Source organism: Enterobacter sp. BIDMC 26 (assembly GCF_000534435.1).
GTDB lineage: Bacteria > Pseudomonadota > Gammaproteobacteria > Enterobacterales > Enterobacteriaceae > Enterobacter > Enterobacter ludwigii.
In genome coordinates, this window is the sequence record NZ_KI973182.1 from 401,636 (window position 1) to 458,892 (window position 57,257).

Genomic DNA, 57,257 nt, shown 5'->3' on the forward strand with positions numbered 1-57,257 from the left:
AAGCGCTGAACAAACGTGACGCGTATGATGTTCTGATTGTCGGCTCCGGCCCGGCGGGCGCGGCGGCGGCGGTTTACTCCGCCCGTAAAGGCATTCGTACCGGCCTGATGGGCGAACGCTTCGGTGGCCAGGTGCTCGACACCGTGGATATCGAAAACTACATCTCTGTGCCGAAGACCGAAGGCCAGAAACTGGCTGGCGCACTGAAGGCGCACGTCAGCGATTATGAAGTGGATGTGATCGACAGCCAGAGCGCCAGCAAGCTGGTTCCGGCCGCGGTTGAAGGGGGATTACACCAGATTGAAACCGCCTCCGGCGCGGTGCTGAAAGCGCGCAGCATTATCATTGCCACCGGCGCCAAATGGCGCAACATGAACGTCCCGGGTGAAGAGCAGTATCGCACCAAAGGCGTCACCTACTGCCCGCACTGCGACGGTCCGCTGTTTAAAGGTAAACGCGTGGCGGTGATCGGCGGCGGTAACTCCGGTGTGGAAGCGGCGATTGACCTGGCGGGTATCGTTGAACACGTCACCCTGCTGGAGTTCGCCCCAGAAATGAAAGCGGACCAGGTGCTGCAGGACAAAGTGCGTAGCCTGAAAAACGTCGATATCGTGCTGAATGCGCAGACCACGGAAGTGAAAGGTGACGGCAGCAAAGTAACCGGTCTGGAATACCGCGACCGCGTGAGCGGTGACGTGCATAGCGTGGCGCTGGCGGGGATCTTCGTACAGATTGGTCTGTTGCCAAATACCACCTGGCTGGACGGCGCGATTGAGCGCAACCGGATGGGCGAAATTATTATCGATGCGAAATGCGAAACCAGCGTGAAAGGGGTGTTCGCGGCAGGGGACTGCACCACGGTTCCGTACAAACAGATCATCATTGCCACCGGTGAAGGGGCGAAAGCGTCTCTGAGCTCGTTCGATTATCTGATTCGCACCAAAACGGCATAAAAAGAAAGCAAGACTACACCTGCAACAGCAAGAGGCCACCGAAAGGTGGCCTCTTTTTTTTACCTGACGACCATCACCGGAATGTGGGTGTGACGGATCACGCTCGACGCGTTAGAGCCCAGCAGGTGGGTGGTAATGGAAGGATTACGGGAACCGATCACCACGACGTCTGCTTTCAGTTCATTGGCCAGTTCATTAACGGCATCCCGCACGCTGCCGAACCTGACGTGAGTTTTGATACGTGAAGGGTCGATGCTGAAATGCCCGACCATGGTTTGTAGACGATTTTCAGCTTCGTGCTGAAGATGCTCTTCGAAGCGACGTACATCGGCGGCAAAGCGGTGCAGACTCAGGCTGGCGGAACCCGGTAACACGTGTAACAGATGGATGATCCCGTCCTGCTGCGCCAGGAACTCCGCGTGGCGTACGGCCTTGTCGCTCAGCTCCATCTCGAAAACATCAACCGGCATAATGATTGTCTGATACATACCCGTTTCTCCTTGTTTATAAACGCTGAATTCATTCAACCACAAAATATGAATGGTTTCTGTAAGCGCGGCGCCACTTTTTGATCTCGCCAGGAAAAATCTCAAAAGATCCGTCATCACGGGCAAGTCTTCTGGGGTAGCTACCCTTTATACACTGTCCTAGATCCTTTCGGAGGTTGCATGAAAGCACTCACGTATCACGGCCCGCATCATGTTCGCGTCGAGAATGTCCCCGATCCCATCATTGAACAGCCAGACGATATTATTCTGCGGGTCACGGCTACGGCGATTTGCGGGTCCGATCTGCATCTCTATCGCGGCAAAATCCCGAAGGTGCAACACGGCGATATTTTTGGTCATGAATTTATGGGGGAAATCGTTGAGTGTGGCAGGGAGGTGAAGAATTTACAGAAGGGCGATCGCGTGGTTATCCCGTTTGTGATTGCCTGCGGTGACTGTTTCTTCTGCCGTCTGCAGCAGTACGCGGCCTGCGAGACGACCAACGCCGGGCAGGGCGCCGCGCTGAACAAAAAGCAGATTCCCGCGCCAGCCGCGCTGTTTGGCTATAGCCATCTCTACGGCGGCGTGCCGGGAGGCCAGGCGGAATATGTTCGCGTACCGAAGGGGAACGTTGGGCCGTTCAAGGTGCCGCCGCTGTTGTCCGATGACAAAGCGCTGTTCCTGTCAGATATTTTACCCACCGCCTGGCAGGCGGCAAAAAATGCGCAGATCGAAAAAGGATCGAGCGTGGCCGTTTTCGGCGCCGGGCCGGTGGGGTTGCTGACCATTGCCTGCGCGCGACTGCTCGGGGCGGAACAGATCTTCGTCATTGACCACCACCCGTATCGCCTGCAATTCGCTCAGGCGCGCTACGGCGCAATCCCTGTCAACTTTGATGATGACAACGATGCCGCCGAAAAAATCATTGAGCAAACTGCCGGCCAGCGTGGTGTCGATGCGGTGATTGATGCCGTCGGGTTCGAAGCCAAAGGCAGCACCACGGAAACAATCCTCAGAAACCTTAAAATTGAAGGCAGCAGCGGCAAAGCGCTGCGTCAGTGTATCGCGGCTGTCCGGCGCGGCGGCGTTGTCAGCGTCCCTGGCGTTTACGCCGGGTTTATTCACGGCTTCCTGTTTGGCGATGCCTTCGATAAAGGGCTGAGTTTCAGGATGGGGCAGACACACGTCCACGCCTGGCTGGGCGAGTTGCTGCCACTTATCGAAAAAGGGCTGCTTACGCCGGAGGAGATTGTGACCCACTATCTGCCGCTGGCGGATGCGGAACGCGCCTACAAGATTTTCGAAAAACGGGAGGAGGAGTGCCGCAAGGTCATTCTGGTGCCGGGGGCGGAAACGCCTGACGCGGCGGCACAGCAGGTGAAAGGCCTGGTCAATGCTTTCCCGGGTGGGGTGGTGTGAGATTATCGCTTACCGATGACGCTCAAGATAAAGCACCGCCATGACGATGATCGCCAGAATAATGAGAAAAATAAGTGTGATAACCACTATCTCACTCATGACCGTCCCCGCGGCACCCAAACAGATTAAGCGTGGGTTAAGGGGTTTTCGGGCGATATAGGATAATCGGGTGAATTTGCGGAAAGAGGATGCGGGTGCATCCTCTGTGCAACGCGGGAGCGTTTGTTCAGATGGGGTTAACGCAGGTAGTCGCCCGCGGCTTCTGGCTGGTAGAGCAGCTCCAGCACTTCCAGATGCGCCGCGGCACCGCCTGGCAACGCCCAGTTGATGGTGTCTCCCGTACGCAGACCAAGAAGCGCGGCACCCACAGGGGCAAGGACCGAAAGCTGTGCACTGCTGTCGGTCATCTGCGCCGGGTAGACCAGCGTTCGGGTCAGCTCTTCACCGGTGGCCAGGTTACGGAATTTAACCCGGCTGTTCATGGTGACCACGTCGTGCGGCATGGATTCAGGCGTGCACATCTGTGCCCGGTCAAGCTCTTCATTCAGGGCGTCAGCCACCGGAAGCGAAGCGAATTCTGCTTTTTCCAGCAGTCTGTCAATACGTTCTGCGTCAAGCTCATTGATAATGATGGTGGGTCTGGACATTTTTTACTCCATGTCGTTAATGCTGCGTGTAACGCAGAAACCAATCCAAAAGAAAACCCTCGCCGTCTGGCAGCGAGGGTTTAACTCTTCTGATGATACTGGCTGAGCGCACAACTTTGAAGTGATACAGGTCACATTCATGGGTCATATGAATTTTCGGTGAAAAACGTGCTCCCTTGCCAATTTGCATTATTCTTTTTAAGCGCCCCCTGCGGGCGACTATCCGCATTCAGTGTTTCTTCTCAGGAGATCTCATGAGCGATTACGACAAAATTACGTTGAAAGACGGCAGTTATTTATATTTTAAAGACTGGGGAAGCGGGCAACCCGTGGTGTTTAGCCACGGCTGGCCGCTGACGGCGGATGCCTTTGAAGACCAAATGTTATACCTGGGATCAAAAGGATTTCGCGTAATTGCACATGACCGCCGCGGACATGGCCGCTCAGCGCAGCCGTGGGATGGGCACAATATGGATCAGTACGCCGACGACCTGGCTGAGCTGACGGCGCGTCTGAATCTGAAGGACGCTGTTCACGTGGGGCATTCAACCGGTGGTGGCGAAGTGGCGCGCTATATTGGTCGCCACGGTACGGATCGCGTGGCGAAAGCGGTACTTATTGGTGCCGTGACACCGATTATGATCAAAACCGATTTCAACCCGAACGGTGTGCCGAAAGAGGTGTTTGATGGTATTCGGGAAGGCGTGATTAACGATCGCGCGGCTTTCTTCTATGCGCTGACCGAGGCGTTTTATGGCTATAACCGCCCGGGGGCGAAAGAGTCCAAAGCGGTGCGGGAGAGCTTCGTTGAGCAGGGGCTTCAGGGGTCGATCAAGGCGCTGTATGACTGCGTCAAAGCGTTCTCTGAAACCGATCTGCGTGAAGATCTGAAAAAGATGACTATCCCGACGCTGGTGATCCACGGCGACGACGACCAGATAGTCCCGATCGAGACCTGTGGTCGGGTGGCTGCAGAGATCCTGCCGAACGCTGAGCTGAAGGTCTATGCCGGGGGTTCTCACGGCATATGCACCACGCATAAGCACCAGATCAATGACGATTTGCTGAAATTTATTCAGTCTTAATTCCTGGCGGATTGCGTTACGCTGAGTGTCCTGATCCAGGGTACTGAGCGAAACGCAATTCGTGTCTGCCCCACCATTAAGAGAGCACTATGTATTTCTATCAACCTTCTCTGGGACACGGCCTGCCGCATGACCCACTGAACGCGATTATTGGCCCACGCCCGATTGGCTGGATCTCCTCGTGCGACAACGCCGGTCAGCTGAATCTCGCGCCGTATAGCTTCTTTAACTGCTTTAACTATCGTCCGCCCATCATCGGTTTTTCCAGCAACGGCTGGAAAGACAGCGTGCGTAATATTACCGAAACCGGCGAGTTTGTCTGGAACCTGGCGACGCGCGATCTGGCTGAAGCGATGAATGCGACCTCGGCGATGCTTCCCCACGATGAAAATGAATTTACCTTTGCGGGATTAACGCCAGCGGCCAGCCAGCTGGTGAACGCCCCGCGGGTGGCAGAAAGCCCGGTTAACTTTGAGTGTCGCCTGTCGCAGTGTATTCAGCTTACCGGGGCCGACGGCACACCGGTTGATACCTGGCTGGTGCTCGGCGAAGTGGTGGGTATTCACATCGCCGAAACGTTGCTGGAAGAGGGGATTTATCAGACGGCGAAAGCGCAGCCCATCCTGCGTGCGGGTGGGCCGACGGCTTACTATGGCATCAGTGACGAGCACCGGTTTGACATGACCCGACCAATCGTCAATCAGTGACCGGCTTTATCAATGACGAATTGTTTTCCGCAGTTACCCGGGTGTGGCTGCGGAGCAAATGAGGTCGCAGAAAGCGGGTTATTAATGGTGTCTGCCTTAAGTGAGATCTGCATTTCGGTCAGGTAGGACGGGTTGCCATTACAGGTAAGTTTGAACGCTTTGACATTCTCCTTGCCCCAGCCCTTGGTCACGGCGCTGTCAAAATCGCTGCGGCTTACGGTTTTTCCATAGTTATCGGCGAGGAACTTGCCGACCGCGCTGTTTTTTATCTCCTGATTCATGCGCACCATCGTGCCGAAATACGCGTCAGGATCAAAACCAAAGCACACGCCGTGTTTGGCATATTCGTAGCGTTCCAGGCAGGAGTTACCGCCAGCACCCGGCATAACGCTGTTCAGCTTCGCAGCACCTGAAAGCGACAGTCCGGTTTCGGCGGCAGCGCATTTGCGGCTGGCCTTCACCTCCGGCATGTTCGGGATTGGACGGGTCGCGCAGCCAAAACGCATCCAGCGACGTTCATCCACACCCCGTGCGGCAACAGATTTTGGCAGCCCCGGCCATAATCCGTGCACGGTCAGAAAATCGGTTTTGTTATCACTCTCTTTTTGTAAACGGCACTCTTCGGGCTCGTTGCGGTTACGGTCGGCCATGCTCTGGCAGAACCCGGTTTGCCAGGAAAGAGCCAGAACGTAGCGATCGAAATCGCCATACTGCGTTGCCTTGAGTGGGTCGGCCTGTGCGGAGAATACACAGAGTGCCAGCGCGATTGCGCCAGACGGAATAACGATATCCTTCCTGAACATGTGATTTCCTGATCGAATGAGCATGAATAATTTCTGGAAATTATTAAAGCACAAAAAGCGCCCGCAGGCGCTTTCTGGATATCAGGAATTTAGCTTAAGCTGCGCCGGGTACCAGCACCTGCGTGGCAATAATCACGATAATCAGCCCCACAATCACGGGGACGGAGGTGCGTTTGATCACTTCGAAAGGCGAGATTTTTGCCATCCCGGCAACGGCTACAACCACACCCGATACCGGCGAAATGGTGCGACCGAGGTTTGACGCCTGCAGCATGGGGATGGAGAGATAGGCCGGGTTAATGCCTGAGGAGTGAGCCAGTTTCGGGATCATCTCAACGAAGGCGTAGAACGGCGCGTTACCTGAACCGGTGGTCATGGCGGCGAGCATGGTCAGCACCACCAGAACCAGCATCAGGATAATACTGGCCGAGCCGAACGAGGTGGCGATGGAAATCAGGCTCTGAATAAAGCCGATGGTGCTCAGACCTTGGGCGAAGACGCCTGCTGCAACCAGCAGCATAACGACCCCTGCAAACGCATCCGCCATACCGCGATAGGCCACTTCCAGACCCGAGAAGACTTTCTGCGTGTTAAACCCACGCACAAACTCCAGCAGGGCGGCCAGCAGCATGCAGATCACCAGAATGGTGATGATGTGCAGCTGCGGGCCCCATTTACCGTCAAAAATAAGCACGCCAATAATAGGTGTGAACGGCAGAATGGCATAAAACGCCGGCGCGGTGGTGGTGATTTCACTCACGTCCAGCATCTCGTGGCTGATGTTCTCCTTCTTATCGAGATAACGTTGCCAGAAGAAGTGCGCGATGCCCATGCCGACAATGGCGACGATAGAAATGGGCAGCGTGGTTTTGAACGCAAAGTCGATAAGCGACATCTCAGCGGCTTTGGCTGCGAGCACGACATCACCGGAGGTGGGGGAAAGAATAATGGCGGCTGGCGAGGCGCAAATCGCGGCGGCCGCGCCGCGGCTGATACCGACGTTAACCATAATCGGGAACAGGGTGGCCATTAACAGTACGCCCAGACCGGTTGCGGACGACACGGCAAGGGACATCAGGCAGGCAAGGAAATAGGCCGCGACCATCAGCAGATACGGGGAGTTAATGTACTGCAGCGGTTTGGACGCCAGTTTAACCACCATATCATTCGCGCCGATATGGGTCATGTACGCCGCAAAACCGCACAGCATCATGACCATCATACCCAGGTCGCCACCGCGGCTCATGAGCAGGATTTTAATGTATTCAACAATGTCAGTGGCGGTGTAGCCCGTACTGTCTGCGCTGGCCGGTAACACCTGATGGCCCATGATGGCGCTGATAATGAGCAGGGTTAGCCCGCCGACAAATAACACCCCTGTGGCCGAGTAACCTTTAATGATGTAGCGCGCTACACCGACAATGACGACGACTCCGATAAGGAGCTCGATAAACGTAAGCATGGTTTCCCCTGTATCCTTGCTGCCCGAGAGCACAAATAATCAATAAAAAAGAAGGATGAAATGTGCCGAATTAATGTTCTGTCCTTGCTGATTAAAATCAATAAACAGACTACTAAAGAAGATATTAACGGTATTTTTGCCATCGCCCCGGCATTTATCTCATGCGCATATTGACCGGTAGAGATATCACTATATGTCAATTAAATGATAATGGGTTGTTAAATATTTTGTGGGTTTAAATTCGCCGCAGAAAGAAAAGGCAAAAACCCTTTGGGAACTGGGTTTTTAATGGCTGCCGGCAGCCCTCCAGGACGGGCCCTGGAGACCGTCATTGCTGGCGTTGGTTGGATTGTCCAGCGTATAAAAGCCTAATAAAGGCTTACTTTTATTGTGCTTATTATGACGTGAAGGTATGTTCCTCTCAGAATATTCCCAGGAAGACGCTGATTAATTAGGAATAACGCTGATGCTGTTAAGCTTTGATTAAACTATTTTATGGTAAACTTTGCCTCGAATACTAAGAATGGTAATTGCATTGTGATTGTACGTAATAAATTTTCCCTCATTTTGTTGTTTATTTTTGGGCAGTTAGCATTGTCGTCTGTTGCACACGCCGAGAGCAATGCAACCGATAAAGGCTGGTTCTCCACCTTCACTGATAATGTGTCGCAGACCTGGACTGCGCCAGAGCATTATGACCTGTATGTTCCGGCAATAACGTGGCATGCGCGTTTTGCCTATGACAAAGAAAAGACTGACAAATATAACGAGCGCCCGTGGGGGGCTGGTTTTGGTCAGTCGCGTTGGGACGAAAAAGGGAACTGGCATGGCATCTATCTGATGGCCTTTAAAGATTCCTTTAACAAATGGGAACCAATCGGGGGTTATGGCTGGGAGAAAACCTGGCGTCCGTTAGCCGATGAAAACTTCCATGTGGGGCTGGGCTACACCGCCGGTGTGACCGCACGCGACAACTGGAACTACATTCCGATTCCGGTGCTGCTGCCTCTGGCCTCTATCGGCTATGGTCCGGCAACGTTCCAGATGACCTATATCCCGGGGACATATAACAACGGTAACGTTTACTTCGCCTGGATGCGTTTTCAGTTTTAACTGAAAAAACGTCACGTGGTGGTGAAAAAATGTGCAGCCGTTGATTCCGTTGAGATAAAAAACCGTCAGCAGAAATTAACGCGACTTTAGTCACTTTTTATCAAAGAACCGCTGGACAAAAGGTCCCACAATTGATGTACTGGTACCCGACACAGCATTTGTGTCGTTTTTTAATGTAAAGGTAATTTTGATGTCTAAGATTAAAGGTAACGTTAAGTGGTTTAATGAGTCCAAAGGATTCGGTTTCATTACTCCTGAAGATGGCAGCAAAGACGTGTTCGTACACTTCTCTGCAATCCAGTCTAATGGTTTCAAAACTCTGGCTGAAGGTCAGCGTGTAGAGTTCGAAATCACTAACGGTGCCAAAGGCCCTTCTGCTGCTAACGTAATCGCTCTGTAATTCAGACGCGTCAGCAAGAATTTCAAAACCCGCTCACTGAGCGGGTTTTTTTTCGCGTTGAATCAGCTAAGCAGATACATTTTGAGGAAGCTGGCAACGATCAGCACGCTCAACAACACCACACCTGCGCTCATCAGGTTCTGTTTCATTCTGTCACCCTCGTTCAGTATTGCGTTCAGAGTGACAGAGAAAAATTAAGCCAACATTAACGCAGCGTCTGTTAGTGCGTCGTGGCGGAAGAAAATAGCCAGAATGCGATCCCCGTCATCGCAAAGGAGCCGAGCATATTAATCGCAATGTTCATCAGCGCCCAGCCGACACGCCCTTCCTGAAACAGGAAAACCACTTCCGCCGAGAACGTTGAGAAGGTGGTTAAACCGCCGCAAAAGCCGGTGGTAATCAATAGCTTCCACACGGGATCGATATGCGTCATACGGTTAAACCAGGCCAGCCCCACGCCAATAATGAAAGCACCTATCAGGTTAGCCGCCAGCGTGCCCATTGGAATAGCCTGATGCAGGGGATTAAAACGCATACTCAAAAACCACCGCGCAACGCTACCCGTACCCCCACCAATAAAAACGGCTAAAAGTAGTTGTAACACTGTAAATACCTGCTATTTGATGTGTAAGAGTGGCGAGTTTAACGCGGTTTTTGCTGAGGGGACAAATATGTATGTTGCGGTAGGACAGTTTGCGGTTACGCCTGACTGGCAAGAGAATGCAGATAAATGTGTCTCTCTGATGAGGCAGGCCCGCCTGAAAGAAGCATCCTTGCTGGTGCTGCCGGAGGCGCTGCTGGCAAGAGATGACAACGACCCGGACCTGTCGGTGAAGTCTGCCCAGCCCTTGGACGGCGGATTTTTACAGCACCTGCTGGCGGAAAGTGCGGGCAATGGTTTGACCACCCTCTTTACGGTGCATGTCCCCTCAACGGCGGGACGGGCGGTAAATACCCTCGTGGCTATCCGTGACGGCGCGATCGTTGCGCGCTATGCCAAACTCCATCTTTATGATGCCTTCAGCATTCAGGAGTCACGGCGGGTGGATCCGGGAGACAGCATCCCACCGCTGCTTGATGTCGATGGCTTTAAGATTGGGTTGATGACCTGCTACGACCTGCGTTTTCCTGAGCTGGCACTTACGCTCGCGTTAAAGGGGGCTGACGTGCTGGTTGTGCCTGCCGCGTGGGTCAAGGGGCCGCTTAAAGAGCATCACTGGGCAACGCTCCTTACAGCGCGTGCGCTGGATACAACCTGTTATGTTGTGGCCTCGGGGGAGTGCGGCAATAAGAACATTGGGCAGAGCAGGGTGGTGGATCCGCTGGGAGTTACGATAGCCGCTGCGGCGGAGGCCCCGGTTTTGCTGATGACAGAGTTACAGCGGGAGAGGATTACGCTTGCACGGCAGCAATTACCGGTTCTTCGCAACCGTCGGTTTGCGCCACCGCAATTATTGTGATGTTTTTTTCAACAATGCTTGATTCACCTTGTTACAGATTGCTATTGTGTGCACGCGTCAAATGACCGTTAATACAATCAGGTTTTTGGCGCTGAATGCAGCCTGGTTTATGTAAAGAAGGTATCTATGGGTGAGATTAGTATTACCAAACTGCTGGTGGTTGCCGCACTGGTCGTCCTGCTGTTTGGTACCAAGAAGTTACGCACGCTGGGTGGTGACCTGGGTGCCGCCATCAAAGGCTTTAAGAAAGCGATGAACGACGATGATGCGGCTGCGAAGAAAAGCGCCGAGGGTGACATCCCGGCAGAGAAGCTTTCTCACAAAGAGTAACGGCAATGCCTGAGGGCTTGCGAAAAAAAACCGGCTCAAGAGGCCGGTTTTTTTGCATTACTGTAAGTGAATATTACAGTCTTATTTCACTTCTTCGCCTTTTGCCTGCATATCGGCATGGTAAGAGGAGCGAACAAAGGGGCCGCAGGCTGCGTGGGTAAAGCCCATCGCCATCGCTTCGGCTTTCATCTCATCAAACTCATCCGGGCTCACGTAGCGCTGCACGGGCAGGTGGTGGCGGCTTGGCTGCAGATACTGTCCCAGCGTCAGCATGGTCACACCGTGGCGGCGCAGATCGCGCATCACTTCGATGATCTCAGCATTCGTTTCACCGAGACCAACCATCAGGCCTGACTTGGTGGGAATATGGGGATGCGCTTCTTTAAAACGCTCCAGCAGCTTCAGAGACCAGTTATAGTCCGCACCAGGACGTACCTGACGGTAGAGACGCGGCACGTTCTCCAGGTTGTGGTTAAACACGTCTGGTGGCGTCGCGGTCAGGATGTCCAGCGCGCGATCCATACGGCCGCGGAAGTCTGGAACCAGCGTCTCAATTTTGATGTTCGGGCTTTTCTCGCGAATAGCGGTAATGCAGTCAGCGAAGTGCTGAGCACCGCCATCACGCAGATCGTCACGGTCAACGGAGGTAATAACGACATAACGCAGCGCCATATCGGCGATGGTCTGTGCCAGTTTCTGAGGTTCGTTGGCGTCGGGCGCTACCGGGCGGCCATGAGCCACATCGCAGAACGGGCAGCGGCGGGTACAGATAGCACCCAGAATCATAAACGTCGCGGTACCGTGATTGAAACATTCAGCAAGGTTCGGGCAAGAGGCTTCTTCACAGACGGAGTGAAGGCCGTTCTTGCGCATCGCCGCTTTGATCCCCTGGATACGCGAAGAGTCAGCCGGAAGTTTGATTTTCATCCATTCCGGTTTTCTTAACAGCGCTTCGCGCTCTGTAGCCACGTTTTTAACCGGGATAAGGGCCATTTTATCGGCATCGCGGTATTTAACACCGCGTTCCATCACAATGGGTTTACTCATAGCGTGCGTGTTCCAGTTGCGAATATCGAAGGAAAGCGTTTCTATTCAAGGGAATGTTGTATTTATCAACTATTTTTGAACGAACGACAGGCAGTATATCATTGAAACGGTCGGTAAAGCAGCCTGCCAGGTCGCCAATTTGTAAAATAGTTGTTGTTTTGTGCGTTTTGCCCGGCAGGGGGCAGGGGCTTGTGCTGTATCAACCAGTCAGAAGGCCTGGCGGATGACGCGGATAACGTTTTCCAGCACCGGATCGCGCAAGCTGAGTTTGTTGTAATGCAGTGAAATCTCGATAGATTCCGCATTGAGCTGGTTGAGAGGAATGCTCTCCAGCGGCCAACATTTACGCAACAAGGTATACAGACGCGAAGGCATGATGCAGAGCATGTCGCTGCTGCCAATCAGGGAGGCAGTGGTGAACATATTGTAACTACTGAAGCTGATCTGGCGTTCCGGGAATATCTCATCGATTCGCTGACGCAGCGCATGATTGGACTGTCCTTCGGTCATGAAAGACGAATGATCATAGTTACGCAGATTTTCAATGGTCAACGGCCCGCTCAGGGCGGGATGCTGCTGGCGGCACACCAGCACCAGGTTATCCGCATACAGGACATGTTGTCCGAGCGCTCGGGCGCTAAAGCTGCCGCTTTCTATAATCAGGTCGGTCTGAAACTGAGCAAGCTGAATATCAGGCTCGTTGAGCGGCACATTTCGCAGCAGGAGCTGGGGAACATGCTCTTTTATCGCCTGAAAAATAGCGGGCATCACCAGCACGCCGACAGACGGGGTGCAGCCGATAGTGATGGTTCTCTGTTTGTCATAGCTGCCGGTTAAATCCAGCGCACCCAGAATCGACTCCAGCCCCTGGCTGATGTACTCATGCAGATGGGTAGCGTAGGCCGTCGGCGTAACCCCCTGGCCCTTACGAATAAATAACGGGTCGGGAAATATAGCGCGCAGTTTTTGAATTGACTGGCTTATTGCTGAAGGCGTGAGATTAAGAATTTTCGCAGCATTAACGATACCCTTATGGACATATACTGCCTCAAAAATAGTCAACAAATTGAGATCAATATTACGTAAAGTCCGAAAAATTTGTGGCTTGTCCTCACCACCTGGGTCATTCAGTCGTTTGGCTGGTAAATTATTATACTCCACGCTTTCACTCCGTATACATTCACATTATGAATGATAGTTGAATTTATTTATTATGCTTGTAGAGATTCGTAAAGTGTTGGTTTTGTTTCACTTGTTTATCAAAAACAAACAGTTGTGTGATTATCACGCAAGTTACTTACGCCCTGTATGCAGTTCTGGCTGGAGGCTAAATAATATGTAGCGGTAATATTCGGGCGCTTCGAAAATATAGAATAAGCGGATTATTGTAAAGCGTAAAAGCGGTAAATAAACAGTGGCTCGTCAAATAATCGAGCCATGATGCATGATATATTAAGCAGTGATATATTCGTAAGATGGATTGTTAAGTAGGGCTAAAACGTTCTTCAAAAGCACAGGACGAATATTCTCTGGCGTTGCGCTTTCAACCCACTGGCGCATTTGCGTCATCTCCATTCCGGCGTAGCCGCAGGGGTTTATGCGCTGGAAAGGGGTAAGATCCATATTAATATTCAGTGCCAGCCCGTGGAAGGAGCAGCCTTTGCGGATACGCAGCCCCAGTGAGCAAATCTTACTTTCTCCCACATAGACGCCCGGCGCATCGGCACGCGGATGGGCTTCAATACCGTATTCCGCCAGCGTGTTAACCACGGTTTGTTCCAGCAGGGTAACCAGTTCGCGAACGCCGAGCTTTCTGCGCTTCAGGTTCAGCAGAACGTACATCACCTGCTGCCCAGGCCCATGGTACGTGACCTGCCCACCGCGATCGCTTTGAATTACCGGGATATCTCCCGTCATCAATAAATGTTCCGCTTTTCCCGCCTGTCCCTGTGTAAATACCGGCAGGTGTTCGACCAGCCAGATCTCATCAGGGGTGGTGTCATCGCGTGAATCGGTGAAATCATGCATGGCCTGGGAGACAGGCTCGTAAGGTTGCAGCCCGAGATGACGGACAAGAATTTTATCCTGATACAAAAGGACGTCTCCGAAGACGAGGGACAAAAGGTGAGGGAGAGTATATCACAAGCGGGGAGGCGGGTTACCCGGCAAACCGGGTAACCGCAGAGGGACTACAGCACCATACGAACAATTTCGATATTGCCGAGCTCTTCGTACAGCGTCTCAACCTGCTCAATGTGGGTTGCGGTAATGGTAATAGATACCGAGTGGTAGTTGCCCTTGCTGCTTGGTTTTACTGACGGAGAGTAGTCACCCGGCGCATGGCGCTGTACCACTTCAACCACCTGATCAACCAGCTCAGGTTTCGCCAGACCCATTACTTTGTAGGTAAACGGGGTAGGGAATTCAAGCAGTTCGTTAAGTTTGGTTTTCATGTCAGCTCCGGCGTAACGTCAAAAAGAATAACTCCCACGACAGGTGGGAGTTATCAGGATATCTAGTATATGGGGATCAAAATCACACTTTCAAGTGTTCAATTTTTAGCCAAACCAGTGATGGAACATCAATTTAATGTAATCAATGATTTTGCCGAAGAAATTGCCTTCCGGGATTTCTTGCAGAACAACCAGTGGACGCTGATCGATGGTTTTACCATCCAGCTGGAAGTTGATGGTGCCCACCACCTGGTTTTTCTGCAGTGGCGCGTGCAGCTCAGTGGTGTTCAGCACGTAGCTGGCTTTCAGATCTTTCATGCGACCACGAGGAATGGTCAGGTACAGATCTTTATCCACGCCAAGGGAAGCACGGTCGTTATCACCGAACCAGACTGGCTCAGAAGCAAACTCTTTACCGGCTTTCAGCGGGTTCACGGTTTCGAAGAAACGGAAGCCCCAGGTCAGCAGTTTCTTGCTTTCTGTCTCACGACCTTTGAAGGTACGACCGCCCATCACGGCAGAGATCAGACGCATCTGACCTTCGGTGGCAGAAGCAACCAGGTTGTAGCCAGCTTTATCGGTATGGCCAGTTTTGATGCCGTCAACGTTCAGGCTGTTATCCCACAGCAGGCCGTTACGGTTGGTCTGACGGATACCGTTGAAGGTGAACTCTTTCTCTTTATAGATGGAGTATTCGTTCGGCACGTCACGGATCAGCGCCTGACCAATCAACGCCATATCACGTGCGGAGCTGTACTGACCATCTGCGTCCAGACCATGTACGGTCTGGAAATGGCTGTTCTTCAGACCCAGCGCGGTGACGTAGCTGTTCATCAGACCGACGAAGGCATCCTGGCTTCCCGCGGCGAAATCGGCCATTGCCACGCACGCATCGTTACCGGATTGCAGGTTAATACCACGGATCAGCTGAGAAACAGGAACCTGCATGCCCGGTTTCAGGAACATCAATGATGAACCTTTAAATACCGGGTTGCCGGTTGCCCACGCATCGTTACCGATGGTGACCAGATCCGTTTCTTTGAACTTCCCTGCTTTCATGGCCTGGCCGATAACGTAGCTGGTCATCATTTTGGTCAGGCTGGCCGGATCGCGGCGGGCGTCGGCATTCTGTTCAGCCAGCACTTTGCCAGAGTTGTAGTCGATCAGGATATACGATTCCGCGTCGATTTGCGGAACGCCAGGGATCATGGTCTTGATATTCAGGTCATCGGCGTGAGCTGCAGAGAGAGCAGTTGCGCAAAGGGCCGTGGTCAGCGCCATGCGCTGCACAAAACGAGCAGAAAAAGTGGTCTTCATGGTCAGAACAACGACATCCGTGATGGAATTAAAAAAAGTGCCTTACTATAGCAAATGCTATTCAGGCAGGCATCCGACTTTAAGCATGAGTTTGTGAATGTGTTTTACACAAATTGACACTTTGGATGCCGCCAGTTCATTATTTCGCAACAGCGATAAATGATTGTAGTTGGGCTTCATTTTGCAGGCGCTGCTGCAGAGACGCTGCTTGCGATTTGCTGGCAAACGGCCCCATCTGAATACGCCATACTGCGCCGTTTTGCGCAACGCGTCCCGGAACACCAAACTGCTGGCTCAGACGCTGTTGATACTGCTGCGCCCGGGCCTGATCGCTTACCGCCCCAACCTGAACCACAAAGCCGCCGCTGGCCGCCGCTGGAGCCGCAACCGGTGTGCTTTGCGCCGTCGCCGGAGCCGTTACGGGCGCAGGCTGTGTGGCAGGAGCGGCAACAGGAGCCGGTGCTGGCGTAGGTTCGCTGCCTTCCAGCACGCCGGTGGCTAACGTTGTCGGCGCGCCCAGGAAGCCGCTACTCTTTACCGGCGCACCCGTCGTGTCTTCGCTCTGCAGCGTATCATTGCTGATTGGGCGCACTTCTCCTGCTGGCTGAGAAGGCTCTGCCGGAGAAGAGACGCTTCCCATGCCGCCGTCCAGGTTCGGGCGGTCGGGAAGGGCGTAAGTCTGTTTCGCCACCGTCGTACACGCGGTACCTGGCCCGGAGAGGGTGCCATCCTGCGCCACGATAATCGGGTCAATACGGACTTTGGTATTGTTCGAGGTGTTCAGGCGGTCTGCAGCCGCGCGTGACAGGGAGATCACCCGGTCGTTACCGTAGGGACCACGATCGTTAATGCGTACCACGATCATACGACCATTCGCCAGGTTGGTGATACGGGCGTAGCTCGGGACAGGCAGGGTCGGGTGAGCCGCCGTCAGTTGCATCGGATCGAACGCTTCGCCGGTCGCCGTCAGGTTGCTGCCTGGCTCGGCATCATAAATGGCGGCAAAGCCAGCCTGGCTAAAGCGGGAGGGATCCTGAACAATTTTGTAGCTTTTGCCGTCGCGCTCGTAATCCTGATTCGCGCTGGCATTGAGCGGTTCATAAACGGGATCGGCACCGCTGATTTCAACGATCGGGCCATTACAAACCGCAGGCTGCGGCGGCGCGACGGTTGCCTGTTGCTGACCATCATCACTTGTGCAGGCCGCAAGTAAACTTGCCGCAATGCAGATCCCCAGCCACTGCTTACGCATTCCGATCCCCTTATTTTTATACGCTTTTTGACAACATTTTTCTGTGGGTATGGATCGACATCACGATACCAAACCCGGCCATCAACACGATCAGTGCCGAGCCTCCGTAGCTCACCAGCGGGAGCGGGACGCCAACAACCGGCAGAATACCACTCACCATACCAATATTTACGAAGACATAAACGAATAAAATCAGCATCAACCCGCCTGCCATCACGCGGCCAAAGGTGGTTTGCGCACGTGCGGCGATCCACAGCCCTCGCATGATCAACAGCACATACAGCGCCAGCAGAATCAGGATGCCAACCAGGCCCAGCTCTTCCGCCAGAACCGCAAAGATAAAGTCGGTGTGGCGTTCCGGTAAGAACTCCAGCTGGGACTGGGTGCCGTGCAGCCAGCCTTTACCGCGCAGGCCGCCGGAACCGATCGCAATCTTGGACTGAATAATATGATAGCCCGCACCCAGCGGATCGGTTTCCGGATCGAGCAGCATCATGACGCGTTGTCGCTGGTAATCATGCATCAGGAAGAACCAGAGAATCGGGATGAATGCTGCCACCAGCACGACTGCAATGCCAATCAGACGCCAGCTTAAACCCGACAGGAACAGGACAAACAGGCCGGAGAGGGCGATAAGAATCGAGGTGCCGAGGTCAGGCTGCGCCGCAACCAGCAGCGTCGGCAGGAAAATCAGCACCAGCGCAATGGCGGTATTTTTCAGCGAAGGCGGGCAGACGTCACGGTTAATAAAACGCGCCACCATCAAGGGAACCGCTATTTTGGCTATTTCAGAGGGCTGGAAGCGGACAACGCCCAGATCCAGCCAGCGCTGCGCGCCTTTAGAGATGGCCCCAAAGGCATCTACCGCAACCAGCAGCACAATACAGAATATGTACAGATACGGTGCCCAGCCTTCATAGACCCGTGGCGGGATCTGCGCCATGACCACCATAATGACCAGACCCATCGCGATCTGGCCGATTTTGCGCTCCATCATGCCGATGTCCTGGCCGCTGGCGCTCCAGATAACCAGGGCGCTGTAAACCAGCAGAGCCAGCAGGATCAGCAGCATGGCTGGGTCGATGTGGATTTTATCCCACAGCGATTTCTTATTTGGATTATCCGTCATGATTATTGGTCCTCCGCCGCAGCGGCGGCCGGGTTTTCAGCCGGCAGTTCGGTGTTGTTATCACCCAGCATAATGTGGTCGAGGATCTGGCGCATGATGGTCCCCACGGCCGGACCTGCGCCGCCGTTTTCCAGAATCATCGCCACCGCAACCTGCGGGTTATCATAAGGGGCAAAGGCCGTCATCAGCTTATGGTCACGCAGACGTTCAGCAATGCGGTGCGCGTTATAGGTTTCATTGGCTTTCAGACCGAAGACCTGCGCAGTACCGGATTTGGCGGCCACTTTATACGGTGTGCCGGCGAAATACTTATGTGCGGTCCCGTTCGGGCGGTTCGCCACGCCGTACATACCGTCTTTGGCAATTTCCCAGTAACCGGAATGAATGTCACCCACCGGGGCTTCATGCGGCTGGATCCACGGCACTTTTTTGCCGTCTTCAACCGTACTTTGCAGCAGGTGCGGAACTTTCACTACGCCATCGTTGATGAGGATCATCATCGCTTTGTTCATCTGAATCGGGGTCGCCGTCCAGTAGCCCTGACCGATACCCACCGGAATGGTATCACCCTGATACCACGGCTTCTTAAAGCGCTTCAGCTTCCACTCACGGGTTGGCATGTTACCGGAACGTTCTTCTGAAAGGTCAACGCCGGTGTAATGTCCGTAACCGAATTTGCTCATCCACTCTGACAGGCGGTCAATGCCCATGTCATACGCAACCTGGTAGAAGAAGGTATCCGCAGACTCTTCCAGCGATTTGGTGACGTTGAGGTGACCATGACCCCATTTTTTCCAGTCGCGATAGCGTTTTTCAGAGCCTGGTAATTGCCACCAGCCCGGGTCAAACAGACTGGTATTGCGGTTGATGACGCCCGCGCTCAGCGCAGAGACCGCCACGTACGGTTTTACCGTTGACGCTGGCGGGTAAACCCCTTGTGTGGCGCGGTTCACCAGCGGCGTATTCGGGTCATTGAGCAGACCGGAATAGTCTTTGCTGGAGATACCATCGACAAAGAGGTTCGGATCGTAGCTTGGCATGGACACCATCGCCAGAATGCCGCCGGAACGCGGATCGGTGACGACAACGGCAGCACGGCTGCCCGCCAGTAAGGTTTCAATATACTGCTGCAGCTTGAGGTCGAGCGTCAGGTAGACGTCATGCCCCGCCTGCGGTGGCACTTCTTTGAGCTGGCGAATGACGCGGCCACGGTTGTTAACTTCAACCTCTTCATAGCCGGTCTGCCCGTGCAGGACATCTTCGTAGTAGCGTTCGATCCCCAGCTTACCGATATCGTGCGTCGCCGCGTAGTTCGCCAGTTTGCCGTCTTTATCGAGGCGTTCAACGTCTTTATCGTTGATCTTGGAAACGTAACCAATGACATGCGTCAGCGCGGAACCGTAAGGGTAGTAGCGACGCTTGTAACCTTTCACTTCCACGCCGGGAAAACGATACTGGTTCACGGCAAAGCGGGCCACCTGGACTTCCGTCAGGTTCGTTTTAACCGGGATTGAGGTGAAACGGTGGGAGCGGGCACGCTCTTTTTTGAACGCGGCGATATCATCGTCGGTCAGATCGACAACGCCTTTTAGCGCTTCAAGCGTATCCTGCACATTATCGACTTTTTCCGGCATCATTTCGATTTGATAAATGGTGCGGTTTAACGCCAGCGGAGTGCCGTTACGGTCGTAGATAATGCCGCGGCTGGGCGCGATGGGCACCAGCTTGATACGGTTTTCGTTTGAACGCGTCTGATAATCGGTAAAGCGGACAATTTGCAGATTATAGAGGTTGGCGATCAGCACGCCGGTAAGCAGCAAAATCCCCGTAAAGGCGACCAGCGCCCGGCGCACAAACAGCGCGGACTCAGCCGTATAGTCGCGAAAAGAATTCTGTAGTTTCATCCGCTGCTTAATCTACCCTGGTCAGTCACTACTCGCGGTGATATGGGTGGTTGGTAGTAATGCTCCACGCGCGATACAGGCTTTCTGCCACCAGTACCCGAACGAGCGGGTGGGGAAGCGTCAGCGCGGAGAGAGACCAACTTTGTTCTGCCGCCGCTTTGCAGGCAGGAGATAACCCTTCAGGCCCGCCAATCAACAGACTGACGTCACGACCATCCTGCTTCCAGCGCTCCAGTTCGTGCGCCAGCTGCGGCGTATCCCAGGGTTTACCTGGAATATCGAGGGTGACGATGCGGTTTTTGCCTGCGGCAGCCAGCATCAGCTCTCCCTCTTTATCGAGAATACGTTTGATATCGGCGTTCTTGCCGCGTTTCCCGGCGGGAATTTCCACCAGTTCGAACGGCATGTCTTTTGGAAAACGACGCAGATATTCAGTAAAACCGGTTTGTACCCAGTCCGGCATTTTGGTGCCGACGGCGACCAGTTGCAACTTCACGCATTAACCCCAGAGTTTTTCCAGCTCATACAGGCGACGGCTCTCTTCCTGCATGACATGGACAATCACATCGCCGAGATCGACAACCACCCAGTCAGCGGTCGCTTCACCTTCAACGCCAAGCGGTAACAGGCCTGCTGCACGCGATTCCTGAACAACGTGGTCGGCAATCGAAACAACATGACGCGTTGAAGTACCGGTGCAGATAATCATGCAGTCGGTGATGCTGGATTTACCCTTAACGTCGATAGCGATGATGTCCTGACCTTTCAGGTCATCAATTTTGTCGATAACAAAATCCTGGAGTGCTTTACCCTGCAAGTTTTCCCCCTGGGGTGAATGAGATTGTATAACTATGAATTCGTGGCCAGACAGTATACCTGAACTGACGCCAGTGTCGGGACAAATGTCTCCGGCCGGGCTTTTGAAGGCGGGTATCATCCCACCCTCCGCCTGAGATTGCATCGCCATTTTTGTAAAACAATTTCTGTAAAGCAATGATCGGCGGGAAAGTCTGGCAGCGGAGGATAACAGTATGGCTTACCCTGTCAAGGCAGGATAATCATTACGCCGCTTTTTCATGCGCCCCCGCTATGCGTCTGCGCTTTTCTGATACAACCCATGCGCGTGAATGTAGTCCAGCACAGCTGATGGCAGCAGATCGTCACAGGCTAATCCCTGCTGCAGACGCTCGCGAATGAGGGTCGCAGAAATATCGAACCACGGCGTCTCTGCCAGATAAATCTTCCCGGCAGGTTGGTTGTGCAAGTCTTCAATATTGTCTGTGAGATGCGCCTCAAGCCACTGCTGATACTGCTCTTCTCGCATGGTCAGCGGATAGCCCGGACGGCGACAGACAAGCAGGTGGCTGTTTTCCAGAATCGTTTCATACTGGTGCCAGGTGGGAAAATTGAGCAGGGAGTCCTGACCAATAATAAAGGCCAGCGGAGTGTCCGGCCCTTGCTCGGCTCGCCACTCCTGCAGCGTTTGCGACGTCCAGGACGGTGTGTCGCGGCGCAGTTCTCGCTCATCAAGGCTAAAAAGCGGTTTATCCGCGATGGCCAGAGTGAGCATCTCTTTTCTCTGCTCGCTGCTTGCCTCAGGTTGCGGACGGTGCGGCGGCACATTATTGGGCATGATGATTACGCGCTGAAGGCCGATCAGATTCGCCAGAATTTCAACCGGCTTCAGATGTCCGTAATGGACCGGGTCGAAGGTGCCACCGTAGAGGGCCTGTAAAGAATGCATACTATCCATCGATAAATACGTCTGCCAGCGCCTTATGGCAGAGCAGCAGAGAGAGACTTTCCAGCTCCGCCCAGACCGACTGACCATAATCTTGTTTCAACGTAAGCTCAGCGCGCATCAGAAGCTGCACGGCTTGACGCAGCTGTTCATGACTCAGGCGGTTGATGGCCTCGGTGGTCATCGCCCGACGGTTTTGCCACACCCGATGTTTATCAAACAGCGAACGTAATGGCGTATGTGCAGACTGACGCTTGAGGGTAATCAGCAGTAATAATTCACGCTGAAGAGTGCGCAGCAAAATAACCGGTTCGCTACCTTCCAGGCGCAGCTGTTGCAATATATGCAGGGCGCGTTTGCTTTTCGCTGCCAGCAGTGCATCCACCCAGTGGAAGGGCGTAAAGTGCGCGGCATCGTTAACGGCCTGCTCCACGCGTGGCAGTGTCAGCTTACCGTCTGGCCAGAGCAGGGAGAGCCTGTCCAGCGCCTGCGCCAGTGCCAGCAGGTTACCTTCATAGCAGTAGCAGAGAAGCTGGTTTGCGGCGTCGTCCAGCTGAAGATTGTTTTGCTTCGCTCTTGTCGCGACCCATTTTGGCAGATGGGATTGTTCAGGCGTCTGACAGGTCACCATAACCGCATTGGCCGCGAGCTGGGTAAACCAGGCCGCGTTTTCCTGCGCTTTGGTGAGCTTGTTGCCGCGCACAATAAACAGCAGATCGCTGTGCAGCAGACTGACCAGCGTTGCCAGCTGTTCATTGATGGCCGCGTTAGGGCCATTCTCCGGCAGCAGGATCTGGATGGTCTGGCGCGATGCAAAGAGGCTCATCGCCTGGCAAAGCGAGAAGAGGGCATTCCAGTCGGTATTGTTATCCAGCTGGACGGTGTGGTGTTCATCAAAGCCCTGACCGGCCGCCGCCTGTCGGACGGCATCCAGGCTTTCCTGAAGTAATAGCGGATCGTTTCCGAGAAGCAGATACGCCGCGCGCAGCCCTTCATTGAGCTGCGCGCGGAGTTGTTCAGGATACAGCCTGATCATCAGTTACCCATGGAGGCAGAAACAGGAGGCGTGGTGGCATCCGGTTTTTCGATGATGTCAGAACCCTGTTTCGTTGACGCGGCAACGCCCGGCAGCTTACGGATCAACTGCTCTGCGGCTTTGTCGTACATTTCTTTGATGATAATCTGCTGCTCGGCGTCTTTTGCCAGAGCCGTCTGCGGGTTATCGAAGAACGAACGGTACACTTTCGTGCTGATTGGGTAGATGTCTTTACCCGGGATCAGGACGGCGGCATTAACCGACAGGACCATCTGATACTCCGCGGTACGGCCGTCCTGGAAAATGGACGCCGTGTCTTGAGCTAAGGCTGAGCCCAGAACGCGCAGGGATGGAACATCCTGACGTAACGTTCCTTTCTCTATCAACTCAACATCGTTAAGCCGCAGCTGGTTTCGAATTGCCCGGCTTAGTGGACCATTCGGATCTGATGAGTCGAAAATCATCGTTTTCATTTCAGCAGGCACTGCCGTGGTATTGCGCAGATGCCAGCCACAACCAGCGGTGACAAGCACCGCCAGAGATAAGAGTATTGTTGCCAGTTGTCGCACGTTTCCTCCCGCGCTTAGCCAACGACCAGATTCAGCAATTTACCCGGTACGTAGATCACTTTACGTACGGTAACGCCCTCAAGATATTTCGCAACCAGATGTTCCTGGCCTGCGCGTTCGCGAACCTGTTCTTCGGTAGCATCGACCGCCACGGTAATTTTACCGCGAACTTTGCCGTTAACCTGGACCACAACCAGCGTGGTGTTTTCCACCATCGCGGATTCGTCAGCCACTGGCCACGGTGCGTTGTCGATATCGCCTTCGCCTTTCAGCTCCTGCCAGAGGGTGAAGCTGACGTGCGGGGTGAACGGGTTCAACATGCGAACGACGGCCAGCAGCGCTTCACGCATTAAGGCACGATCCTGCTCGCCGTCCTGCGGGGCTTTTGCCAGCTTGTTCATCAGTTCCATAATAGCCGCAATTGCGGTATTGAAGGTCTGACGACGACCAATATCATCGGTCACTTTTGCAATCGTTTTATGAACATCACGACGCAGCGCCTGCTGATCGTCAGTCAGTGCCGCGACGTTCACTGCCGGAGCATCACCCTGAGAGGTGTGCTCGTAAACCAGTTTCCAGACACGCTTCAGGAAGCGGTTAGCCCCTTCAACGCCCGATTCCTGCCATTCCAGGGTCATGTCAGCCGGAGAGGCAAACATCATAAACAGACGCACGGTATCTGCGCCGTAACGCTCAACCATCACCTGAGGGTCGATGCCGTTGTTTTTAGACTTCGACATCTTGCTCATGCCGGTATAAACCAGTTCATGACCTTCGGCGTCTTTCGCCTTCACGATACGACCTTTCTCGTCGCGCTCAACGATCGCGTCAACCGGAGACACCCAGTTACGCTCGCCGTTCGCCCCGACGTAGTAGAAGGCATCGGCCAGCACCATGCCCTGACACAGCAGCTGTTTTGCTGGTTCGTCAGAGTTGACCATGCCTGCGTCACGCATCAGCTTGTGGAAGAAGCGGAAGTAGAGCAGGTGCATGATGGCGTGTTCAATACCACCGATGTAGATGTCCACAGGCAGCCAGTAGTTTGCTGCATCGGAATCCAGCATGCCTTCCTGATACTGCGGGCAGGTGTAACGCGCGTAGTACCATGACGATTCCATAAAGGTATCAAAGGTGTCAGTTTCACGCAGCGCTGGCTGGCCGTTAACGGTCGTTTTTGCCCACTCAGGATCGGCTTTGATTGGGCTGGTGATACCGTCCATGATCACATCTTCCGGCAGGATCACCGGGAGTTGATCTTCTGGCGTTGGCATCACGGTACCATCTTCCAGCGTCACCATTGGGATAGGTGCTCCCCAGTAGCGCTGGCGAGAGACACCCCAGTCGCGCAGGCGGTAGTTGACTTTACGCTCACCGACGCCCAGCGACGCTAACTTGTCGGCAATCGCGTTGAAGCCATCTTCAAAGCTCAGACCGCTGAATTCACCCGAGTTGAACAGGGTGCCTTTTTCGGTCAGGGCTTGTGCGGAGAGGTCTGGCTCAGAACCGTCAGCCGCGAGGATGACAGGCTTGATGGTCAGGCCATATTTGGTGGCAAATTCGTAGTCACGCTGATCGTGGCCTGGAACGGCCATGACGGCACCCGTACCGTACTCCATCAGCACGAAGTTGGCTGCCCAGATAGGGATTGCTTCGCCCGTCAGGGGATGGATAGCCTTAAAGCCGGTATCAACGCCTTTCTTCTCCATCGTCGCCATGTCGGCTTCGGCCACTTTGGTGTTGCGGCATTCGTCGATAAAGGCCGCCAGTTCCGGGTTGTTTTCCGCGGCTTTCTGCGCCAGCGGGTGACCAGCGGCCACGGCCAGATAGGTCGCACCCATGAAGGTGTCCGGACGGGTAGTGTAGACGGTCAGGGTCCGATCGTCGTTCTCAACGTTGAAGGTGATCTCCACGCCTTCTGAACGGCCGATCCAGTTACGCTGCATAGTCTTGACGGTATCAGGCCAGTGATCCAGATTATCCAGATCGTTCAGCAGCTCGTCAGCGTAGGCGGTGATTTTGATAAACCACTGTGGGATCTCTTTACGCTCAACTTTGGTATCACAACGCCAGCAGCAGCCGTCGATAACCTGCTCGTTCGCCAGTACGGTCTGGTCGTTCGGACACCAGTTAACGGCAGAGGTCTTCTTGTACACCAGGCCTTTTTTGTACAGCTCGGTGAAGAATTTCTGCTCCCAGCGGTAGTATTCCGGGGTGCAGGTCGCCAGCTCGCGGCTCCAGTCATAGCCAAAGCCCAGCATTTTGAGCTGGTTTTTCATGTACGCGATGTTGTCGTACGTCCACGGGGCAGGTGCTGTGTTGTTTTTGACCGCCGCGCCTTCTGCAGGCAGACCAAACGCATCCCAGCCAATAGGCTGCAGGACGTTTTTGCCGAGCATACGCTGGTAGCGGGCAATCACATCACCAATGGTGTAGTTACGCACGTGGCCCATGTGTAGTCGACCAGAAGGATAGGGAAGCATCGACAGGCAGTAATACTTCTCTTTGCTCTCGTCTTCGGTTACTTCAAAGGTGCGCTTCTCGTCCCAGTGTTGCTGGACTTTTGATTCTATCTCTTCCGGGCGGTATTGCTCTTGCATGGCAGCCAGTGGTCCTGTTTTCAATACAGCTACAAATGTAGCCAATGGATGTGGTAATTCAGATCCGCATAGCATAGCCCAAACGCCCGCGCCAAAACAGCCTTTCGCACAAATGCGCGCGTGAGGAATTTGTCGGGTCTGTGGTTCACCTGGCAAAGCGGTGGCGAAATAAGGTCTATTATTAGAGTCAGTTACTTACCCGGGAGGCAAAATGATGAACAAGGTTGCTCAATTTTACCGAGAACTGGTGACAACACTGACGGAACGGCTGCGTAACGGCGAGCGTGATATCGATGCGCTGGTGGAACAGGCGCGGGCCCGCGTGACGCAAACGGGTGAGTTAACGCGAACCGAAGTGGAAGAGGTGACGCGCGCCGTACGCCGCGACCTGGAAGAGTTTGCGCGAAGCTACGAAGAGAGTCAGAACGAGGTTACCGACAGCGTTTTTATGCGGGTAATTAAAGAAAGCCTGTGGCAGGAGCTGGCGGATATCACCGATAAAACGCAGCTGGAGTGGCGTGAAGTCTTTCAGGATCTCAACCACCACGGGGTCTATCACAGCGGAGAAGTGGTCGGGCTGGGGAATCTGGTGTGCGAGAAATGCCATCACCACATTGCGGTCTATACGCCGGATGTGTTGCCGCTGTGTCCAAAGTGTGGACACGATCAGTTCCAGCGTCGGCCGTTTGAGCCCTAAGTAAAAGCCGCCCTCTGCCAGCAGGTCAGAGGGAGAGCATCAGGCCACAGAGCAGTCTACCATGCCCGGTGGCCATCGCTTACCGGGCCTGGCTGTAATAGTTGAGTCTTTCCGCCAGCAAATCCACGAACGCTTCCCGGTCGATATCCACCATTAGCGTGGTGTTGGGGTGATTGCCCGTCAGCGAATAGTAGTCCACCACCGTCATACCCTGAGTGTATTTCCCCTGGGTTTCCACGCCCACCCACCGTTCTACCGTGGTAAACATCTCCGGTTTGAGCAGCCAGGCAATGGTGCACGGATCGTGCAGCGGCGCGCCGTGAAAACCCCATTTCTCGGCTTTGTGATACGCCATAAAGAAGTCCAGCAACTCTGCGACGGTTGTCGCCACCGGGTTGCCAATGGCACGAAAGCGCGCAATGTCGTGCGCCATTATTTGTGCGCGATGGGTGACGTCCAGGCCGGCCATGACAATCGGCAGGCCAGACTGGAAGACAATCTCTGCGGCTTCCGGATCGACAAAAATGTTGAACTCCGCCGCTGGCGTCCAGTTCCCGAGTCCCATTGCGCCGCCCATGATCACGATTCGGGCGATTTTACTGTGCAATTCCGGATGGCTGTTGAGCAGCAGCGCAACGTTGGTTTGCGGGCCGGTGGCCACCAGTGTGACCGGTTCCGCGCTTTCACGCAGCACTTTCGCCATCAGCTCTACGGCGGTGCAGGGTTGCGCTTCAAACCCCGGTTCGGGCAGTGCCGGGCCATCCAGCCCACTTTCACCGTGCACGTTGTCGGCAATGATCAGATCGCGCATGAGCGGTTTGACGGCACCACCGGCGACCGGTATATCGGTGCGTTTGAGCAACGTCAGCATACGCAGGACGTTACGCAGCGTTTTCTCCGGGGTCTGGTTTCCGGCAGAGGACGTGACGGCTTTGACGTCCAGTTCAGGGGAGGCAAGTGCAAGGACGAGGGCGATCGCGTCATCATGACCCGGGTCGCAATCGAGAAGGATAGGTTGTGCCATAGCGTGCTCCATACGTAGCATTATTTTGTGACAAGGTTAACGCTGCAATGTGACGCCGACGAGAAGAAGAGAGCTAAAGCGTGAAGCAGTGCGCAATCCGCAGATTGCGCACCGGGGAGATTAGTGCAGGATTTTGGCGAGGAAGTCTTTTGCTCGCTCGGATTTTGGATTGGCGAAGAACTCTTCTTTCGGCGAGTCTTCAACAATCTTCCCTTCGTCCATGAAGATCACGCGGTTCGCCACTTTGCGGGCAAAGCCCATTTCGTGGGTCACCACCATCATCGTCATCCCTTCGTGCGCCAGCTCAACCATTACGTCCAGCACTTCGTTGATCATCTCGGGATCGAGAGCAGAAGTCGGTTCATCAAACAGCATGGCGACCGGATCCATACACAGGGCCCGGGCAATAGCCACACGCTGCTGCTGACCGCCAGAGAGCTGCGCCGGGAATTTATCAGCATGCGCAGAGAGCCCCACGCGTTCCAGCAGCTTCAGACCTTTATCGCGCGCGAGCTTTTTATCGCGTTTCAGCACTTTTACCTGCGCCAGCGTCAGGTTCTCGATAATGGAGAGGTGCGGAAACAGCTCAAAGTGCTGGAACACCATGCCGACGTGGGAACGCAGCTGAGCAAGGTTGGTTTTCCTGTCATTGACTTTGGTGCCGTTGACGAGGATCTCTCCTTGCTGCACCGGCTCCAGGCCGTTAACGGTTTTGATCAGCGTGGATTTACCGGAGCCGGATGGCCCACATACCACCACCACGTCACCTTTTTTCACTTCGGTTGAGCAGTCGGTCAGCACCTGAAAGTGCCCATACCATTTAGAAACATTTTTCAGGGAAATCATTATACAGTCCTTTTCTTCAGCCAGCTGACCAACAGCGACGCGCTTAAACTAATCACAAAATAGACGCCACCCGCGAAGAGCACCATTTCGACCTGCGTACCGTCACGTTCACCGATGGTAGACGCGGTACGGAAGAAGTCTGCCAGGCTCAATACGTAGACCAGAGAGGTATCCTGGAACAGTACGATGCCCTGGGTCAGCAGGAGGGGAACCATGGCGCGAAACGCCTGCGGCAGAATAATGAGCTGCATGGATTGCCAGTGCGTCATCCCCAGCGCCAGCGCGGCGCTGGACTGCCCACGGGAAATACTCTGAATACCCGCTCGGATAATCTCTGAATAGTAGGCAGCCTCAAACATTGAGAACGCGACCATCGCGGAGATCAGGCGGATATCGGTTTTCGGCGACAGCCCCAGTACGTTTTGCAGAAAGCCGGGAACAATCAGGTAAAACCACAGCAGTACCATCACCAGGGGGATGGAGCGGAAAACGTTAACGTAGGCCGTGGCAAACCAGGCGAACGGTTTAAAGGCCGACAGGCGCATGACCGCCAGCAGGGTGCCCCAGACGATACCCACCACAATAGCAATCACGGTGATTTTTAAGGTGATCAGCAGACCATCCAGCAGGTAAGGCATGGATGGAACGATAGAACTCCAGTCAAATTCGTACATTATTTGCCCCCCAGATTGCCCGGCAGGCGGATTTTGCGTTCAACCAGGTTCATCACCAGCATGATGAAAGTGTTAATCAGAACATAGGCGAGTGTGATCGCCGTGAAGGATTCCCACGCGTGGGCGGAATAATCCAGCAGCTTGCCCGCCTGTGCGGCCATATCCACCAGACCGATGGTCGAGGCGATGGCCGAGTTTTTCACCAGGTTCATCATCTCAGACGTCATCGGTGGAACAATGACGCGGTAAGCGTTAGGCAGCAGTACATAGCGGTAAGTTTGTGGCAGCGTCAGGCCCATCGCCAGGCCAGCATTTTTTTGTCCGCGCGGCAGTGACTGAATGGCGGCACGCACCTGCTCGCAAACGCGCGCGGCGGTGAAGAGCCCCAGGCAGAGCATGGAGGAGACAAAGAACTGCACGTTCGGATCCAGTTCCGACTTAAACCACATGCCAATATTTTCCGGCAGCAGTTCCGGGACGACCAGATACCAGGTGAAAAATTGCACAATCAGCGGAACGTTACGGAACAGTTCCACATACAGGGTGCCGAGAGATGAGAGAAAACGGTTAGGCACGGTGCGCAAAATACCGAACAGTGAACCGACAAGAAACGCGATAATCCACGCCGTGATCGATAAGGCGACGGTAACCTGAAAACCGCTCCACAGCCAGCCAAGATAGGTGGTGTTGCCGAACGGGGCTTGTTGCAGGAATATGCCCCAGTTCCAGTCTATTGACATAATAAACTCCAGAAAAAAAAGGGTAGCAGCGCTACCCTCGAAGATTGGTGAGAAGCTCATTTTTCGCGCTGAGTGGGGAACGACCACTCAACGTATAGTCTGTCCATACTTCCCGACAATCGAGAGGGCAGGAGATCCCGCCCCTGTTGTTCTAATTAGTTAAGAGCCTTGTCGTTTGGTGATTTGAACAGCGCTTTCATGTCGTCAGACAGTTCGAAGTTCATGTTAAGATTTTTGGGTGGAATCGGGTTCTTGAACCATTTATCGAACCATTTTTCCGCTTCACCGGAGGTCTGAACCTGAGCGATGGTGTCATCGATCAGCTTCTTGAACTGCGGATCGTCTTTACGCAGCATACAGCCGTACGCTTCTTTAGATTGCGCCGTGCCGACGATATCCCAGTTGTCTGGTTTCTTCGCTTTTGCACGTTCGCCTGCCAGCAGGGCATCATCCATCATAAACGCCACAGCACGGCCACTTTCCAGGGTACGGAAAGAGTCGCCATGATCTTTCGCGCTGATGATGCGCATATCCATTTTCTTCTCGTCGTTCAGCTTGTGCAGCAGCACTTCGGAAGTGGTACCGGAGGTAACAACGACGGCTTTGCCTTTCAGGTCCGCAAAGTCTTTGATCTCGCCGCCTTTCTTGGTCAGCAGGCGGGTGCCCACGACGAAGATGGTGTCAGAGAAGGCAGCCTGTTTCTGACGCTCAAGGTTGTTGGTGGTGGAACCGCACTCAAAATCGAACGTGCCGTTTTGCAGCAGTGGAATACGGTTTTGTGAAGTGATTGGAATCAGCTTCACCTGCAGGTCAGGTTTGTTCAGCTTTTTCTTCACAGCTTCAACGATAGCGTTGGAGTAATCCTGTGAATAGCCCACGACTTTTTGCGTGTTGTCGTAGTAAGAGAACGGGACAGAAGATTCACGGTGGCCGACCACGATCACGCCGTTTTTGGCAATCTTGTCGAGAGTGCTCCCGGCAGCCGGAGCATCTTCAGCGTGAACGACGCTTGCCGACATCCCCATAACCAGCATTGCTGTGGCCAGTTTACGTAATTGCATACCCAACTCCTTTCTTATCAGCGCCAGTGACGCATTGATACCCATTGTGATGTTGTTATATCTCGCGCTATGCGAGTGCAGTGTTATGCAAGCTTGTTAACATTTAGTCTGGCTTAATGTAAAGATTTTGCTGCGTTATTGTTTATTTTTGCGAAGCGCGCCGCATCAATCAGAGGCAAATATCTCTCGTTGCACCGTTTCGGTGCTACCGGTGATCTACGCTGGTGCGACGAAGTTGCACGTTAAGCCAAACTGCGTTTACGTGGGGAAATAAAGCAAGAGACGTGCCAGAAATGCCCTCTCCCAACGGGAGAGGGGAAGGGAGGGGAAATTATCGACGACGCTGACGCAAGCTCATCAGCACCGCGCCAAATCCGAACAGCGCGGTCAGGATCCACAGCGGCCAGTTGCCGGTGCGGGCATAAGGCGTCAGGCCCGTCGCAGGCGTGACGTTGGTCGTCAGCACTTCACGGGTGAATTGCGGGATCATGGCCTGGATTTCGCCCTGCGGGCCAATCACGGCGGTAATGCCGTTGTTGGTGCTACGCAGCAGCGGGCGCGCCAGCTCCAGGGAGCGCATCCGCGCCATCTGGAAGTGCTGCCACGGGCCAATCGACTTACCAAACCAGGCATCGTTGGAGATAGTCAGCAGGAAGTCAGTGTCCGGACGGAAGTTATCGCGCACCTGCTCGCCGAGGATAATTTCGTAGCAGATGGCCGCCGTCAGGGCAAAACCGTGCGCATGCAGCTGGGGCTGAACGTACGGGCCACGGCTGAATGAGGACATCGGCAGGTCAAAGAACGGTGCTAACGGGCGCAGAATGGACTCCAGCGGTACAAATTCGCCAAACGGTACCAGGTGATTCTTGTTATACCGGTCAGTGGAGTTGTAGCTGTATTCGCTGTCTTTACCCAGCGTAATGATGGTGTTGTAGGTGTCATAGCGGTTCTGCTGATTCAGACGCGCATCGACAATCCCGGTAACCAGCGTACTGCCGCGAGCCAGCAGTAGATCGTTCATCATGTTCAGGAACGGCTGCTGGTTAATTTCCAGATCCGGAATCGCCGACTCTGGCCAGATGATCAGCTGCGATTTACCCATGACCGCCTCGGTGGCGTTAGCGTAGATCTTCAGCGTGTTCAGCAGCTCTTTCTCGTCCCATTTCATTGACTGAGGGATATTCCCCTGCACCATTGAAACCTGCGTGGTGCGCTCTGGCACCAGGCTGTACCACTGGATATAACGCAGTGGGAAAGGCAGGGCAAACAACACCAGCGCCACGACCAGCGTCTTCCAGCTATGTGTGACCAGCGCCAGGACCAGCAGTCCGCTCACCACCATCAACAGGAAGTTAATCGCTTCAACGCCCATTACCGGAGCAAGCCCCTTTAGCGGGCCATCAATCTGACTGTAACCGAACTGCAGCCACGGGAAGCCAGTCAGTACCCAGCCGCGAAGGAACTCGGTAATTTGCCAGACAACCGGCGCAGCAATGGCAACGCGCAGCCAGGTGGTTTTTGGCCACAGGCGAGAAAGGATACCCGCGAACAGACCGGTATAGAGCGAGAGATAAGCGGCCAGCAGCACCACGAGGAAGACGTTAACGGGTCCTGGCATACCGCCAAACTGGGCGATGCTGACATAGACCCAGTTGATGCCGGAGCCAAACAGCCCCAGTCCCCAGAAGTAGCCAATCGCTGCCGCCTGGACGGGACGACGATTCAGGGTTAAACCCTGAAGTCCCATCAGGGAGAGAATGGCTGCAGGCCAGATATCGTAAGGAGAAAAAGCCAGCGTTCCGCTGGCTCCGAGTAACAGCGCCAGCAGCAGACGTACGCGCTGGCGTTCAAGTAATGGGGCAAATGCCATTTACATTAATCTTCCAGTTTTGGCACCGGTGAGTCGTCCGGCGTTCTGACATGAACCTGTATAATACGTCGGCTGTCGGCCATTGCCACTTTGAACTGGTAACCGTCGATGTCAACGGTCTCGCCGCGTGCCGGAAGGTGGCCAAAGGCCTGCATCACCAGCCCGCCAATAGTATCGACCTCTTCATCGCTGAAATGGGTACTAAAGGCGTCGTTAAAGTCCTCAATCGAGGCCAGCGCGCGAACGGTCCAGGTGTGACGGCTAAGCTGACGGAAGTCGATATCCTCTTCTTCGTCATACTCATCTTCGATTTCGCCCACGATCAGCTCAAGGATATCTTCGATCGTGACGAGACCGGAAACGCCACCAAATTCATCAATAACAATCGCCATGTGGTAGCGCTGAGAGCGAAACTCTTTCAGCATCCGATCCACACGTTTACTTTCCGGCACAACCACGGCCTGGCGTAACACTTTTTCCATGCTGAAGGCTTCGGCATCGCTGCGCATAAACGGCAGCAGATCTTTCGCCATCAAAATCCCTTCAATGTGATCTTTATCTTCGCTGATGACCGGGAAACGCGAGTGTGCGGATTCGATGATCACATCGAGGCACTCGTCCAGAGTCTGGTTACGTTTCAGGGTGATCATCTGCGAGCGGGGGATCATGATGTCGCGAACGCGCTGGTCGGCGATGTCCATTACCCCTTCGAGCATTTCGCGCGTATCTTCATCGATAAGGTCGTTTTGCCCGGAATCACGAATCAGCTCCAGCAGTTCGTCACGGTTTTTAGGTTCGCCGTGGAAAAGCTGGTTCAGAATGAGGGAGAAAAATCCCTTTTTGGTGTTTGTCGTGTCGCTACTGTGTGAATTGTCGTCGCTCATGGCGTTTGTTAAGGGTTCTCTTGTTAGTTCAACGTTTACCGCCGCGCTATTTTCCTACGCGGCGGCATGTTAGTCAGTCGGTCGACTGACTATTCTTTCTCGGCAATGTACGGATCCTCATAGCCCAGAGCAAGCATTATCTCTGTCTCGAGGGACTCCATCTCTTCCGCTTCGTCATCTTCAATATGGTCGTAGCCGAGCAGATGCAGGCTACCGTGTACCACCATATGCGCCCAGTGCGCTTCCAGCGGTTTTTGCTGCTCTTTAGCTTCCTGTTCCACGACCTGGCGGCAGATGATCAGATCGCCCAGCAGCGGCATCTCAATTCCCGGTGGGGCTTCGAAGGGGAAAGAGAGCACGTTGGTCGGCTTATCTTTCCCGCGGTAGGTCAGGTTAAGCTCATGGCTTTCGGCTTCATCCACCAGACGAATCGTGACTTCTGATTCTTCCTTAAACTGGGGGATAACCGCATCCAGCCATGTCTGAAACTGCGCCTCTTCTGGCAAGCCGGAATTATCGTCACATGCCAGTTGTAAATCGAGGATCACCTGACTCATTTTTGTTCTTGCTCCTGCGCTTCGCGCTTACGTTCTGCGGCCAGTTCGGCCTTACGCTTCTGATCTGCTTCTTCCCATGCTTCATAAGCGTTAACGATGCGCGCCACAACCGGGTGACGGACCACGTCTTCGCTGTGGAAGAAGTTAAAGCTGATTTCGTCGACGTCGGCCAGCACTTCAATGGCATGGCGCAGACCCGATTTGGTGCTGCGCGGCAGGTCAATCTGCGTGACGTCACCGGTAATGACCGCTTTTGAGTTAAAGCCGATACGTGTCAGGAACATTTTCATCTGTTCGATGGTGGTGTTCTGGCTTTCATCGAGAATAATGAATGCATCATTCAGCGTACGGCCGCGCATATAGGCGAGCGGGGCAACTTCAATCACGTTACGCTCAATCAGCTTCTCCACTTTCTCAAAGCCGAGCATCTCGAACAGCGCGTCGTATAACGGACGAAGGTAAGGGTCAACCTTCTGGCTCAGATCGCCTGGCAGGAAGCCCAGTTTTTCACCCGCTTCCACCGCCGGACGGGTCAGCAGGATGCGACGAATCTCCTGGCGTTCGAGTGCATCAACCGCCGCGGCAACGGCCAGATAGGTTTTACCCGTACCCGCCGGGCCCACACCGAAGGTGATGTCATGGTCGAGAATGTTGGCGATGTACTGCGCCTGGTTTGGCGTACGCGGCTTAATGACGCCACGTTTGGTCTTAATATTGATGGCCTTGCCATAGTCCGGCACGCTTTCTGCGCTTTGCTCAAGCACGCGCGCCTCTTTGATCGCGAGGTGGATCTGTTCTGGCTCGATATCCTGTATTTCACCGCGCATTGGGGCGGTATCCACATACAGGCTACGCAGAATATCCGCAGCGGCGTTGACGCAGAGAGGGCGTCCGGTGAGTTTGAAATGATTATCGCGACGATTGATTTCGATACCCAGACGTCGCTCCAGTTGTTTGATGTTGTCATCAAACGGCCCGCACAGGCTCAGCAGGCGAGCGTTGTCTGCTGGCTCAAGGCTAATTTCACGCGTATCTATGTTCAAACTGTTCCTCTTTGATTGATTAACTGACCCGGTGCCACCTGGCGTAATAAAACGGCCATTACCGAAATTATTCACGCCATAGAATAAAGGCGCAAGCGTTGCGGAAGATATTGGGGGCGATGAGAGGAAATACAAGGCCTGCCGAAACGGCAGGCCGGATGGCGTTATGGCTGGTAAATACCGACGCCAGCGTCGCTTTCTTTGCGGGTGCGGGACATGACGGATTCCGGCGACTGTGCGATGCGCAGACCCATTTCGTCTTCGGTACGGACCACTTTTGCGCGCAGGGAGTTGGTCAGCACGTCGACAATCTCCACGTCCACAAATTTACCGACCATGTCTGGCGTGCCTTCAAAGTTCACGACGCGGTTATTTTCGGTGCGTCCTGACAGCTCCATAATGCTCTTACGGGAGGTGCCTTCTACCAGAATACGCTGGACGGTGCCGACCATACGACGGCTCCAGGCGTTGGCCTGCTGGTTGATACGCTCCTGCAGAATATACAGACGCTGCTTTTTCTCTTCTTCCGGCACATCGTCGACCATATCGGCCGCAGGAGTACCTGGACGCGCTGAGAAGATAAAGCTGTAGCTGACGTCAAAATTCACTTCGCCAATGAGCTTCATCGTGCGCTCAAAGTCATCCGTGGTTTCGCCCGGGAAGCCAACGATAAAGTCGGAGCTAATCTGGATATCAGGGCGGGCTTCACGCAGCTTGCGGATGATGGATTTGTACTCCAGTACCGTATGTGGACGTCCCATCAGGTTCAGCACGCGGTCGGAACCACACTGAATCGGCAAATGCAGGAAGCTCACCAGCTCTGGCGTATCGCGATACACATCAATGATGTCATCGGTAAATTCCATTGGGTGGCTGGTGGTGAAGCGAAGGCGGTCGATGCCGTCGATCGCGGCCACCAGGCGCAGCAGTTCTGCAAAGCTGCCGGTGGTACCGTCGTAGTTCTCACCGCGCCAGGCGTTGACGTTCTGGCCCAGCAGATGAATTTCACGCACACCCTGTGCCGCCAGTTGCGCCACTTCAAACAGAATGTCGTCGGTCGGACGGCTCACTTCTTCGCCGCGGGTATACGGTACGACACAATAGGTGCAGTACTTGTTACAGCCTTCCATAATGGAGACGTAGGCTGTTGGACCATCCGCGCGTGGTTCTGGCAGACGGTCAAATTTTTCGATTTCCGGGAAGCTTACGTCAACCACCGGGCGGCGATTCTCGCGAACGGCGTTGATCATCTCCGGCAGGCGGTGCAGCGTCTGCGGGCCAAAAATAATATCAACATAGTGAGCACGCTGGCGGATCAGTTTGCCTTCCTGCGAGGCCACACACCCACCCACGCCAATGATCACATCGGGTCTTTTGCGTTTGATAAGCTTCCAGCGGCCCAGTTGATGGAACACCTTCTCCTGCGCCTTCTCACGGATCGAACAGGTATTGAGCAGCAACACGTCCGCTTCGTTCGCGTTGTCAGTCAGTTGATACCCGTGCGTGGCATCCAGCAGATCGGCCATCTTGGATGAATCGTATTCGTTCATCTGACAGCCCCAGGTTTTTATATGGAGTTTTTTTGTCATCGACTTGCTCATGCTCAGGAATGCAGGGCGCGTATTGTAATGCTTTGCTGCGGTTGTGACCAGTATGAAGGTTGTCAACCTCAAGACCGAAAAAATCCGGTAAACTTAAGGTATATACCATTAAGGATAATTGACCATGACTCTCCAACAAACCGAAATTGCCGTTGTCGGCGGCGGTATGGTCGGCGGCGCACTCGCGCTGGGGCTGGCGCAGCAGGGATTTGAGGTGACGGTTATCGAGCAGGCTGCCCCTGTTGCGTTTGACCCGACGGCAAAGCCGGATGTGCGAATTTCAGCTATCAGCGCCGCCTCTGTCGATCTGCTGCGCGGGCTGGGCGTCTGGGATGCCGTGCTCGGGATGCGCGCGCACCCTTACAGCCGTCTCGAAACCTGGGAGTGGGAGAATGCGCATGTCGCGTTTGATGCCGCTGAATTGAAGCTGCCCCGCCTGGGCTATATGGTGGAAAACACGGTCCTCCAGCTGGCGCTCTGGCAAGCCCTGGAGGCGCATCCGAAAGTGGCGCTGCGCGTCCCGGCGTCACTTAACGCACTGCATCCCCACGAAGGCGGGTATTTGCTTGAGCTGGATAAGGGTGATGAGCTGGCCACGAAGCTGGTTGTCGGAGCGGATGGTGCCAACTCACAGGTCAGGCAAATGGCGGGAATTGGTATTCATGCCTGGCAGTACCAGCAGGCGTGCATGCTGATCACCGTGCAGTGTGAGAATGACCCGGGTGAGAGCACCTGGCAGCACTTTACCCCGAATGGCCCGCATGCCTTTTTACCGTTGTTTGATCGCTGGGCGTCGCTGGTGTGGTATGACAAACCGGCGCGCGTTCGTCAGTTGCAGGGGCTGTCAATGGAGCAGCTGCAGCGAGAGATCCATCAGCACTTCCCACGCCGTCTGGGCAACGTCATGCCGGTTGCCGCCGGGGCGTTTCCGCTTACCCGTCGCCATGCATTGCAGTATGCCCGTGCAGGGCTGGCGCTGGTGGGGGATGCGGCACACACCATTCACCCGCTGGCGGGGCAGGGCGTGAACCTGGGATACCGTGACGTTGAGGCTCTACTGGATGTGCTGGGCAATGCGCGCGCTCATGCGGAGGCCTGGGCCAGCCATCCGGTACTGAAACGTTACCAGACGCGGCGTATGGCGGATAACTTTATCATGCAGTCGGGGATGGATCTGTTTTACGCCGGGTTCAGTAACGATCTTGGTCCGGTGCGCATTCTGCGTAACATTGGGTTGATGGCGGCGGAGCGTGCCGGTGGGCTGAAACGTCAGGCACTGAAGTACGCGTTAGGCCTTTAATCTGAGTGCCTTCTCCTGCGGGAGAGGGCTTTCGGATGCGGTACATAATCCAACAAAAACAAAAAAGCCCGCAGAGCGGGCTTTTTTGTTACTAAGTGGCTGGGGTGCAGGGATTCGAACCCCGGAATGCTGGTATCAGAAACCAGAGCCTTACCGCTTGGCGACACCCCAATTGCGTTAAACAATGTGCTTAACGACTTTTTTAAATTGGCTGGGGTACGAGGATTCGAACCTCGGAATGCCGGAATCAGAATCCGGTGCCTTACCGCTTGGCGATACCCCAACAATTTTTTCTCGTCTACCGAATCATTCGACAGATGACTAATTTGGTGGCTACGACGGGATTCGAACCTGTGACCCCATCATTATGAGTGATGTGCTCTAACCAACTGAGCTACGTAGCCAGTACTGCAATCTTCGATGGCTGGGGTACCTGGATTCGAACCAGGGAATGCCGGTATCAAAAACCGGTGCCTTACCGCTTGGCGATACCCCAATACCGCGGAGAACCGCAAAATCGAAGAAATATGGCTGGGGTACCTGGATTCGAACCAGGGAATGCCGGTATCAAAAACCGGTGCCTTACCGCTTGGCGATACCCCATCCGTGCAACGCTTACCTGGGAATGGTGCGGGAGGCGAGACTTGAACTCGCACACCTTGCGGCGCCAGAACCTAAATCTGGTGCGTCTACCAATTTCGCCACTCCCGCAAAAAAGATGGTGGCTACGACGGGATTCGAACCTGTGACCCCATCATTATGAGTGATGTGCTCTAACCAACTGAGCTACGTAGCCATCTTTTTTTCGCGTTACCTTATCGGCGTTGCGGGGCGCATTATGCGTATAGACCCTTGCAGCGTCAACACCTTTTTCAACGAAAATAGCCGGAATGTGACTGTTTGGTTAGGTTGCGAACAGCGTGACCGAATATTCGGCAATTATTGTTTATTTATCGTTTTTGGGGAGTGAAAAAGGGGGCAAAAAAAATCAGGCCCCGCAGGGCCTGATTGGATGCTTTTCGATTACTTATAGGCAGACTGGTGTACGCCTACCGCACGTCCTGATGGGTCGTTCATTGACTTGAAAGATTCATCCCATTCAATGGCTTTAGCCGAAGAACAGGCAACGGACGGGCCGCCAGGAACACACTCCGCCGCACTCGGCACCGGGAACAACTCTTCAAAGATTTCACGGTACAGATACGCTTCTTTGGAGCCTGGCGTGTTGTACGGGAAGCGGAAGCTCGCGGTTTCCAGTTGCTGATCGGAAACCTGTTTTGCCGCTACCTCTTTCAGGGTGTCGATCCAGCTATACCCGACACCGTCAGAGAACTGCTCTTTCTGACGCCATGCCACGCTCGCCGGCAGGTAGGATTCGAAACATTCACGCAGGATATGTTTCTCCATTTTGCCGTTGCCGCACATTTTGTCCTGCGGGTTGATGCGCATTGCCACGTCGAGGAATTTCTTATCCAGGAAGGGAACACGGGCTTCCACACCCCAGGCAGACATCGCTTTGTTGGCGCGTGCGCAGTCAAACATATGCAGCGCCTGCAGTTTACGTACTGTCTCTTCGTGCAGCTCTTTTGCGTTCGGCGCTTTGTGGAAATAGAGGTAGCCGCCAAACACTTCGTCAGATCCTTCACCGGAGAGCACCATCTTAATGCCCATCGCTTTGATCTTACGCGACATCAGGTACATCGGTGTGGAAGCGCGAATGGTGGTCACATCGTAGGTTTCGATGTGGTAGATAACATCGCGGATCGCATCCAGCCCTTCCTGCACGGTGAAGTGGATCTCATGGTGCACGGTACCGAGATGGTTTGCCACTTCCTGCGCGGCTTTCAGATCCGGTGCGCCTTCCAGGCCCACAGCAAAGGAGTGCAGTTGCGGCCACCAGGCTTCTGAACGTTCCTGATCTTCAACACGACGCGCGGCGAATTTCTTGGTGATCGCGGAGATCACGGACGAGTCCAGCCCGCCGGAGAGCAGTACGCCGTAAGGCACATCTGACATCAGGTGGCTTTTAACAGAATCTTCCAGCGCCTGACGCAGTTCGGCTTTATCAGTCACGTTGTCTTTAACCGCATCATAGTCGAACCAGTCGCGCTGATAGTACTGACGGATCTCGCCGTCTTTACTCCACAGGTAACTTCCTGCCGGGAACTCTTTAATGGTGCGGCAAACCGGCACCAGGGCTTTCATTTCTGAGGCGACATAAAAGTTGCCGTGTTCATCGTGACCCATATACAGCGGGATAATACCAATATGGTCGCGGCCAATCAGATAGGCATCTTTTTCGCTGTCGTACAGGGCAAAGGCAAACATACCCTGCAGATCATCGAGGAATTCCGGGCCTTTCTCCTGATACAGCGCCAGGATAACTTCACAGTCAGAACCGGTCTGGAAGGCGTAACGGTCGCCGTACTCGGCGCGCAGCGCCTGATGGTTATAGATTTCACCGTTGACAGCCAGCGCGTGTGTTTTTTTCTCGTTATACAGCGGCTGCGCACCGGCGTTGACGTCAACAATGGACAGACGTTCGTGTGCCAGGATGGCTTTATCGCTGGCGTAAACGCCGGACCAGTCTGGGCCGCGATGGCGCATCAGGCGGGACAATTCGAGTGCCTTTTTACGCAGTTCGCCTGCGTCAGTTTTAATATCCAGTACGCCAAAAATTGAACACATAACCTTCTCCGTTAACCCTGTTGCTTTGTAATGTTGCTTGCTTATGAAAATGCCGCAAAGGGGGAGGGCGCGCAAGGGTTTTACGGGATAAAACGGAAATAGTGCAATGCTGATTGCCGAATAGTGAAAAACGAGTACGTCATAAACGCTTTTATTGATGATTATGCAATAAAACGGCTGTTTTGTTAGATGTGGGGTTATTTATCGGGCGTGAAAATAAAAAACCACGCGCTGAGGCGTGGTTTGGGATCAGATAATATCAATTTCTTCGACGGAGGGATAAATCCAGCTCGGTCGGAAGGGCATGGCGTCAATATCGTCGAGCGTGGAGACACCGGAAAGCACCAGAATGGTTTCCAGGCCCGCCTGGAATCCGGCCAGGATATCGGTGCGCAGGTTGTCGCCGACAATCACCGTTTCTTCAGAGTGGGCCTGCATCTTGTTCAGCGCAGCACGGATGATCCACGGGCTGGGCTTGCCCACGTAGAATGGTTTCCGGCCAGAGATCTTTTCGATACCGGCACACAGCGCGCCGCAGGCAGGGTAAAAACCACGGCCGTGGGTATCCGGGTTGGTGGCAATAAAACGCGCACCGTTGGCAACAAAGTAGGAGGCTTTGTGCATCATCTCCCAGTTATAGGAGCGCGTTTCGCCAACGATCACAAAGTCCGGGTTCACATCTGTGATGGTAAACCCTGCCTTATATAACTCGTGGATCAGCGCCCCTTCACCCACCACGTAGGCCTTTTTTCCTTCCTGGCGCTTGAGGAAATCAGCGGTGGCCATGGCAGAAGTATAAAACACGCTGTCCGGCACGTTGACGCCTGCTGTGGCAAAGCGGTTTGCCAGGTCCTGACCGGTCTGAGAAGGGTAGTTCGTGAGAAGAACCAGAGGCATTCCTTTGTCGATGATGCGGTGAAGAAATTCCGCAGCACCTGGTACAGCAACGTTGTCGTGCATCAGCACGCCGTCGATATCACAAATTACATTCTTAATGGTCATGGACATTCCGACATCAAAAAAAGAAGGCGTTACTATAAGACCCGATCAACTTTCCAGCAAATGTTGCAACAGAATACCGTTGAGCATGGCGCGTTTAACCAGCGCAAATGCGCCTATCGCTGAGCGATGGTCAAGCTTAGAACGAACGACGGGAAGGTTCTGGCGGAAGGCTTTCAGCGCCTGAGTGTTAATGCAGCCTTCAATGGCGGGCAGCAGGATCTTCTCAGCCTCCACAATCTCACCGGCGATCACCACTTTTTGCGGGTTAAACAGGTTGATGGCGATGGCGATGGTTTTACCCAGATGGCGCCCCACCTGCTCAATAACTTCGCAGGCCAGCGCGTCGCCTTTGTTGGCGGCTTTGCAGATTGTCCCTATCTTGCAATCGTCCAGCGTGACGCGGCTCTGGTAACCCTGTTCAAGCAGATGGCGCACCCGCTGTTCAATCGCCGTGTTGGCGGCAATTGTCTCCAGACAGCCAAAGTTTCCGCAGTGGCAGCGTTCGCCAAGCGGCTCTACCTGAATATGACCAATCTCACCGACGTTACCGTTGCGGCCAATAAAAATGCGCCCGTTAGAGATGATGCCTGCCCCTGTACCGCGGTGTACGCGCACCAGAATCGAATCTTCACAATCCTGGCTCGCACCAAAGTAGTGCTCTGCCAGGGCCAGAGAGCGGATGTCGTGCCCCACGAAACAGGTCACTTTAAAGCGTTTTTCCAGCGCATCTACCAACCCCCAGTTCTCAACCTTTATATGGGGCATATAACGGATCACGCCGCTTTCGGGGTCTACCAGGCCTGGCAGGATCACCGAGATCGCAATCAGTTCACGGATTTTGCGCTGACAGCTCTCGATAAAGTGTTCAATGGTATTCAGCAGCGCGTGTTCCAGCGTCTCCTGAGTGCGCTCCGGAAGCGGGTAGTGTTCTTCCGCGATGGCTTTGCTGCTCAGATCATAGAGCGTAAGGGTGGTGTCATGACGACCAAGACGGACGCCGATCGCCTGAAAATTGCGGGTTTCGGTAATAATGGAGATGGCGCGGCGGCCTCCGGTGGAGGCCTGCTGATCGACTTCTTTGATCAGTCCGCGCTCAATGAGCTGACGGGTAATTTTTGTCACGCTGGCGGGAGCAAGCTGGCTTTGTTCGGCTATCTGAATGCGCGAGATTGGCCCGTGTTGGTCAATCAGACGATAAACCGCCGCGCTGTTAAGTTGTTTAACGAGATCGACATTACCGATTTGAGCTTGTCCGCCTGGTGTCATACTTTTACTTACTCAGTGACGACCTCGTTACCATTAACGATGGTCTTGATAATTTTATAATCGTGTGTGAATGCCGTCAGGTTTGCAACCATACCTGGTGCAATTCCGCCAAGCTGTTTATCTACGCCCATCGCGCGCGCAGGATAAAGGGTCGCCATACGCAGGACTTCATCAAGCGCAATCCCGCAATGTTCAACCAGGTTACGCACCCCTTCAATCATCGTCAGGGAGGAACCACTCAGCGTACCGTTTTCATCAACACACAGTCCATTGCGGTAGTATATTGTTTTACCGGCAAAAATGAACTGCTCAATATTTGCCCCTGCCGGTGCGGTGGCATCGGTTACCAGACAGAGTTTGTCACCTTTCAGGCGCTTGGCGTTGCGAATGTTGGTGTAATCAACGTGCAAGCCGTCAGCAATAATGCCGCAGTAAACGTCCTGCTCATCGAGAATCGCCCCGACCAGCCCAGGTTCACGACCGGTGATATACGGCATCGCGTTGTACAGGTGCGTCGCAAAGGTAATGCCGGCGCGGAAACCTGCTTTCGCTTCTTTTTGCGTTGCGTTTGAATGGCCCGCTGAAACGACAATCCCGGCGGCGGCCAGTTTGCTGATAACGTCAGGTCCCGCGATTTCAGGAGCCAGCGTCACTTTGGTGATCACATCGGCGTTGGCACACAGGTAGTCGACCAGCTCAGCGTCAGGTTTTCGCACGTAATCCGGGTTATGCGTCCCTTTTTTCACGATGTTCAGCCACGGTCCTTCAAGATGCAGACCCAGCGCCTGATTAGGGTGTTTTGCCAGGTAGTCGCGCATCACGCGGATACCCTGTTTCATGAGATCATCACTGCTGGTGATGAGGGTTGGCAGATAGCTGGTGCAGCCCGATTTCTCGTTGGCTTTCTGCATGATTTCCAGCGTGTCGACCGTCACCGCGTCCGCGGTATCATTAAATTGCACACCACCGCAGCCGTTCAGCTGTACGTCGATGAAACCGGGGGAGATTACTGCTCCATTGAGTGAGCGCTGTTCAATCCCCGGCGGCAGCTCTGCCAGTGGGCAAACACGTTCAATCAGGCCATTGGCGATAACAATCGCATGGTCATCCAGAATATCATGGCCGGTATAAATCCGACCGTGGGTTAAAGCGTACATAACGACCCCCGGTTAAAAAAAGCGGCCGCCTCTTGATGAAGAGGCGGTTATTCAATTACAGACCTTTGATGTTCTCAGCTTCTAACTCGTTGAAGTATTTCAGCGTTTTCACTTTCAGCTCCATCGTGGACGGTTCGTCGCACACGATGACTGATTTTGGATGCAGCTGCAGGCAGCTGATGGTCCACATGTGGTTAACGTTGCCTTCAACGGCAGCCTGGAGCGCCTGCGCTTTCACGCCGCCCAGAACCAGAATCATCACTTCTTCGGCATCCAGCAGGGTGCCTACGCCTACGGTCAGGGCGTATTTTGGAACCTGGTTAACATCACCGTCAAAGAAGCGGGAGTTTGCCACGCGCGTGTCATGGGTCAGGGTTTTAATACGCGTACGGGAAGCCAGAGAAGAGGCCGGTTCGTTGAACGCGATATGACCATCGTTGCCCACGCCACCCATGAACAGGTGGATTTTACCGTAGGAACGGATTTTTTCTTCATACTGACGGCATTCTGCGTCAATATCAGGCGCGTTTCCATTCAGCAGGTTAATGTTTTCAGCCGGAATATCAACGTGATCAAAGAAATTACGGTGCATAAAGCTATGGTAGCTTTCCGGATGATCCTTGGGTAAGCCGACATACTCATCCATGTTGAAGGTCACAACATGTTTGAAGCTAACCTGGCCTGCTTTATGCATCTCAACCAGGGCTTTATACGCGGTCAGCGGCGTGCCGCCGGTAGGAAGGCCGAGAACGAAAGGACGATCGGCGGTGGGTTTGAACGCGTTAATACGGTTAACGATATGACGGGCGGCCCATTTACCGACTTGTTCAGCAGTTGCCAGGGGAATCAGTCTCATTGTTCACCTCAAGAGTTAAAGTAGAAGAGTGGGCGGATGGCTATCGGAACCTGAACTAAGCGTAACCTGGAACCTTTCAGGCCGGATCAATCCGTCTTGATTTTTTGAATGATAAAATAAGTTTTCACTGTTAGCCAGAGAAAGGGAGGGTTATTAACGATATTTGGTGACAAAAATCACAAAAAATACGTGTTTAATTTGCGATACGAATTAATTTTTCACACACTCACAATGCCAGTGAATCATCAACTGTATTTATCGTTGTCGACACAATAAAAACATAGTTTATGCACGAGCCTTAATAAGGGTCTCGTAGGGGGAATAGGATGAATATTTTAGGTTTTTTCCAGCGCCTCGGTAGGGCTTTGCAGCTCCCTATCGCCGTGCTACCGGTTGCAGCACTGCTGCTGCGATTTGGGCAACCCGATCTGCTTAATGTGCCATTTATCGCGCAAGCGGGTGGCGCGATTTTTGACAATCTGGCGCTGATTTTCGCCATCGGTGTGGCATCCAGCTGGTCAAAAGACAGCGCGGGTGCAGCGGCGCTGGCCGGGGCTGTCGGTTACTTCATCCTGACGAAAGCGATGGTGACGATAAACCCAGAAATTAACATGGGCGTTCTGGCAGGTATCATTACCGGTCTGGTCGGCGGGGCTGTTTATAACCGTTGGGCGGGGATCAAACTGCCAGACTTCCTGAGCTTCTTCGGCGGAAAACGTTTTGTGCCGATTGCGACAGGCTTCTTCTGTCTGATTCTGGCCGCGATCTTTGGCTACATCTGGCCACCGGTGCAGCACGCTATCCATGCGGGCGGTGAGTGGATTGTTTCCGCTGGCGCAGTGGGTGCGGGTATCTTCGGTTTCATCAACCGTCTGTTGATCCCAACCGGCCTGCATCAGGTGCTGAACACCATTGCCTGGTTCCAGATTGGTGAGTTTACCAACGCCGCGGGCGCGGTATTCCACGGGGATATCAACCGCTTCTATGCAGGTGACGGCACCGCGGGCATGTTCATGTCGGGCTTCTTCCCTATCATGATGTTTGGTCTGCCGGGCGCGGCGCTGGCTATGTACCTGGCCGCACCGAAAGCGCGTCGTCCAATGGTTGGCGGGATGCTGCTGTCAGTTGCCATCACCGCGTTCCTGACCGGTGTTACTGAGCCGCTGGAATTCCTGTTCATGTTCCTGGCTCCGCTGCTGTACCTCATGCACGCTGTGCTGACGGGTATTAGCCTGTTTGTTGCAACGCTGCTGGGTATCCATGCGGGCTTCTCCTTCTCCGCCGGCGCGATCGACTACGTGTTGATGTACAACCTGCCCGCGGCGAGCAAGAACGTCTGGATGCTGGTCGCAATGGGTCTGGTGTTCTTCGTTATCTACTTCGTTCTGTTCAGCGCAGTCATTCGTATGTTTAACCTGAAAACACCAGGCCGCGAAGATACGAAAGACGACATCGTTACTGGCGAAGCTAACAGCAATACCGAAGAAGGGCTGACCCAGCTGGCAACCAATTATATTGCCGCAGTAGGCGGTACGGATAACCTGAAAGCTATCGATGCATGTATCACTCGTCTGCGCCTGACGGTAGGTGATTCTGCGCGTGTTAACGATGCCATGTGTAAACGCCTTGGCGCATCCGGCGTGGTGAAACTGAACAAGCAGACCATCCAGGTTATCGTGGGTGCGAAAGCGGAATCGATTGGCGATGAAATGAAGAAAGTGGTTGCCCGTGGACCGATCGCGGCTTCAGCAGCGAACAGCGCGCCAGTGACGGAAGCCCCGGTGGCAAAACCGCAGGCCGTCCCTAACGCAACGACCATTGCCGCGCTGGTTTCACCGATTACCGGTGAAGTGGTTGCGATTGAGCAGGTGCCTGACGAAGCGTTTGCCAGCAAAGCTGTCGGTGACGGTGTGGCGGTGAAACCAACGGACAAAACCGTGGTGTCACCGGCTGCCGGGACCATCGTTAAAATCTTCAACACCAACCATGCGTTCTGCCTCGAAACTGAAAAGGGCGCGGAGATCGTTGTCCATATGGGTATCGATACCGTCGCGCTGAACGGCCAGGGCTTCACTCGCCTGGTGGAAGAGGGGGCCGACGTGGTGGCAGGTCAGCCGATTCTGGAAATGGATCTGGATTACCTGAACGCTAACGCGCGCTCCATGATTAGCCCGGTCGTTTGCAGCAATATCGACGACTTCAGCGGCCTGGTGATTCAGGCGAAAGGTCAGGTCGTTGCGGGCCAGACGCCACTGTATGAGATTAAAGGCAAGTAATCGCTCCTGAGTAGAGTCATGCCTTAAGCGGCGGGGGTTTTCCTCCGCCGCTTTTTTTTGCAGCAATTGCCCCCATTATTTTCTTCAGAGACGTTTTAAGGGTTGTCACTACGTCCGGCTTATAAGATCATATGCCGTTATACGTTGTTTACGCTTTGAGGAATCCACGATGAGTGAGGCTGAAGCCCGCCCGAGTAACTTTATTCGTCAGATCATCGATGAAGATCTGGCCAGTGGTAAGCACACCACAGTTCATACCCGTTTCCCGCCGGAGCCAAACGGCTACCTGCATATTGGTCATGCAAAATCGATCTGCCTGAACTTTGGCATCGCGCAAGACTACCAGGGACAGTGCAACCTGCGTTTCGATGACACCAACCCAGTAAAAGAAGACATCGAATACGTTGAGTCTATTAAGAATGACGTGCAATGGCTGGGCTTCAACTGGTCTGGCGATATCTGCTACTCCTCTGACTATTTTGATCAGCTGTATGCCTATGCGGTCGAGCTTATCAATAAAGGTCTGGCGTATGTCGACGAGCTGTCTGCTGAAGAGATCCGCGAATACCGCGGCACGCTGACCGCGCCGGGTAAAAACAGCCCGTTCCGCGATCGCAGCGTTGAAGAGAACCTGGCGCTGTTTGAAAAAATGCGTGCGGGTGGCTTCGAGGAAGGTAAAGCGTGCCTGCGTGCCAAAATCGACATGGCATCACCGTTCATCGTGATGCGCGATCCGGTTCTGTACCGTATCAAGTTCGCTGAACACCATCAGACCGGTAACAAGTGGTGCATCTACCCGATGTACGACTTTACCCACTGCATCAGCGATGCGCTGGAAGGCATTACGCACTCCCTGTGTACGCTGGAGTTCCAGGACAACCGCCGTCTGTACGACTGGGTTCTGGATAACATCACCATCCCGGTGCATCCGCGTCAGTACGAATTCTCTCGTCTGAATCTGGAATACACGGTGATGTCCAAGCGTAAGCTGAACCTGCTGGTGACCGACAAGCATGTTGAGGGCTGGGACGATCCGCGTATGCCTACCATCTCTGGTCTGCGTCGCCGTGGTTATACTGCCGCGTCTATTCGCGAGTTCTGTAAGCGCATCGGCGTGACCAAGCAGGATAACACCATTGAGATCGCCTCTCTGGAATCCTGCATTCGTGAAGATCTGAACGACAACGCGCCGCGCGCAATGGCCGTCATCGATCCGGTTAAACTGGTTATCGAAAACTACCCGCAAGGCGCGAGCGAAATGGTCTCCATGCCTAACCATCCGAACAAACCGGAAATGGGCACCCGTGACGTGCCGTTCAGCGGTGAAATCTGGATCGATCGTGCTGACTTCCGCGAAGAAGCGAACAAGCAGTACAAGCGTCTGGTGCTGGGTAAAGAGGTGCGTCTGCGTAACGCATACGTGATCAAAGCTGAGCGTGTTGAGAAAGATGCGGAAGGGAATATCACCACCATCTTCTGCTCTTACGACGCTGAAACCCTGAGCAAAGATCCGGCAGATGGCCGCAAAGTGAAAGGCGTGATCCACTGGGTAAGTGCAACACATGCGCTGCCGGTTGAAATTCGCCTGTACGATCGTCTGTTCAGCGTGCCTAACCCAGGTGCAGCAGAAGACTTCCTGGCGACAATCAACCCGGAATCTCTGGTCATCAAGCAGGGGTATGCTGAGCCGTCTCTGAAAGCCGCTGAAGCGGGCAAAGCGTTCCAGTTCGAACGTGAAGGCTACTTCTGCCTCGACAGCCGTCACAGTACCTCGGAAAAACCGGTGTTTAACCGTACCGTTGGTCTGCGTGATACCTGGACTAAAGTCGGCGAATAATAACGCTGCTCTGGTCAATGAGAGACAAACGCCGCGTAATGCGGCGTTTTTTTATTGAATGATCATATCGTTAAGCGCGAGCAAAAATAATGTCTGCGCAATATTCAGGTCAATGTGGTGCTACTTATTTTTCTAAAAAAAGTTTGTATATTTCTGAAAATAGTGAAGGCCTGAAAATAACCAGTAATTTACACAATTACTGACTTAAATTTAATGACTTGCCCCGCCAAATCTCGTCTCCCGCTAAATGTTACAAAGCACTACTAATTATGTGCACTTCGTCATAATCCTGACTTTTGCCCACGGAAAAGCATTGATAATTCGCGTCGCGAAAAATAACCTAAAGGCGGTAGTTAATTCGAGGGTATTTCTGACTACCCCTGACCTTTTGGTCTTTTATATTTTTCGCCGTTCAGGCGTTTTAATTCGTCAAAGAGGAATAATCTATGCGTACGTTCAGTGGCAAACGTAGTGCGCTGGCGCTGGCTATCGCCGGTGTGACAGCAATGTCAGGCCTGGTGATTGCGCCAGAGGCTAAGGCAGCAGGTTTCATTGAAGATTCTACCCTCACGGGCGGTATTTATTACTGGCAGCGTGAACGTGACCGTAAAGACGTTACTGAAGACAAATACAAAACCAACCTTTCTCACTCTACCTGGAACGCCAACCTCGACTTCCAGTCAGGCTATGCCGCCGATATGTTCGGCCTGGATATTGCCGCATTCACGGCAATTGAAATGGCGGAAAATGGCGACAGCGGACATCCGAACGAAATTGCCTTCTCGTCCAGCAATAAGGCCTATAAAGAAGACTGGTCCGGCGATAAAAGCGGTATCAGCCTGTATAAAGCCGCTGCAAAATTCAAATATGGTCCAGTCTGGGCGCGCGGCGGATATATTCAGCCAACTGGCCAAACCCTGTTAGCGCCACACTGGAGTTTTATGCCTGGTACTTACCAGGGCGCTGAAGCCGGCGCTAACTTTGACTACGGTGATGCGGGTGCGTTGAGTTTCTCCTATATGTGGACCAACGAATACAAAGCCCCGTGGCATATCGAAATGGATAAGTTTTACCAGAATGATAAAAAGACCAAAGTGGATTACCTCCACTCGCTGGGTGCGAAGTACGATTTTAAAAACGACCTCGTGTTAGAAGCCGCTTTTGGTCAGGCTGAAGGTTATATCGATCAGTATTTTGCCAAAGCCAGCTACAAGTTTGATATCGCAGGGAGTCCGTTGAGTACCAGTTACCAGTTCTACGGCACGCGAGACAAAGTCAGCGATGGTGGCGTCAACGATATTTATGACGGCACGGCCTGGCTGCAGGCGCTGACCTTTGGCTACAAAGTGGGTCAGGTGGATTTGCGTCTGGAAGGAACATGGGTGAAGGCGGAAGGGCAGCAGGGCTACTTCCTGCAGCGTATGACCCCGACTTACGCATCTTCCAACGGTCGTCTGGATATCTGGTGGGATAACCGCTCTGATTTCAACGCCGACGGCGAAAAAGCAGTCTTCTTCGGCGCAATGTATGACCTGAAAAACTGGAACCTGCCGGGCTGGGCGGTGGGCGCCTCCTACGCGTATGCCTGGGACGCCAAACCGGGCGACATGGCCACACCGGATGCGTACTACGATCCGAACTACCGTCTGAAAGAGTCCTCTTACAGCCTGGATGCCATCTATACCGTGCAGGACGGACGTGCGAAAGGCACGATGTTCAAGCTGCACTTCACGCAGTATGACAACCACTCTGATATTCCAAGCTACGCGGGCGGTTACGGCAACATCTTCCAGGATGAACGTGACGTGAAATTCATGGTTATCGCACCATTCACTATCTTCTGATGAACGCTCCGGCGGGTTCCGTCCCGCCGGAATGGAGACTGCACATGATGAAAAAAATGGTAATCGTCGCGTTGCTGGCCTCGGGGCTGGTGGCTTGCGCCCAGGACCCGGCGCCGAAAGAAGATTCTCGCCTGAAGGAGGCTTACAGCGCCTGCATTAACACCGCTGAAGGCTCACCGGAGAAAATTGAAGCCTGCCAGAGCGTGCTGAATGTGCTGAAGAAAGAGAAGGCGCATGAGCAGTTTGCGACGCAGGAAAATGTTCGCGTGATGGACTATCAGGCCTGCATTCAGGCGCGTAAAACCGGTAACGATCAGGAAGTGGCGAAGCGTTGCGACCAGATCTGGAAGGAAATACGCAGTAACAACGGAAATTAATTAAGCGTGTTAAGGCCCGGTGGCGCTGTGCTTACCGGGCTTTTTTTCGCCGGGTGACAGGCAAAAAAAAGCCAACCTTGCGGCTGGCTCAGAGTATGAAAGTTCGACTTATTTGGCGTCGTGTGCGTGATCGTCTTCGCGGCAATCACCTTCAGCACAGTGACCATACAGATACAGGCTATGGTTGGTCAGGCGGATACCATGACGAGCAGCGATTTCACGCTGACGTGCTTCGATGGAATCATCGCTAAATTCAATGACCTTGCCACAATCCAGGCAGATCAGGTGATCGTGGTGCTGCTGCTGGGTCAGTTCGAATACAGATTTACCGCCTTCGAAATTATGACGGGTAACAATGCCCGCGTCATCAAACTGGTTCAGCACGCGATAGACGGTTGCCAGCCCAATCTCTTCACCCATGTCGATAAGACGCTTGTAAAGGTCTTCCGCACTGACATGGTGATTGTCTGGACCCTGAAGCACTTCAAGGATTTTTAACCGAGGAAGCGTAACTTTCAGGCCAGCCTTCTTTAATGCGGTATTGTTGTCAGTCATGCGGAATCTGTCCTGTTGCTAAACGATTCACTTCTGGAGGAAGTGACAGAAAATGCACCTGGAATAATGCGTCTCATTATAGAACTGCCATGGCTAAATGAAAACTGCAAGTCTCAGGCAAAGTATGCTTATAAAAACGTGGTATCACCGACAAACTTACTCAATGGCACCCCATTTTACCTGGGAGACATTGTACAGGTCTGGGCGAAAAAGTTAAAAGATTGTAGCGATTAATTTAATCGTTTGACCCGGTTCCTGGGCGCAACCGGGGTTGCGCCACAATAACAATCAGGCGTTAAGAATATCGTCCAGGTGCAGTTCTTCGCGGATCTGCTTCACCCACTTCTCAACGCGCTCTGCGGTCAGTTCTGGCTGACGGTCTTCGTCGATCGCCAGACCCACGAAGTGGTCGTCATCGGCCAGGCCTTTAGACGCTTCGAAGTGATAACCTGCAGTCGGCCAGTGGCCTACGATAACTGCACCATTCGGTTCAATGATATCGCGGATAGTGCCCAGCGCGTCACAGAAGTACTCAGCGTAGTCTTCCTGATCGCCGCAGCCAAACAGGGCGACCAGCTTGCCGTTGAAGTCCACTTCTTCCAGCGTCGGGAAGAAATCATCCCAGTCACACTGGGCTTCACCGTAGTACCAGGTTGGGATACCCAGCAACAGGATGTCATAGCCTTCGAGATCTTCTTTGCTGCTCTTGGCGATGTCATGCACATCGGCAACGTCTTTACCGAGCTGTTTTTGAATGTTTTTTGCGATATTTTCGGTATTGCCGGTATCACTGCCGAAGAAAATGCCGATGATTGCCATGAGTAAAATAACCTCTTGAAACTTAATGGTATGGTGGCGCAATTTGTCCACGGATAAGGGCAATAATAGCAGAACTGGCAACCCCGCGGAAACAGCTATCGCGCAGGACTGCACTCTGTGCTACATGAAAAGGGTAAGAAAGGGGATTTTCAGACTTATGCCTGGCGGCGCAACGTCTCAAGCTGGGCGATCAACATCTCTTCAATGAGCTCGCTACGGCTGATATTACGCGCTTCAGCCAGTTCGTTAAGCGCATCGACGGCGTCGGCATTGAGCTTCAGTTCGACACGCTTAAGCCCACGATTTTTATCGCGTTTAAGCTGGTTGCGTTTATTAATACGCAGCTGTTCATCGCGCGAAAGCGGATTCGTTTTCGGTCGTCCCGGTCGACGCTCATTCGCGAACAGATCTAGTGTCGTACGGTCCGTTTGTTCTTTGGCCATGATTCTGAGACTTCGGGGGAAACAAGCCGCCCTGCTATTGCCCGGGCGATGAGCGCGCCATCATACATCACCAAAAACGGCACGCCAACGACTGGAAGCCCGCAACCTTCCAGTCGCTCTCTTTTTAATCAATTCGCAGTATCAGAGAGATAGCGTCGGATGGCGCGTAACACGGCGTCAGGTTTTTCCGCGTGAACCCAGTGTCCGGCACCGGCGATGACATGGGCACGGGCCTGCGGGAATTGCGCCAGCAACGTGTCGCGGTAGGCGTCGGTGACATAAGGGGAGTTACCGCCGCGAATAAAGAGGGTAGGGTGTTGCCAGGCGGGCACCGTATCCCAGCCGACGATGTTGTTGTACTGCGCCCAGAGTACCGGCACGTTGAAACGCCACTGGCCGTCGACAAACGACTTCAGAAGAAACTGAATAACGCCTTCTTCATTAAGATGTTCGCGCATGACGGCTGTGGCCTGTTGGCGGGTTGAAACCCCAGCCTCTGTCACCGCATTGATGGCAGCAAAAATGTCGTCATGACGGCGCACGTCGTAATCCACCGGGGCAACGTCGATCACGACCAGACCGTTGATTCTGTCCGGTGCCAGCGCCGTCAGGGCCATTACCGCCTTGCCGCCCATAGAATGCCCGATGAGCGTCACCTTCTGAAGATGGTTGGCATCAAGCGTATCGAGCAGATCCTGGGCCATTGCCGCGTAGGTCATCTCCTCTGAACGCCCGGAAAGACCGTGATTTCGCATATCGACCTGCAAAATATCGTGATCGGTAACCAGATCGCGCGCCAGCACCCCCAGGTTATCCAGGCTGCCAAAAAGCCCGTGAACCAGTACGATGGGAGAATTATTGTTCGGCGATTGTGCAGTTTGCGCTCGGGTATTCAATTTCATGGCAAAGTTCTTTTTTTACGTATGTCAGGTTAGGGTATCATGTTGACCATTCTGCCGCCCGGCTGCAAGGTTCCAGTTTAATCTGACTTTTGCCGCCAACCTGGTTTGACGCTATCCGCTGTTGGAATTTAACTTTATAATCCCAACGACTTGTATTCAGATAAGATATCGCACTGGATTAAGATGAAAACAATCGAAGTTGATGACGAACTCTATCAGTATATTGCCAGCCAGACGCGGCATATCGGGGAGAGTGCGTCCGACATTTTACGGCGCATGCTTAAAATTTCCGCCGCCTCACAGCCTGCTACCCCAGTCACTAAAGATGTCGTGTCTCAACAAAACGTTGTTGCACAAGCAAAACCTGCCGTCGCGCAAGTGAAAGACAAAGTACGTGCGATGCGCGAGTTGCTGCTCTCTGATGAGTACGCCGAGCAGAAAAAAGCGGTTAACCGCTTCATGCTGGTGCTGTCTACACTCTATTCACTGGATAACAAAGCGTTTGCTGAAGCGACCGAGTCGCTGCACGGTCGTACCCGCGTCTATTTCGCGGGCGACGAGCAAACGCTGCTGCAAAATGGCAACCAAACCAAACCTAAACATGTCCCGGGCACACCGTACTGGGTCATCACCAATACCAATACGGGCCGCAAGTGCAGCATGGTTGAACACATCATGCAGTCCATGCAGTTCCCGGCGGAATTGATTGAAAAGGTTTGCGGTACAATTTAACCCTTGCATCAGAAGGACCCGGTAATGGCAAATCACAGCCGTGCAGGCCAACCTGCACAACAAAGCGATTTGATTAACGTCGCTCAGCTGACCGCGCAGTATTACGTGCTGAAACCGGTCGTGGGCAACGCAGAACACGCAGTGAAGTTTGGTACATCTGGCCACCGCGGTAGCGCGGCGCGCCATAGCTTTAACGAACCGCACATTCTGGCTATTGCTCAGGCCATCGCGGAAGAGCGCGCTAAAAACGGCGTTACCGGTCCGTGCTATGTGGGAAAAGATACCCATGCTCTGTCTGAACCGGCGTTCATTTCCGTGCTGGAAGTGCTGACGGCGAATGGCGTTGACGTCATTGTTCAGGAAAATAACGGCTTCACGCCGACCCCTGCGGTCTCTAACGCGATCCTTGTCCACAACAAGAAAGGCGGTGCGATGGCTGACGGGATTGTGATCACTCCATCACACAACCCGCCGGAAGACGGTGGGATCAAATACAACCCGCCTAACGGTGGACCGGCAGACACGAACGTCACGAAAGTGGTTGAAGATCGTGCCAATGCGCTGCTGGCGGATGGCCTGAAAGGGGTGAAACGCCTCTCTCTGGATGCGGCCATGGCGTCCGGCCATGTGAAAGAGCAGGATCTGGTACAGCCATTTGTGGAAGGTCTGGCGGATATCGTCGATATGGCGGCCATCCAGAAAGCCGGTCTGAAGCTGGGCGTTGACCCTCTCGGCGGCTCCGGTATCGAATACTGGAAACGCATCGCAGAGCATTACAAGCTGAACCTGACCATCGTTAACGATCACGTTGATCAGACCTTCCGCTTTATGCACCTGGATAAAGACGGCGCAATCCGTATGGACTGCTCTTCCGAGTGTGCGATGGCGGGCCTGCTGGCGCTGCGTGATAAATTTGACCTGGCGTTTGCCAACGACCCGGATTATGACCGCCACGGTATTGTCACCCCGGCAGGGCTGATGAACCCGAACCATTATCTTGCGGTTGCCATCAACTACCTGTTCCAGCATCGTCCGCAGTGGGGCAAAGAGGTGGCTGTAGGTAAAACGCTGGTCTCCTCGGCGATGATTGACCGCGTGGTTGAGGCGCTGGGCCGTAAGCTGGTGGAAGTACCGGTAGGCTTCAAATGGTTTGTTGACGGTCTGCACGACGGCAGCTTCGGTTTTGGCGGTGAAGAGAGCGCGGGCGCATCCTTCCTGCGTTTCGACGGCACGCCATGGTCTACCGATAAAGACGGGATCATCATGTGCCTGCTGGCGGCGGAAATCACCGCTGTCACCGGTAAAAATCCGCAGGAACACTATAACGAGCTGGCGGCACGCTTTGGCGCGCCAAGCTATAACCGTATTCAGGCTGGCGCGACCTCCGCGCAGAAAGCAGCGCTGTCTAAACTCTCTCCGGAGATGGTCAGTGCCAGCATGCTGGCCGGTGACCCTATCACGGCCCGTCTGACGGCGGCCCCGGGTAACGGTGCCTCTATCGGTGGTCTGAAAGTGATGACCGAAAACGGCTGGTTTGCCGCGCGTCCATCCGGTACGGAAGATGCGTACAAAATCTATTGTGAGAGCTTCCTCGGCGACGAACACCGTAAGCTGATTGAGAAAGAAGCGGTAGAGATTGTCAGCGAAGTGCTGAAAAACGCGTAAATCGCGATGGGCTGATGCCCTCACGATGCAGTCAAAACGGCAACCCTGGGGTTGCCGTTTTGCTTTTGCATTAACTGTGTTTATTTTTCAATTCAAACCGCGGTGATACCAGACCGTACAGCGTCCAGCCCATAAAGGTCACCATCGCACCATACAGCATGGCTTCCTGGCCGGAAGAGTAGAGCGCATAGAAGCTGTAAATTGCCCCAATCAGCGCCACAATATTCGCCACCCTCGCTTTGCCTGCGTCCACCTTCGCCACCTTCTGAATGATGACCAGCGCCGCCATCGACAGAATATACGGAATGATATTGGTCACTACCGCCAGGTTGACCAGCACGTTGAACTGGCTGTTCAGCGACGGGCTGATGGTCATCAAAGATAACCCACTCTGGAAGATAACAATCGCCAGCATGCCCTGAACCGGTGCCTCTGCTTTGCTGACCCGGGAGAAGATTTTTGGGAAATACCCTTCGTCAGCGGATGATTTAAAGACCTGAGCGATGGTGAACTGCCAGCCGAGGAGCGAGCCGCAGCAGGACATCACCATCAGCCCCATGATCACTTTCCCGACACCCGGCGTAAACATCTGCGCAAAGGCCAGACCGAACGGTGCCGTGGAACTGGCA

At 53.7% G+C, this 57,257-nt stretch carries 56 protein-coding genes and 7 tRNA genes (2 of these 63 running past the window's edge); 16 read left to right on the forward strand and 47 right to left on the reverse strand.

The window, feature by feature from the left end; genetic code table 11:
- Positions 1-953: the 3' portion of an alkyl hydroperoxide reductase subunit F gene (ahpF, locus tag L462_RS21365; protein WP_032677674.1), read on the forward strand. It extends 613 nt beyond the left edge of the window; the window shows 953 of its 1,566 coding nt (coding positions 614-1,566); its start codon lies off the left edge, out of view; it ends in the stop codon at positions 951-953.
- 59 nt (positions 954-1,012) lie between these two features.
- Here ahpF and uspG read toward each other — a convergent pair whose 3' ends face one another.
- Entirely contained in the window at positions 1,013-1,441 is a 429-nt protein-coding gene (uspG, locus tag L462_RS21360) for a universal stress protein UspG (RefSeq protein WP_020885008.1), read from the reverse strand.
- Between the two features lie 180 nt (positions 1,442-1,621).
- Between uspG and L462_RS21355 the strand changes: the two genes are divergently transcribed.
- Complete coding sequence (locus tag L462_RS21355; RefSeq protein WP_032677675.1) at positions 1,622-2,860, forward strand: zinc-dependent alcohol dehydrogenase; 1,239 nt, start codon at positions 1,622-1,624, stop codon at positions 2,858-2,860.
- Between the two features lie 9 nt (positions 2,861-2,869).
- Here the strand turns inward: L462_RS21355 and yldA are convergent, their stop codons facing one another.
- A complete protein-coding gene (gene yldA, locus L462_RS25695) occupies positions 2,870-2,959 on the reverse strand; it encodes a small membrane protein YldA (protein ID WP_271661446.1) in 90 nt (29 codons plus the stop codon).
- Positions 2,960-3,096: 137 nt separating this feature from the next.
- On the reverse strand, positions 3,097-3,507 hold the full coding sequence (gene rnk / locus L462_RS21350) for a nucleoside diphosphate kinase regulator (RefSeq protein ID WP_014169101.1): 411 nt from the start codon (positions 3,505-3,507) through the stop codon (positions 3,097-3,099).
- A gap of 254 nt (positions 3,508-3,761) precedes the next feature.
- On the opposite strand from rnk, the gene L462_RS21345 reads away from it, so the two are divergent.
- Both L462_RS21345 and L462_RS21340 read left to right on the forward strand, forming a co-directional pair.
- Positions 3,762-4,592, forward strand: coding sequence for an alpha/beta fold hydrolase (locus L462_RS21345; protein ID WP_020885006.1), 831 nt, complete (start codon positions 3,762-3,764; stop codon positions 4,590-4,592).
- 89 nt (positions 4,593-4,681) lie between these two features.
- The gene (locus tag L462_RS21340; RefSeq protein WP_025204679.1) at positions 4,682-5,299 is read left to right on the forward strand and encodes a flavin reductase family protein; all 618 of its coding nucleotides are present in this window, start codon (positions 4,682-4,684) and stop codon (positions 5,297-5,299) included.
- On the opposite strand, the gene rna is transcribed toward L462_RS21340, so the two are convergent.
- Positions 5,293-6,102: a ribonuclease I gene (gene rna, locus L462_RS21335; RefSeq protein WP_032677676.1), complete on the reverse strand. Its 810-nt coding sequence runs from the start codon at positions 6,100-6,102 to the stop codon at positions 5,293-5,295. The genes L462_RS21340 and rna overlap by 7 nt on opposite strands.
- A 94-nt stretch (positions 6,103-6,196) precedes the next feature.
- A complete protein-coding gene (dcuC, locus tag L462_RS21330; RefSeq protein WP_032677677.1) occupies positions 6,197-7,564 on the reverse strand; it encodes an anaerobic C4-dicarboxylate transporter DcuC in 1,368 nt (455 codons plus the stop codon).
- A 495-nt stretch (positions 7,565-8,059) separates the two neighbouring features.
- Here dcuC and pagP point away from each other — a divergent pair, with 495 nt between their 5' ends.
- Positions 8,060-8,677, forward strand: coding sequence for a lipid IV(A) palmitoyltransferase PagP (gene pagP, locus L462_RS21325; protein WP_155964414.1), 618 nt, complete (start codon positions 8,060-8,062; stop codon positions 8,675-8,677).
- A gap of 190 nt (positions 8,678-8,867) precedes the next feature.
- On the forward strand, positions 8,868-9,077 hold the full coding sequence (gene cspE / locus L462_RS21320) for a transcription antiterminator/RNA stability regulator CspE (RefSeq protein ID WP_002439184.1): 210 nt from the start codon (positions 8,868-8,870) through the stop codon (positions 9,075-9,077).
- A gap of 220 nt (positions 9,078-9,297) precedes the next feature.
- On the opposite strand, the gene crcB is transcribed toward cspE, so the two are convergent.
- Positions 9,298-9,681: a fluoride efflux transporter CrcB gene (gene crcB, locus L462_RS21315; RefSeq protein WP_014169110.1), complete on the reverse strand. Its 384-nt coding sequence runs from the start codon at positions 9,679-9,681 to the stop codon at positions 9,298-9,300.
- Positions 9,682-9,748: 67 nt separating this feature from the next.
- Here crcB and L462_RS21310 point away from each other — a divergent pair, with 67 nt between their 5' ends.
- Together L462_RS21310 and tatE are read left to right on the forward strand one after the other, a co-directional pair.
- Entirely contained in the window at positions 9,749-10,537 is a 789-nt protein-coding gene (locus tag L462_RS21310; RefSeq protein ID WP_032677679.1) for a deaminated glutathione amidase, read from the forward strand.
- 126 nt (positions 10,538-10,663) lie between these two features.
- Positions 10,664-10,867, forward strand: a complete 204-nt coding sequence (gene tatE / locus L462_RS21305; protein ID WP_014169112.1) for a twin-arginine translocase subunit TatE — start codon at positions 10,664-10,666, stop codon at positions 10,865-10,867.
- A gap of 81 nt (positions 10,868-10,948) precedes the next feature.
- Here tatE and lipA read toward each other — a convergent pair whose 3' ends face one another.
- The 14 genes from lipA to leuS all read right to left on the reverse strand — a co-directional run bounded on the left by lipA (position 10,949) and on the right by leuS (position 25,912).
- Complete coding sequence (lipA, locus tag L462_RS21300; RefSeq protein WP_014169113.1) at positions 10,949-11,914, reverse strand: lipoyl synthase; 966 nt, start codon at positions 11,912-11,914, stop codon at positions 10,949-10,951.
- Positions 11,915-12,121: 207 nt separating this feature from the next.
- Positions 12,122-13,075, reverse strand: coding sequence for a YbeF family transcriptional regulator (locus tag L462_RS21295; RefSeq protein WP_020885001.1), 954 nt, complete (start codon positions 13,073-13,075; stop codon positions 12,122-12,124).
- Positions 13,076-13,366: 291 nt separating this feature from the next.
- A complete protein-coding gene (gene lipB, locus L462_RS21290) occupies positions 13,367-14,008 on the reverse strand; it encodes a lipoyl(octanoyl) transferase LipB (RefSeq protein WP_020885000.1) in 642 nt (213 codons plus the stop codon).
- 95 nt (positions 14,009-14,103) lie between these two features.
- The gene (gene ybeD, locus L462_RS21285) at positions 14,104-14,367 is read right to left on the reverse strand and encodes a DUF493 family protein YbeD (RefSeq protein WP_003858718.1); all 264 of its coding nucleotides are present in this window, start codon (positions 14,365-14,367) and stop codon (positions 14,104-14,106) included.
- Between the two features lie 105 nt (positions 14,368-14,472).
- On the reverse strand, positions 14,473-15,684 hold the full coding sequence (gene dacA / locus L462_RS21280) for a D-alanyl-D-alanine carboxypeptidase DacA (RefSeq protein WP_014169116.1): 1,212 nt from the start codon (positions 15,682-15,684) through the stop codon (positions 14,473-14,475).
- Positions 15,685-15,823: 139 nt separating this feature from the next.
- Entirely contained in the window at positions 15,824-16,936 is a 1,113-nt protein-coding gene (gene rlpA, locus L462_RS21275; RefSeq protein WP_032677680.1) for an endolytic peptidoglycan transglycosylase RlpA, read from the reverse strand.
- Positions 16,937-16,952: 16 nt separating this feature from the next.
- Positions 16,953-18,065 carry a peptidoglycan glycosyltransferase MrdB gene (gene mrdB / locus L462_RS21270; RefSeq protein WP_014169118.1) on the reverse strand — a complete coding sequence of 371 codons (1,113 nt, stop codon included), beginning with the start codon at positions 18,063-18,065 and terminating at the stop codon, positions 16,953-16,955.
- A gap of 2 nt (positions 18,066-18,067) precedes the next feature.
- Complete coding sequence (gene mrdA, locus L462_RS21265) at positions 18,068-19,969, reverse strand: peptidoglycan DD-transpeptidase MrdA (protein WP_014169119.1); 1,902 nt, start codon at positions 19,967-19,969, stop codon at positions 18,068-18,070.
- A gap of 28 nt (positions 19,970-19,997) precedes the next feature.
- Complete coding sequence (gene rlmH / locus L462_RS21260) at positions 19,998-20,465, reverse strand: 23S rRNA (pseudouridine(1915)-N(3))-methyltransferase RlmH (RefSeq protein WP_003858701.1); 468 nt, start codon at positions 20,463-20,465, stop codon at positions 19,998-20,000.
- A 3-nt stretch (positions 20,466-20,468) separates the two neighbouring features.
- Positions 20,469-20,786 carry a ribosome silencing factor gene (rsfS, locus tag L462_RS0123290; protein WP_003858696.1) on the reverse strand — a complete coding sequence of 106 codons (318 nt, stop codon included), beginning with the start codon at positions 20,784-20,786 and terminating at the stop codon, positions 20,469-20,471.
- Positions 20,787-21,056: 270 nt separating this feature from the next.
- Positions 21,057-21,722, reverse strand: a complete 666-nt coding sequence (gene nadD / locus L462_RS21255; RefSeq protein WP_025204673.1) for a nicotinate-nucleotide adenylyltransferase — start codon at positions 21,720-21,722, stop codon at positions 21,057-21,059.
- Positions 21,715-22,746, reverse strand: coding sequence for a DNA polymerase III subunit delta (gene holA / locus L462_RS21250; RefSeq protein ID WP_032677681.1), 1,032 nt, complete (start codon positions 22,744-22,746; stop codon positions 21,715-21,717). Before holA ends, nadD begins: the two co-directional genes overlap by 8 nt.
- Positions 22,746-23,315, reverse strand: a complete 570-nt coding sequence (gene lptE / locus L462_RS21245) for an LPS assembly lipoprotein LptE (protein WP_032677682.1) — start codon at positions 23,313-23,315, stop codon at positions 22,746-22,748. Before lptE ends, holA begins: the two co-directional genes overlap by 1 nt.
- Before the next feature lie 14 nt (positions 23,316-23,329).
- On the reverse strand, positions 23,330-25,912 hold the full coding sequence (leuS, locus tag L462_RS21240) for a leucine--tRNA ligase (RefSeq protein ID WP_032677684.1): 2,583 nt from the start codon (positions 25,910-25,912) through the stop codon (positions 23,330-23,332).
- Positions 25,913-26,126: 214 nt separating this feature from the next.
- On the opposite strand from leuS, the gene L462_RS21235 reads away from it, so the two are divergent.
- Complete coding sequence (locus tag L462_RS21235) at positions 26,127-26,609, forward strand: zinc ribbon-containing protein (RefSeq protein ID WP_025204671.1); 483 nt, start codon at positions 26,127-26,129, stop codon at positions 26,607-26,609.
- A gap of 79 nt (positions 26,610-26,688) precedes the next feature.
- Here the strand turns inward: L462_RS21235 and rihA are convergent, their stop codons facing one another.
- The 10 genes from rihA to miaB all read right to left on the reverse strand — a co-directional run bounded on the left by rihA (position 26,689) and on the right by miaB (position 36,897).
- Positions 26,689-27,633 carry a pyrimidine-specific ribonucleoside hydrolase RihA gene (gene rihA / locus L462_RS21230; protein WP_032677685.1) on the reverse strand — a complete coding sequence of 315 codons (945 nt, stop codon included), beginning with the start codon at positions 27,631-27,633 and terminating at the stop codon, positions 26,689-26,691.
- Positions 27,634-27,753: 120 nt separating this feature from the next.
- Positions 27,754-28,479: an amino acid ABC transporter ATP-binding protein gene (locus L462_RS21225; protein WP_014169127.1), complete on the reverse strand. Its 726-nt coding sequence runs from the start codon at positions 28,477-28,479 to the stop codon at positions 27,754-27,756.
- Complete coding sequence (gltK, locus tag L462_RS21220; RefSeq protein WP_014169128.1) at positions 28,479-29,153, reverse strand: glutamate/aspartate ABC transporter permease GltK; 675 nt, start codon at positions 29,151-29,153, stop codon at positions 28,479-28,481. Before gltK ends, L462_RS21225 begins: the two co-directional genes overlap by 1 nt.
- Positions 29,153-29,893 (reverse strand): amino acid ABC transporter permease, encoded by a 741-nt coding sequence (locus L462_RS21215; RefSeq protein ID WP_020884992.1) that lies wholly within the window; start codon positions 29,891-29,893, stop codon positions 29,153-29,155. Before L462_RS21215 ends, gltK begins: the two co-directional genes overlap by 1 nt.
- Positions 29,894-30,048: 155 nt before the next feature.
- A complete protein-coding gene (locus L462_RS21210; protein ID WP_020884991.1) occupies positions 30,049-30,954 on the reverse strand; it encodes an amino acid ABC transporter substrate-binding protein in 906 nt (301 codons plus the stop codon).
- A 331-nt stretch (positions 30,955-31,285) separates the two neighbouring features.
- The gene (gene lnt, locus L462_RS21205; RefSeq protein WP_032677686.1) at positions 31,286-32,824 is read right to left on the reverse strand and encodes an apolipoprotein N-acyltransferase; all 1,539 of its coding nucleotides are present in this window, start codon (positions 32,822-32,824) and stop codon (positions 31,286-31,288) included.
- A 5-nt stretch (positions 32,825-32,829) separates the two neighbouring features.
- Positions 32,830-33,708, reverse strand: a complete 879-nt coding sequence (corC, locus tag L462_RS21200; RefSeq protein ID WP_014169132.1) for a CNNM family magnesium/cobalt transport protein CorC — start codon at positions 33,706-33,708, stop codon at positions 32,830-32,832.
- Between the two features lie 89 nt (positions 33,709-33,797).
- Positions 33,798-34,265, reverse strand: coding sequence for an rRNA maturation RNase YbeY (ybeY, locus tag L462_RS21195; RefSeq protein ID WP_032677687.1), 468 nt, complete (start codon positions 34,263-34,265; stop codon positions 33,798-33,800).
- Complete coding sequence (locus L462_RS21190) at positions 34,262-35,308, reverse strand: PhoH family protein (protein WP_020884987.1); 1,047 nt, start codon at positions 35,306-35,308, stop codon at positions 34,262-34,264. The genes ybeY and L462_RS21190 overlap by 4 nt, the downstream gene beginning before the upstream one ends.
- A gap of 164 nt (positions 35,309-35,472) precedes the next feature.
- Positions 35,473-36,897 (reverse strand): tRNA (N6-isopentenyl adenosine(37)-C2)-methylthiotransferase MiaB, encoded by a 1,425-nt coding sequence (gene miaB / locus L462_RS21185; RefSeq protein WP_020884986.1) that lies wholly within the window; start codon positions 36,895-36,897, stop codon positions 35,473-35,475.
- A 136-nt stretch (positions 36,898-37,033) separates the two neighbouring features.
- Between miaB and ubiF the strand changes: the two genes are divergently transcribed.
- Positions 37,034-38,209: a 3-demethoxyubiquinol 3-hydroxylase gene (gene ubiF, locus L462_RS21180; RefSeq protein ID WP_032677688.1), complete on the forward strand. Its 1,176-nt coding sequence runs from the start codon at positions 37,034-37,036 to the stop codon at positions 38,207-38,209.
- A 96-nt stretch (positions 38,210-38,305) separates the two neighbouring features.
- Here the strand turns inward: ubiF and L462_RS21175 are convergent.
- The 12 genes from L462_RS21175 to nagB form a co-directional block, all read right to left on the reverse strand.
- Positions 38,306-38,380 (reverse strand) — tRNA-Gln (locus L462_RS21175).
- Between the two features lie 37 nt (positions 38,381-38,417).
- A tRNA-Gln gene (locus L462_RS21170) sits at positions 38,418-38,492 on the reverse strand.
- A gap of 44 nt (positions 38,493-38,536) precedes the next feature.
- A tRNA-Met gene (locus tag L462_RS21165) sits at positions 38,537-38,613 on the reverse strand.
- A gap of 17 nt (positions 38,614-38,630) precedes the next feature.
- Positions 38,631-38,705, reverse strand: a tRNA-Gln gene (locus L462_RS21160).
- Positions 38,706-38,737: 32 nt separating this feature from the next.
- Positions 38,738-38,812, reverse strand: a tRNA-Gln gene (locus tag L462_RS21155).
- A 23-nt stretch (positions 38,813-38,835) separates the two neighbouring features.
- A tRNA-Leu gene (locus L462_RS21150) sits at positions 38,836-38,920 on the reverse strand.
- Between the two features lie 8 nt (positions 38,921-38,928).
- A tRNA-Met gene (locus L462_RS21145) sits at positions 38,929-39,005 on the reverse strand.
- A gap of 227 nt (positions 39,006-39,232) precedes the next feature.
- The gene (asnB, locus tag L462_RS21140) at positions 39,233-40,897 is read right to left on the reverse strand and encodes an asparagine synthase B (protein ID WP_010428626.1); all 1,665 of its coding nucleotides are present in this window, start codon (positions 40,895-40,897) and stop codon (positions 39,233-39,235) included.
- A 249-nt stretch (positions 40,898-41,146) separates the two neighbouring features.
- On the reverse strand, positions 41,147-41,899 hold the full coding sequence (gene nagD / locus L462_RS21135; RefSeq protein ID WP_020884984.1) for a ribonucleotide monophosphatase NagD: 753 nt from the start codon (positions 41,897-41,899) through the stop codon (positions 41,147-41,149).
- 45 nt (positions 41,900-41,944) lie between these two features.
- Positions 41,945-43,165, reverse strand: a complete 1,221-nt coding sequence (locus L462_RS21130; protein ID WP_032677689.1) for a DNA-binding transcriptional regulator NagC — start codon at positions 43,163-43,165, stop codon at positions 41,945-41,947.
- 8 nt (positions 43,166-43,173) lie between these two features.
- Positions 43,174-44,322 (reverse strand): N-acetylglucosamine-6-phosphate deacetylase, encoded by a 1,149-nt coding sequence (gene nagA, locus L462_RS21125; RefSeq protein WP_032677691.1) that lies wholly within the window; start codon positions 44,320-44,322, stop codon positions 43,174-43,176.
- 55 nt (positions 44,323-44,377) lie between these two features.
- Positions 44,378-45,178: a glucosamine-6-phosphate deaminase gene (nagB, locus tag L462_RS21120; RefSeq protein ID WP_008501061.1), complete on the reverse strand. Its 801-nt coding sequence runs from the start codon at positions 45,176-45,178 to the stop codon at positions 44,378-44,380.
- A gap of 326 nt (positions 45,179-45,504) precedes the next feature.
- On the opposite strand from nagB, the gene nagE reads away from it, so the two are divergent.
- The 4 genes from nagE to chiQ all read left to right on the forward strand — a co-directional run bounded on the left by nagE (position 45,505) and on the right by chiQ (position 51,512).
- On the forward strand, positions 45,505-47,454 hold the full coding sequence (nagE, locus tag L462_RS21115; RefSeq protein ID WP_032677692.1) for a PTS N-acetyl glucosamine transporter subunit IIABC: 1,950 nt from the start codon (positions 45,505-45,507) through the stop codon (positions 47,452-47,454).
- A 169-nt stretch (positions 47,455-47,623) separates the two neighbouring features.
- Positions 47,624-49,291: a glutamine--tRNA ligase gene (gene glnS, locus L462_RS21110; protein ID WP_025204665.1), complete on the forward strand. Its 1,668-nt coding sequence runs from the start codon at positions 47,624-47,626 to the stop codon at positions 49,289-49,291.
- A gap of 446 nt (positions 49,292-49,737) precedes the next feature.
- Entirely contained in the window at positions 49,738-51,135 is a 1,398-nt protein-coding gene (gene chiP, locus L462_RS21105; RefSeq protein ID WP_020884980.1) for a chitoporin ChiP, read from the forward strand.
- 47 nt (positions 51,136-51,182) lie between these two features.
- On the forward strand, positions 51,183-51,512 hold the full coding sequence (gene chiQ / locus L462_RS21100) for a ChiQ/YbfN family lipoprotein (RefSeq protein WP_025204664.1): 330 nt from the start codon (positions 51,183-51,185) through the stop codon (positions 51,510-51,512).
- A 108-nt stretch (positions 51,513-51,620) separates the two neighbouring features.
- Here the strand turns inward: chiQ and fur are convergent, their stop codons facing one another.
- The 4 genes from fur to ybfF all read right to left on the reverse strand — a co-directional run bounded on the left by fur (position 51,621) and on the right by ybfF (position 54,231).
- A complete protein-coding gene (gene fur, locus L462_RS21095; RefSeq protein ID WP_014169146.1) occupies positions 51,621-52,067 on the reverse strand; it encodes a ferric iron uptake transcriptional regulator in 447 nt (148 codons plus the stop codon).
- Between the two features lie 288 nt (positions 52,068-52,355).
- Entirely contained in the window at positions 52,356-52,886 is a 531-nt protein-coding gene (fldA, locus tag L462_RS21090; RefSeq protein WP_008501067.1) for a flavodoxin FldA, read from the reverse strand.
- Positions 52,887-53,041: 155 nt separating this feature from the next.
- The gene (gene ybfE / locus L462_RS21085) at positions 53,042-53,329 is read right to left on the reverse strand and encodes a LexA regulated protein (protein WP_014169148.1); all 288 of its coding nucleotides are present in this window, start codon (positions 53,327-53,329) and stop codon (positions 53,042-53,044) included.
- A gap of 128 nt (positions 53,330-53,457) precedes the next feature.
- Positions 53,458-54,231 carry an esterase gene (gene ybfF / locus L462_RS21080; protein WP_014169149.1) on the reverse strand — a complete coding sequence of 258 codons (774 nt, stop codon included), beginning with the start codon at positions 54,229-54,231 and terminating at the stop codon, positions 53,458-53,460.
- A gap of 183 nt (positions 54,232-54,414) precedes the next feature.
- On the opposite strand from ybfF, the gene seqA reads away from it, so the two are divergent.
- Both seqA and pgm read left to right on the forward strand, forming a co-directional pair.
- Positions 54,415-54,963, forward strand: a complete 549-nt coding sequence (gene seqA, locus L462_RS21075; protein WP_020884977.1) for a replication initiation negative regulator SeqA — start codon at positions 54,415-54,417, stop codon at positions 54,961-54,963.
- A gap of 24 nt (positions 54,964-54,987) precedes the next feature.
- Entirely contained in the window at positions 54,988-56,628 is a 1,641-nt protein-coding gene (gene pgm, locus L462_RS21070) for a phosphoglucomutase (alpha-D-glucose-1,6-bisphosphate-dependent) (protein ID WP_032677693.1), read from the forward strand.
- 70 nt (positions 56,629-56,698) lie between these two features.
- On the opposite strand, the gene potE is transcribed toward pgm, so the two are convergent.
- A protein-coding gene (gene potE / locus L462_RS21065) for a putrescine-ornithine antiporter (RefSeq protein WP_014169152.1) crosses the window boundary here: on the reverse strand, positions 56,699-57,257 show its 3' portion. It continues 755 nt past the right edge of the window; the window shows 559 of its 1,314 coding nt (coding positions 756-1,314); its start codon lies off the right edge, out of view — the gene reads right to left on this strand; its stop codon occupies positions 56,699-56,701.

Coding starts and splice junctions, on each gene's coding strand:
- uspG (WP_020885008.1), bottom strand. CDS start 1,441: ATGTATCAGACAATCATTATGCCGGTTGATGTTTTCGAGATGGAGCTG.
- L462_RS21355 (WP_032677675.1), top strand. CDS start 1,622: ATGAAAGCACTCACGTATCACGGCCCGCATCATGTTCGCGTCGAGAAT.
- yldA (WP_271661446.1), bottom strand. CDS start 2,959: ATGAGTGAGATAGTGGTTATCACACTTATTTTTCTCATTATTCTGGCG.
- rnk (WP_014169101.1), bottom strand. CDS start 3,507: ATGTCCAGACCCACCATCATTATCAATGAGCTTGACGCAGAACGTATT.
- L462_RS21345 (WP_020885006.1), top strand. CDS start 3,762: ATGAGCGATTACGACAAAATTACGTTGAAAGACGGCAGTTATTTATAT.
- L462_RS21340 (WP_025204679.1), top strand. CDS start 4,682: ATGTATTTCTATCAACCTTCTCTGGGACACGGCCTGCCGCATGACCCA.
- rna (WP_032677676.1), bottom strand. CDS start 6,102: ATGTTCAGGAAGGATATCGTTATTCCGTCTGGCGCAATCGCGCTGGCA.
- dcuC (WP_032677677.1), bottom strand. CDS start 7,564: ATGCTTACGTTTATCGAGCTCCTTATCGGAGTCGTCGTCATTGTCGGT.
- pagP (WP_155964414.1), top strand. CDS start 8,060: ATGGTAAACTTTGCCTCGAATACTAAGAATGGTAATTGCATTGTGATT.
- cspE (WP_002439184.1), top strand. CDS start 8,868: ATGTCTAAGATTAAAGGTAACGTTAAGTGGTTTAATGAGTCCAAAGGA.
- L462_RS21310 (WP_032677679.1), top strand. CDS start 9,749: ATGTATGTTGCGGTAGGACAGTTTGCGGTTACGCCTGACTGGCAAGAG.
- tatE (WP_014169112.1), top strand. CDS start 10,664: ATGGGTGAGATTAGTATTACCAAACTGCTGGTGGTTGCCGCACTGGTC.
- lipA (WP_014169113.1), bottom strand. CDS start 11,914: ATGAGTAAACCCATTGTGATGGAACGCGGTGTTAAATACCGCGATGCC.
- ybeD (WP_003858718.1), bottom strand. CDS start 14,367: ATGAAAACCAAACTTAACGAACTGCTTGAATTCCCTACCCCGTTTACC.
- dacA (WP_014169116.1), bottom strand. CDS start 15,684: ATGAAGACCACTTTTTCTGCTCGTTTTGTGCAGCGCATGGCGCTGACC.
- rlpA (WP_032677680.1), bottom strand. CDS start 16,936: ATGCGTAAGCAGTGGCTGGGGATCTGCATTGCGGCAAGTTTACTTGCG.
- mrdB (WP_014169118.1), bottom strand. CDS start 18,065: ATGACGGATAATCCAAATAAGAAATCGCTGTGGGATAAAATCCACATC.
- mrdA (WP_014169119.1), bottom strand. CDS start 19,969: ATGAAACTACAGAATTCTTTTCGCGACTATACGGCTGAGTCCGCGCTG.
- nadD (WP_025204673.1), bottom strand. CDS start 21,722: ATGGATAGTATGCATTCTTTACAGGCCCTCTACGGTGGCACCTTCGAC.
- holA (WP_032677681.1), bottom strand. CDS start 22,746: ATGATCAGGCTGTATCCTGAACAACTCCGCGCGCAGCTCAATGAAGGG.
- leuS (WP_032677684.1), bottom strand. CDS start 25,912: ATGCAAGAGCAATACCGCCCGGAAGAGATAGAATCAAAAGTCCAGCAA.
- L462_RS21235 (WP_025204671.1), top strand. CDS start 26,127: ATGAACAAGGTTGCTCAATTTTACCGAGAACTGGTGACAACACTGACG.
- rihA (WP_032677685.1), bottom strand. CDS start 27,633: ATGGCACAACCTATCCTTCTCGATTGCGACCCGGGTCATGATGACGCG.
- L462_RS21225 (WP_014169127.1), bottom strand. CDS start 28,479: ATGATTTCCCTGAAAAATGTTTCTAAATGGTATGGGCACTTTCAGGTG.
- gltK (WP_014169128.1), bottom strand. CDS start 29,153: ATGTACGAATTTGACTGGAGTTCTATCGTTCCATCCATGCCTTACCTG.
- L462_RS21215 (WP_020884992.1), bottom strand. CDS start 29,893: ATGTCAATAGACTGGAACTGGGGCATATTCCTGCAACAAGCCCCGTTC.
- L462_RS21210 (WP_020884991.1), bottom strand. CDS start 30,954: ATGCAATTACGTAAACTGGCCACAGCAATGCTGGTTATGGGGATGTCG.
- lnt (WP_032677686.1), bottom strand. CDS start 32,824: ATGGCATTTGCCCCATTACTTGAACGCCAGCGCGTACGTCTGCTGCTG.
- corC (WP_014169132.1), bottom strand. CDS start 33,708: ATGAGCGACGACAATTCACACAGTAGCGACACGACAAACACCAAAAAG.
- ybeY (WP_032677687.1), bottom strand. CDS start 34,265: ATGAGTCAGGTGATCCTCGATTTACAACTGGCATGTGACGATAATTCC.
- miaB (WP_020884986.1), bottom strand. CDS start 36,897: ATGACAAAAAAACTCCATATAAAAACCTGGGGCTGTCAGATGAACGAA.
- ubiF (WP_032677688.1), top strand. CDS start 37,034: ATGACTCTCCAACAAACCGAAATTGCCGTTGTCGGCGGCGGTATGGTC.
- asnB (WP_010428626.1), bottom strand. CDS start 40,897: ATGTGTTCAATTTTTGGCGTACTGGATATTAAAACTGACGCAGGCGAA.
- nagD (WP_020884984.1), bottom strand. CDS start 41,899: ATGACCATTAAGAATGTAATTTGTGATATCGACGGCGTGCTGATGCAC.
- L462_RS21130 (WP_032677689.1), bottom strand. CDS start 43,165: ATGACACCAGGCGGACAAGCTCAAATCGGTAATGTCGATCTCGTTAAA.
- nagA (WP_032677691.1), bottom strand. CDS start 44,322: ATGTACGCTTTAACCCACGGTCGGATTTATACCGGCCATGATATTCTG.
- nagB (WP_008501061.1), bottom strand. CDS start 45,178: ATGAGACTGATTCCCCTGGCAACTGCTGAACAAGTCGGTAAATGGGCC.
- nagE (WP_032677692.1), top strand. CDS start 45,505: ATGAATATTTTAGGTTTTTTCCAGCGCCTCGGTAGGGCTTTGCAGCTC.
- glnS (WP_025204665.1), top strand. CDS start 47,624: ATGAGTGAGGCTGAAGCCCGCCCGAGTAACTTTATTCGTCAGATCATC.
- chiP (WP_020884980.1), top strand. CDS start 49,738: ATGCGTACGTTCAGTGGCAAACGTAGTGCGCTGGCGCTGGCTATCGCC.
- chiQ (WP_025204664.1), top strand. CDS start 51,183: ATGAAAAAAATGGTAATCGTCGCGTTGCTGGCCTCGGGGCTGGTGGCT.
- fur (WP_014169146.1), bottom strand. CDS start 52,067: ATGACTGACAACAATACCGCATTAAAGAAGGCTGGCCTGAAAGTTACG.
- fldA (WP_008501067.1), bottom strand. CDS start 52,886: ATGGCAATCATCGGCATTTTCTTCGGCAGTGATACCGGCAATACCGAA.
- ybfE (WP_014169148.1), bottom strand. CDS start 53,329: ATGGCCAAAGAACAAACGGACCGTACGACACTAGATCTGTTCGCGAAT.
- ybfF (WP_014169149.1), bottom strand. CDS start 54,231: ATGAAATTGAATACCCGAGCGCAAACTGCACAATCGCCGAACAATAAT.
- seqA (WP_020884977.1), top strand. CDS start 54,415: ATGAAAACAATCGAAGTTGATGACGAACTCTATCAGTATATTGCCAGC.
- pgm (WP_032677693.1), top strand. CDS start 54,988: ATGGCAAATCACAGCCGTGCAGGCCAACCTGCACAACAAAGCGATTTG.